At 46.4% G+C, this 57,645-nt stretch carries 48 protein-coding genes and 1 tRNA gene; 31 read left to right on the top strand and 18 right to left on the bottom strand.

Annotated elements, in window-relative coordinates:
- Positions 1 to 69 precede the first annotated feature (69 nt).
- The 3 genes from DDR33_RS18440 to DDR33_RS18430 all read left to right on the top strand — a co-directional run bounded on the left by DDR33_RS18440 (position 70) and on the right by DDR33_RS18430 (position 2,767).
- Positions 70 to 1,224, top strand: a complete 1,155-nt coding sequence (locus DDR33_RS18440) for a 1-deoxy-D-xylulose-5-phosphate reductoisomerase (protein ID WP_109417280.1) — start codon at positions 70 to 72, stop codon at positions 1,222 to 1,224.
- Between the two features lie 37 nt (positions 1,225 to 1,261).
- Positions 1,262 to 2,584, top strand: a complete 1,323-nt coding sequence (gene rseP, locus DDR33_RS18435; RefSeq protein WP_109417279.1) for an RIP metalloprotease RseP — start codon at positions 1,262 to 1,264, stop codon at positions 2,582 to 2,584.
- Positions 2,585 to 2,685: 101 nt separating this feature from the next.
- A tRNA-Leu gene (locus DDR33_RS18430) sits at positions 2,686 to 2,767 on the top strand.
- A gap of 90 nt (positions 2,768 to 2,857) precedes the next feature.
- Here the strand turns inward: DDR33_RS18430 and DDR33_RS18425 are convergent.
- Both DDR33_RS18425 and DDR33_RS18420 read right to left on the bottom strand, forming a co-directional pair.
- Positions 2,858 to 3,844: an ISAon1 family transposase gene (locus tag DDR33_RS18425; protein ID WP_238387856.1), complete on the bottom strand. Its 987-nt coding sequence runs from the start codon at positions 3,842 to 3,844 to the stop codon at positions 2,858 to 2,860.
- Positions 3,834 to 4,178 (bottom strand): ISAon1 family transposase N-terminal region protein, encoded by a 345-nt coding sequence (locus DDR33_RS18420; RefSeq protein WP_109417278.1) that lies wholly within the window; start codon positions 4,176 to 4,178, stop codon positions 3,834 to 3,836. Before DDR33_RS18420 ends, DDR33_RS18425 begins: the two co-directional genes overlap by 11 nt.
- Before the next feature lie 683 nt (positions 4,179 to 4,861).
- On the opposite strand from DDR33_RS18420, the gene DDR33_RS18415 reads away from it, so the two are divergent.
- The 4 genes from DDR33_RS18415 to DDR33_RS18400 all read left to right on the top strand — a co-directional run bounded on the left by DDR33_RS18415 (position 4,862) and on the right by DDR33_RS18400 (position 7,228).
- A complete protein-coding gene (locus tag DDR33_RS18415) occupies positions 4,862 to 5,656 on the top strand; it encodes an SDR family oxidoreductase (protein ID WP_109417277.1) in 795 nt (264 codons plus the stop codon).
- Positions 5,657 to 5,749: 93 nt separating this feature from the next.
- The gene (locus DDR33_RS18410) at positions 5,750 to 5,953 is read left to right on the top strand and encodes a hypothetical protein (protein ID WP_109417276.1); all 204 of its coding nucleotides are present in this window, start codon (positions 5,750 to 5,752) and stop codon (positions 5,951 to 5,953) included.
- Positions 5,954 to 6,307 (top strand): hypothetical protein, encoded by a 354-nt coding sequence (locus DDR33_RS18405; protein ID WP_109417275.1) that lies wholly within the window; start codon positions 5,954 to 5,956, stop codon positions 6,305 to 6,307.
- Between the two features lie 12 nt (positions 6,308 to 6,319).
- Positions 6,320 to 7,228, top strand: coding sequence for a helix-turn-helix domain-containing protein (locus DDR33_RS18400; RefSeq protein ID WP_109417274.1), 909 nt, complete (start codon positions 6,320 to 6,322; stop codon positions 7,226 to 7,228).
- Here DDR33_RS18400 and DDR33_RS26490 read toward each other — a convergent pair.
- Both DDR33_RS26490 and DDR33_RS26485 read right to left on the bottom strand, forming a co-directional pair.
- Entirely contained in the window at positions 7,192 to 7,500 is a 309-nt protein-coding gene (locus tag DDR33_RS26490) for a Rossmann-fold NAD(P)-binding domain-containing protein (RefSeq protein WP_202913783.1), read from the bottom strand. The two genes, DDR33_RS18400 and DDR33_RS26490, sit on opposite strands and share 37 nt — an antisense overlap.
- An 89-nt stretch (positions 7,501 to 7,589) precedes the next feature.
- Positions 7,590 to 8,027 carry an NAD-dependent epimerase/dehydratase family protein gene (locus DDR33_RS26485; protein WP_202913782.1) on the bottom strand — a complete coding sequence of 146 codons (438 nt, stop codon included), beginning with the start codon at positions 8,025 to 8,027 and terminating at the stop codon, positions 7,590 to 7,592.
- A gap of 608 nt (positions 8,028 to 8,635) precedes the next feature.
- Between DDR33_RS26485 and DDR33_RS18385 the strand changes: the two genes are divergently transcribed.
- Both DDR33_RS18385 and DDR33_RS18380 read left to right on the top strand, forming a co-directional pair.
- Complete coding sequence (locus tag DDR33_RS18385) at positions 8,636 to 9,019, top strand: hypothetical protein (RefSeq protein WP_238387855.1); 384 nt, start codon at positions 8,636 to 8,638, stop codon at positions 9,017 to 9,019.
- A 61-nt stretch (positions 9,020 to 9,080) separates the two neighbouring features.
- A complete protein-coding gene (locus DDR33_RS18380; protein WP_109417271.1) occupies positions 9,081 to 10,121 on the top strand; it encodes an alpha/beta hydrolase family protein in 1,041 nt (346 codons plus the stop codon).
- Positions 10,122 to 10,438: 317 nt separating this feature from the next.
- On the opposite strand, the gene DDR33_RS18375 is transcribed toward DDR33_RS18380, so the two are convergent.
- Positions 10,439 to 11,239: a DUF4382 domain-containing protein gene (locus tag DDR33_RS18375; protein WP_109417270.1), complete on the bottom strand. Its 801-nt coding sequence runs from the start codon at positions 11,237 to 11,239 to the stop codon at positions 10,439 to 10,441.
- Positions 11,240 to 11,782: 543 nt separating this feature from the next.
- Here DDR33_RS18375 and DDR33_RS18365 point away from each other — a divergent pair.
- The 9 genes from DDR33_RS18365 to DDR33_RS18325 all read left to right on the top strand — a co-directional run bounded on the left by DDR33_RS18365 (position 11,783) and on the right by DDR33_RS18325 (position 23,159).
- Positions 11,783 to 12,622, top strand: coding sequence for a hypothetical protein (locus tag DDR33_RS18365; RefSeq protein WP_109417268.1), 840 nt, complete (start codon positions 11,783 to 11,785; stop codon positions 12,620 to 12,622).
- A gap of 10 nt (positions 12,623 to 12,632) precedes the next feature.
- Entirely contained in the window at positions 12,633 to 13,307 is a 675-nt protein-coding gene (locus DDR33_RS18360) for a response regulator transcription factor (protein WP_109417267.1), read from the top strand.
- Between the two features lies 1 nt (position 13,308).
- Positions 13,309 to 14,634: a sensor histidine kinase gene (locus tag DDR33_RS18355; protein WP_109417266.1), complete on the top strand. Its 1,326-nt coding sequence runs from the start codon at positions 13,309 to 13,311 to the stop codon at positions 14,632 to 14,634.
- Between the two features lie 84 nt (positions 14,635 to 14,718).
- Complete coding sequence (locus DDR33_RS18350; protein WP_109417265.1) at positions 14,719 to 15,765, top strand: sensor histidine kinase; 1,047 nt, start codon at positions 14,719 to 14,721, stop codon at positions 15,763 to 15,765.
- Positions 15,740 to 16,507, top strand: a complete 768-nt coding sequence (locus tag DDR33_RS18345; RefSeq protein WP_109417264.1) for a LytR/AlgR family response regulator transcription factor — start codon at positions 15,740 to 15,742, stop codon at positions 16,505 to 16,507. The genes DDR33_RS18350 and DDR33_RS18345 overlap by 26 nt, the downstream gene beginning before the upstream one ends.
- Positions 16,508 to 16,701: 194 nt before the next feature.
- On the top strand, positions 16,702 to 17,967 hold the full coding sequence (locus DDR33_RS18340; RefSeq protein WP_238387854.1) for a TolC family protein: 1,266 nt from the start codon (positions 16,702 to 16,704) through the stop codon (positions 17,965 to 17,967).
- A 4-nt stretch (positions 17,968 to 17,971) separates the two neighbouring features.
- On the top strand, positions 17,972 to 19,030 hold the full coding sequence (locus DDR33_RS18335; protein ID WP_109417262.1) for an efflux RND transporter periplasmic adaptor subunit: 1,059 nt from the start codon (positions 17,972 to 17,974) through the stop codon (positions 19,028 to 19,030).
- Positions 19,031 to 19,042: 12 nt separating this feature from the next.
- Entirely contained in the window at positions 19,043 to 22,159 is a 3,117-nt protein-coding gene (locus DDR33_RS18330; protein ID WP_109417261.1) for an efflux RND transporter permease subunit, read from the top strand.
- Positions 22,149 to 23,159: a hypothetical protein gene (locus DDR33_RS18325; RefSeq protein ID WP_109417260.1), complete on the top strand. Its 1,011-nt coding sequence runs from the start codon at positions 22,149 to 22,151 to the stop codon at positions 23,157 to 23,159. The genes DDR33_RS18330 and DDR33_RS18325 overlap by 11 nt, the downstream gene beginning before the upstream one ends.
- A 167-nt stretch (positions 23,160 to 23,326) precedes the next feature.
- On the opposite strand, the gene DDR33_RS18320 is transcribed toward DDR33_RS18325, so the two are convergent.
- Positions 23,327 to 23,746: a winged helix-turn-helix transcriptional regulator gene (locus DDR33_RS18320; protein WP_109417259.1), complete on the bottom strand. Its 420-nt coding sequence runs from the start codon at positions 23,744 to 23,746 to the stop codon at positions 23,327 to 23,329.
- Positions 23,747 to 23,854: 108 nt separating this feature from the next.
- Here DDR33_RS18320 and DDR33_RS18315 point away from each other — a divergent pair, with 108 nt between their 5' ends.
- The 3 genes from DDR33_RS18315 (at position 23,855) to DDR33_RS18305 (ending at position 26,796) form a co-directional block, all read left to right on the top strand.
- Positions 23,855 to 24,598, top strand: a complete 744-nt coding sequence (locus DDR33_RS18315) for an SDR family oxidoreductase (protein ID WP_109417296.1) — start codon at positions 23,855 to 23,857, stop codon at positions 24,596 to 24,598.
- 69 nt (positions 24,599 to 24,667) lie between these two features.
- Positions 24,668 to 26,221, top strand: coding sequence for a DHA2 family efflux MFS transporter permease subunit (locus tag DDR33_RS18310; RefSeq protein WP_109417258.1), 1,554 nt, complete (start codon positions 24,668 to 24,670; stop codon positions 26,219 to 26,221).
- A gap of 194 nt (positions 26,222 to 26,415) precedes the next feature.
- Positions 26,416 to 26,796: a hypothetical protein gene (locus tag DDR33_RS18305; RefSeq protein WP_146198808.1), complete on the top strand. Its 381-nt coding sequence runs from the start codon at positions 26,416 to 26,418 to the stop codon at positions 26,794 to 26,796.
- A 280-nt stretch (positions 26,797 to 27,076) separates the two neighbouring features.
- Here the strand turns inward: DDR33_RS18305 and DDR33_RS18300 are convergent, their stop codons facing one another.
- From DDR33_RS18300 to DDR33_RS18280, 5 genes are all read right to left on the bottom strand, one after another.
- Entirely contained in the window at positions 27,077 to 27,598 is a 522-nt protein-coding gene (locus DDR33_RS18300) for a DUF1572 family protein (protein WP_109417256.1), read from the bottom strand.
- Between the two features lie 141 nt (positions 27,599 to 27,739).
- Positions 27,740 to 28,651 carry a ketopantoate reductase family protein gene (locus DDR33_RS18295; protein ID WP_109417255.1) on the bottom strand — a complete coding sequence of 304 codons (912 nt, stop codon included), beginning with the start codon at positions 28,649 to 28,651 and terminating at the stop codon, positions 27,740 to 27,742.
- Between the two features lie 9 nt (positions 28,652 to 28,660).
- Positions 28,661 to 29,203, bottom strand: a complete 543-nt coding sequence (locus tag DDR33_RS18290; RefSeq protein WP_109417254.1) for a YbhB/YbcL family Raf kinase inhibitor-like protein — start codon at positions 29,201 to 29,203, stop codon at positions 28,661 to 28,663.
- Between the two features lie 32 nt (positions 29,204 to 29,235).
- The gene (locus DDR33_RS18285) at positions 29,236 to 30,111 is read right to left on the bottom strand and encodes a helix-turn-helix domain-containing protein (RefSeq protein WP_109417253.1); all 876 of its coding nucleotides are present in this window, start codon (positions 30,109 to 30,111) and stop codon (positions 29,236 to 29,238) included.
- A 2-nt stretch (positions 30,112 to 30,113) separates the two neighbouring features.
- Entirely contained in the window at positions 30,114 to 31,526 is a 1,413-nt protein-coding gene (locus DDR33_RS18280) for an aminotransferase-like domain-containing protein (protein WP_109417252.1), read from the bottom strand.
- A 123-nt stretch (positions 31,527 to 31,649) separates the two neighbouring features.
- On the opposite strand from DDR33_RS18280, the gene DDR33_RS18275 reads away from it, so the two are divergent.
- From DDR33_RS18275 to DDR33_RS18255, 4 genes are all read left to right on the top strand, one after another.
- Positions 31,650 to 32,738 (top strand): branched-chain amino acid aminotransferase, encoded by a 1,089-nt coding sequence (locus DDR33_RS18275; protein WP_109417295.1) that lies wholly within the window; start codon positions 31,650 to 31,652, stop codon positions 32,736 to 32,738.
- A 422-nt stretch (positions 32,739 to 33,160) separates the two neighbouring features.
- The gene (locus tag DDR33_RS18265) at positions 33,161 to 34,180 is read left to right on the top strand and encodes a hypothetical protein (RefSeq protein ID WP_109417250.1); all 1,020 of its coding nucleotides are present in this window, start codon (positions 33,161 to 33,163) and stop codon (positions 34,178 to 34,180) included.
- 276 nt (positions 34,181 to 34,456) lie between these two features.
- Positions 34,457 to 35,272: an SDR family oxidoreductase gene (locus DDR33_RS18260; RefSeq protein ID WP_109417249.1), complete on the top strand. Its 816-nt coding sequence runs from the start codon at positions 34,457 to 34,459 to the stop codon at positions 35,270 to 35,272.
- Between the two features lie 98 nt (positions 35,273 to 35,370).
- Complete coding sequence (locus tag DDR33_RS18255) at positions 35,371 to 36,282, top strand: helix-turn-helix domain-containing protein (protein ID WP_109417248.1); 912 nt, start codon at positions 35,371 to 35,373, stop codon at positions 36,280 to 36,282.
- A 41-nt stretch (positions 36,283 to 36,323) separates the two neighbouring features.
- Here DDR33_RS18255 and DDR33_RS18250 read toward each other — a convergent pair whose 3' ends face one another.
- The 5 genes from DDR33_RS18250 to DDR33_RS18230 all read right to left on the bottom strand — a co-directional run bounded on the left by DDR33_RS18250 (position 36,324) and on the right by DDR33_RS18230 (position 43,963).
- Entirely contained in the window at positions 36,324 to 37,493 is a 1,170-nt protein-coding gene (locus DDR33_RS18250) for a PepSY-associated TM helix domain-containing protein (protein WP_109417247.1), read from the bottom strand.
- Between the two features lie 11 nt (positions 37,494 to 37,504).
- Entirely contained in the window at positions 37,505 to 39,874 is a 2,370-nt protein-coding gene (locus DDR33_RS18245; RefSeq protein WP_109417246.1) for a TonB-dependent receptor, read from the bottom strand.
- A 208-nt stretch (positions 39,875 to 40,082) separates the two neighbouring features.
- The gene (locus tag DDR33_RS18240) at positions 40,083 to 42,782 is read right to left on the bottom strand and encodes a peptidase associated domain and porin domain-containing protein (protein WP_109417245.1); all 2,700 of its coding nucleotides are present in this window, start codon (positions 42,780 to 42,782) and stop codon (positions 40,083 to 40,085) included.
- Positions 42,758 to 43,549 carry a GLPGLI family protein gene (locus tag DDR33_RS18235; RefSeq protein ID WP_109417244.1) on the bottom strand — a complete coding sequence of 264 codons (792 nt, stop codon included), beginning with the start codon at positions 43,547 to 43,549 and terminating at the stop codon, positions 42,758 to 42,760. Before DDR33_RS18235 ends, DDR33_RS18240 begins: the two co-directional genes overlap by 25 nt.
- Before the next feature lie 57 nt (positions 43,550 to 43,606).
- A complete protein-coding gene (locus DDR33_RS18230; RefSeq protein WP_109417243.1) occupies positions 43,607 to 43,963 on the bottom strand; it encodes a hypothetical protein in 357 nt (118 codons plus the stop codon).
- A gap of 321 nt (positions 43,964 to 44,284) precedes the next feature.
- Between DDR33_RS18230 and DDR33_RS18225 the strand changes: the two genes are divergently transcribed.
- From DDR33_RS18225 to katG, 6 genes are all read left to right on the top strand, one after another.
- The gene (locus DDR33_RS18225; protein ID WP_109417242.1) at positions 44,285 to 45,028 is read left to right on the top strand and encodes a LytR/AlgR family response regulator transcription factor; all 744 of its coding nucleotides are present in this window, start codon (positions 44,285 to 44,287) and stop codon (positions 45,026 to 45,028) included.
- Positions 45,025 to 46,950: a sensor histidine kinase gene (locus DDR33_RS18220; protein WP_109417241.1), complete on the top strand. Its 1,926-nt coding sequence runs from the start codon at positions 45,025 to 45,027 to the stop codon at positions 46,948 to 46,950. Before DDR33_RS18225 ends, DDR33_RS18220 begins: the two co-directional genes overlap by 4 nt.
- Before the next feature lie 61 nt (positions 46,951 to 47,011).
- A complete protein-coding gene (locus DDR33_RS18215) occupies positions 47,012 to 47,587 on the top strand; it encodes an RNA polymerase sigma-70 factor (RefSeq protein WP_109417240.1) in 576 nt (191 codons plus the stop codon).
- 60 nt (positions 47,588 to 47,647) lie between these two features.
- Entirely contained in the window at positions 47,648 to 48,574 is a 927-nt protein-coding gene (locus DDR33_RS18210) for a FecR family protein (RefSeq protein WP_109417239.1), read from the top strand.
- 215 nt (positions 48,575 to 48,789) lie between these two features.
- The gene (locus tag DDR33_RS18205; protein WP_158280804.1) at positions 48,790 to 51,414 is read left to right on the top strand and encodes a TonB-dependent receptor; all 2,625 of its coding nucleotides are present in this window, start codon (positions 48,790 to 48,792) and stop codon (positions 51,412 to 51,414) included.
- Between the two features lie 156 nt (positions 51,415 to 51,570).
- The gene (gene katG / locus DDR33_RS18200) at positions 51,571 to 53,847 is read left to right on the top strand and encodes a catalase/peroxidase HPI (protein ID WP_109417294.1); all 2,277 of its coding nucleotides are present in this window, start codon (positions 51,571 to 51,573) and stop codon (positions 53,845 to 53,847) included.
- A 161-nt stretch (positions 53,848 to 54,008) separates the two neighbouring features.
- On the opposite strand, the gene DDR33_RS18195 is transcribed toward katG, so the two are convergent.
- Positions 54,009 to 55,661, bottom strand: a complete 1,653-nt coding sequence (locus DDR33_RS18195) for a RagB/SusD family nutrient uptake outer membrane protein (RefSeq protein WP_109417237.1) — start codon at positions 55,659 to 55,661, stop codon at positions 54,009 to 54,011.
- A gap of 24 nt (positions 55,662 to 55,685) precedes the next feature.
- On the bottom strand, positions 55,686 to 57,645 hold a 1,960-nt coding region (locus tag DDR33_RS18190), incomplete at its 5' end, for a SusC/RagA family TonB-linked outer membrane protein (protein ID WP_158280803.1).

Below are 57,645 nucleotides of genomic sequence, written 5' to 3'. Positions count from 1 at the left end.
AGAGAGGAGTCTTTTGGGAGGAATTTGTTTCTGAAAGGCACTTAATATAATACTAACAAACAGAGCATATTGAAACACATAGCAATACTTGGATCATCTGGCAGTATAGGGACACAGGCTCTGGAGGTGGTAGAGGAGAATCCAGGTCTTTTCAAAGTCATCGTTTTAACTGTCCATCAGAATGCTGCTTTGCTTGTGAAGCAGGCACTGAAATTTAAACCTGAAAAAGTCGTTATTTCCGATGAGTTAAAATATGAGGAAGTAAAGAGCGCATTACAGGGAAGCGGGATAGAGGTATACGGCGGAGAGGATGCACTTTCTGAGGTAGTAACGGATCCTAAAATTGATATTGTACTCACCGCGGTAGTGGGCTTCTGCGGTTTAAAACCAACCATTGCTGCTATCAGGGCGGGGAAGGACATTGCCCTGGCCAATAAGGAAACAATGGTCGTGGCCGGCGGACTTGTCAATGCGCTGGCGAAGGAGCATGATGTCAGGATACTGCCTGTAGATTCGGAACATTCTGCTATATTCCAGTGCCTGACAGGAGAGGAGGGCAATCCGATAGAAAAGATTTACCTGACTGCTTCAGGCGGACCTTTCAGGGGCCGGGATGCTGCTTTCCTGGCAAGTGTAACCCGTCATCAGGCTTTAAAGCATCCAAACTGGGTAATGGGGGCCAAGATTACGATCGATTCGGCTACTCTGATGAACAAGGGGCTTGAGGTGATTGAAGCGAAATGGCTCTTTGACCTGGACCCCTCACAGATCGATGTCATCGTGCATCCTCAGTCGATCGTTCACTCTCTCGTGCAGTTTGAGGATGGTTCGATGAAGGCGCAGATGGGCTTGCCCGACATGAAGTTACCTATCCAGTACGCTTTTGGTTATCCTGGGAGAATAAAAAATACATTTCCGCGTTTTGATTTTCTGAAGTATCCGCAGCTGACATTTGAGCAGCCTGACAGGGGGACATTCAGAAACCTTGAATATGCATTTAACGCTCTGGAACAGGGCGGAAACATGCCATGTGTTATCAATGCTGCGAATGAAGTGGTGGTGGCAGAGTTTTTGAATGACCGGCTGGGCTTTCTCCAGATGAGTGAGGTAATAGAAAAATGTATGACTGAAGTTTCTTATATTCGTCATCCTGTCCTGGAAGATTACATCGAAACGGACAAGGAAACAAGAATTATTGCGCGGCACTTAGTAACAAAATTTTAAAAATAATATCCCAATATTATAATATCAACACAGAACTATGGATGGATTGGTTATGGCAGGCCAGCTTTTGCTGGGACTTTCAATATTAATAATATTACACGAACTAGGACACTTCCTTGCGGCCCGGGCCTTTGGAATAAAGGTGGAGAAGTTCTATCTTTTCTTTGACGCCTGGGGATTTAAACTTTTTAGTTTTAAATATAAAGACTGCGAGTATGGGATCGGATGGCTTCCCCTGGGGGGCTATGTGAAGATTTCAGGGATGATAGATGAGTCGATGGATACCGAGCAGATGGCAGGACCTCCGCAGCCCTGGGAATTTCGTTCGAAACCTGCATGGCAGCGTTTGATCGTTATGCTTGCAGGTATTATTGTGAACATTGTCCTTGGAGTGCTTATTTTCTGGATGATCACCTTTAAAGTGGGTGAGACTTATATCCCGAACGATAAGCTTGTGCATGGTATTGTTCCCGGTAAGATTGGGAAGTCGATCGGCCTCGAGGCAGGCGACCGTATTGTGGCGGTCAATGGTGCTGACATTAAGCGCTTTGACGAGATCACCAGTTCGAAAGTCCTTTTAGGAGGAGCAGAGCTCACGGTGGAGAGACAAGGTAAAACACAGTCAGTCCACGTGCCGGGCGACATATTGGAGCAGGTGGCTGATTATGGGGTAGGAGAGTTTATCCAGCCGCGCGAGACACTGAACAGTATAAATGAAGTGCTGCCGAAAAGCAATGCGAGTGCGGCGGGACTTGAAGGCGGCGACAGTATCCTTACGGTAAACAGCAAGCCCGTTCAGTTTTTCGATCAGTTTCAATCGACACTGCTTGCGAATAAAGGAAAGAAGATCAATGTAAATGTTTGGCGCAAAGGGCAGGTGCTGACATTAACGCCTGTTGTTAATGAAAGTGGCCTGATCGGTGTTTCTTTGAACCGGAATATCCCAACGGAGAGCGTCAAACATGGCCTGTTTGCATCCCTGCCTATTGGTGCATCCAAGGCGTGGGGACTCTTTACAGACAATGCAAAAGGAATTGGAAAAGTAGTTACCGGCCAGGTAAAGGCTAATAAAGCATTTACAGGCCCTGTAGGTATAGCCAATATGTTCGGGGGCACAGTTGACTGGTTGAAGTTCTGGACACTGGTAGGCTTGCTTTCTATGGCACTGGCGCTGATGAATCTGCTGCCAATTCCCGCTCTTGACGGGGGACATGCTTTGTTCCTGCTGATTGAGATGATAAAAGGAAAGCCTCTGAGCGATAAATTTATGGAAAGAGCTCAGATCGTCGGTTTCTGCATCATTGTAGCCCTGATGGTTTTTGTGTTAGGGAACGATATTTTTAAATACATAATTAAGTAATAAATTCAATAAGAGGCTGTTCCGGATTATTCGCCGGAAATCTCGAAAATTTGTTGTGAATACGGGAGAGATTAGATAGATTTGCATCCCGTTCCACAAAAGCCCAGGTGGCGGAATTGGTAGACGCGCTGGTCTCAAACACCTGTGATTTCGATCGTGCCGGTTCGATCCCGGCCCTGGGTACAAAGGCTGATTTTTAAATCAGCCTTCTTCATTTTAGCAAAAAAAAACAGTGTTTAAAGCTACTGAGGGATCAATCCGGAAACCTGTGGACTAAGCATAAATTTTCATGAGTCTGTACATAAAGAAGTCGGTATTTCTGACGCCCCGGAACTGGCATCTGAGCGCTTTGATTTTGGCATTGAAGGACTCTGCAGAGGCGTTGGTACTTCGGTTATCGAAGTAGTTCAGTATGGTTTCGTAATGATTTTGAATGGTTCTTCTTACCGAAGAGAAGGTTTTCATGCCGGCCTTCTCCACTTCATGGTACCATCGGGCCAAACGAGTATAACCGAGCTCTTTCTGTTTGGTGGCTGAAAAGATATGCGAAAGTTTGCGGCTCAGTCGGTAAGCTGTTTCCAGATCGGGGTAGAATCTGAAAAGGATCTCCGCCCGATGGTGCTGGGAGGGCGTCCAGTTGGTCTCATCCTTGAACAACAGGTACCGGCTGCGGGCCAGCAATTGCTTTTGGGTATCGCCATTCTCCAGCAGATTGGGCACATAGTCCTTATCCAGTTCCTTGGCCAACTCGATTTCCAGGTTCTCCTGGTCGATGGCTTTCCAGCGATATTCGATGCGTAATTGCTGCACGGCATCGGTAGCCAGTTGCTGGACATGAAAGCGGTCGGATACCAGTTTGGCCTTGGGAAAGCTCCGTTTAACGATGCGCTCCATGGTGGCAGCCAGGTCCAGCGTAACTTCCTTTACCTGATAGCGTTTGCGCCGGGGAATCCTATTGAGCACCCGGATGATCTGATCGCTCTGGACTCCCTTGATGATGGCTACCAGGGCGCCTTTCTTTCCTTTGGCCGCCTTATTGGTCACTACCGTGTACAATTCTCCTTGTGACAAACTCGTCTCATCGATGCTCAGGTGAGAGCCGATATTCTCCGGAAAGAGCAACCACTCACTGGCATGTTCACGGGCCTGCCAGGTCATAAAGTCGCTCAGGTGCCGCACGTAATGTTCTTCCAGCCGTTTGCCTTCCAGCCCGAATAGCGTAGCGATTGTTTGAAAGCTCAGCGGATATTTATCGATCAAATCCTTTTAAAAAAGCGGCAAGCTCGATGGTCATTCGAGTGCCGTCCGCTACCTGGTTCCAGTCATGGAAGATGACCGAACCGGTCCTCTTATGAATCCATTTACGCCGCTTTAAATGAAGGAAACATGCTTTGCCCCGAAGGGGAAAATCACGCACCGTGATCTCATCGAAAAAGCCCTTGGATAACAGATCGCTCCGGTCATAGCCCGCAGGAGGTTCATTCTTTTGAGATAAATACAAATGAATCTGACCGTCTTTCTTCTCTGTTCGATCTACTTCGAACAACTCTGTCAGGCCTTCAGGAAGCAATAGGGATAACAGTTCTTTCTCCAAGTCTTTTTTCTTGTAAAGGTAGGATTTTATTATGCCCTCCACAGGTTTCCGGATTGATCCCTACTGAGAGGCACTTTAGGTCATCTGCCTGTAAGGTCACGTTTCAACGCCATTTTATTACTGATCTTATGCACAGCTACTCAGCTAGGCTTGGATACGGTTCAAAGTAATCCGCTAAGGGACTTTCACCGGGGTCGAACAACTCGGATCCGGTTTTTATAGCTTTTTACACATTCTGCATATATTCGACGCCTTGTCATAAATACTGGAGTTGCACCATCTTTGAACACGCCGCGAATGAGCGTTTGCTTTTGAATACGTTACCCTTTTCATAAATCTGGTAAAGATTTGAAAGCTCTGGTAATTGCCTTTATTTGACCCTTTGTTAAAATTCCTGACATTTTTTATTCGTGTAAAGAGCCTGAGGATGCCGGTTTCGTTTCATAGGCAGGATAAGGCCGCCACAGGGGGAGTAAGATATTGCGCAAAAAATTCTACCCCCGGGGGGTGCGTGAAGATTTTTTGCCAAACCCTGTAAGGGATGACCTTGAAATCCAAAAAGGGGGCTGCCATAACTTCGTCCTTAAGAAACATTTTTCGGCCTTTCTACTACAACGCTGCGACTTTTGGATACATATACCTGCTTCAGGTGGCTGATCTTTGCTGTATAAAATATCATTATCATGGATTTAAAAAACAGCACCATCCTGATCACAGGCGGCACCAGCGGCATAGGCCTGGAATTGGTAAAGCAGCTTGGCGAAAAAGGTGCAACGATCATTGTCACAGGGCGCAAAATGGAGGCGCTGGAGCAGACAAAAAAGCGGTTTCCTAAGGTCCATACCTTTCAGAGCGATGTGAGTGATCCGGGCGAAATCAGGAAACTTTATCAAAATGTTGTCGGGCAGTTCCCTGAACTGAACATCCTGATCAATAACGCCGGTGAAATGCGGCTGATCGATATGCAGGATGCATCCTACAGCCTGGAAGACCTTACCCGTGAGATCAACATAAACCTTTCAGGCACTATCCAAATGGCGCATCTGTTTTTACAGCACCTGATGAAGAAGCCTTCTGCTGCCATCGTAAATGTATCTTCTGCGATCGCCTTTATGGCCTATTCTTCAGCTCCCGTTTACAGTGCTTCAAAAGCCGGAGCCCACGCTTTTACAATGGCCTTGCGTCTTCAATTAAAAGATACAGGGGTCAAAGTACTGGAGCTGATCCCTCCGGGCGTAAATACCAATCTGCAAAACGGCTGGGTCCTACAACCCAACCAAAGCCAGATGATGGATGTGGATAAGCTGGTTGCGGTGGCTGTAAAAGGCCTTGCAAGCGACACACCGGAGATCAAGCCGGGCATGGTGAAAGTGCTGAAATTCCTAAGCCGTGTCATACCCAACGCCTTAATGAATTTCGGCCACAAGGAGTTTGGAAAGTTTAAGCAATTAAATAAACAAATAAACAGGACGGTATGAAAAAAGCAATTTCGTTGCCGCAGGACATCCATAGTACGCACTTCGTGGGATTGTCAATGAATTAGTTTTTTAAAATAAAAGAATATAAGAGCAATGAAGATGAAAAATAATAACGACGTGTTGTCAGGATTTTGGCTGGCTGTATCCAATGCCGCTCCGCCAATAGGATTCTTCCTGTACTTCAGGCACAGGGCACAATACCCTAACAAGGCAAAAAGGGCACTCATAAGTGCGCTGATCGGCATACCCATTGCGATCGTGGCAGGTTATATCATGAACACTTATATTCTCGGCTAAATGGTAAAGAACATCATTTCATTGCTGTTGCTCATTGCTTCAGCATTGTTAAACTTCAAGCACGGCTGGGATACATTTAATTATAAAAATAATCCCGAATCAGTGAAAGCAATGGCAGGCCTGGGCATTACCGAAAAGACTATCCCTTTTCTGGGTTCACTGGCGATAATCACCGGTGTATTGCTGTTGTTGCCTAAAGCGTTCTTTTATGGCAATGTACTCAATGCGATGTTAATTACACTGGTGATGGCATTAGCAATACAGTCAGAAAATTATAAGATGGCCCTGATGGAAATACCTTTTCTACTCCTGCCACTTATTATGATCTGGCTGAAGTATCCGTTTAAAAATTAATTAAATTGCACTATGGGAAAAGCAACACCCTTCAGGATCCGGTCCATTTCAGAGATACATCGCTTGATGGGGCTCCCTAAGCCGCATCATCCGCTGGTTAGTATCATTGACCTGAAAGGGCTGAGAAATGATACGGGGATTGAAGCTGTAATATTCGACCTGTATGTTATTTCAATGAAAAGAGGCTGCGATGGTTTACATTACGGCCAGCAAAAATATGATTTTGACGAAGGCTTAATGGCCTTCTTATCACCCGGTCAAATTTTGCGGGGTGAAGAAAATGGCGTACCGGTCGGGCTGGAAGGCTGGATGCTTTTTATACATCCTGACTTTTTATGGAATACATCGCTCGTCAGGAAAATAAAGAAATATGAATATTTTGGTTACGCGACCCATGAAGCCCTGTTTCTCTCAGACAGGGAAGAGCAACTGATCAATGACATCGTAAAAAATATCAGGGAAGAGTATCATTCCAATATTGATAAATTCAGCCAGGACATTATCGTTTCCAACCTCGAAACAATGCTGAACTACGCTGAACGCTTCTACGAACGTCAGTTCATTACCAGGAAAATAACTAACCATTCGCTACTCGACCGCCTGGAGAAGGAACTGGCGGATTATTTTGATAACGATAGTTTGCTTGCTGAAGGGTTGCCAACAGTTCAATATATGGCCGGCAAACTGAATATTTCATCAAAATACTTAAGCAGTTTGCTCAAGCAGCTCACTGGGCAGACCGCACAGCAGATGATCCATGAAAAACTGATCGATAAGGCAAAAGAAAAATTATCGACAACTGAACTGTCTGTTAGCGAGATCGCGTATCAACTGGGTTTTGAACATTCACAATCGTTCAATAAGCTTTTTAAGCTCAAGACCAGTCAAAGCCCGCTACAGTTCAGGCAATCCTTCAACTGATCGCCTGACGGTAGCAATTCGGTAATCCCGACATCGCCGCTGACCTTTTCGACCCGCAATGAAATTTGTCCGTCTGAACTGGCAATGAAGCGTTGGCCACCGGCCTCTGGGATTAACATCGCCCGGATATGCAGATCTGCGACATCCCTGACATCTACTATGTTCAGCGGAATATCAGGCACTGCTTTCATCGAACCATTCAGCAAATGGAAGCTGCCGGAGATATGCGTATCCACCGGCGGACCCAAAATGGCAACAGCGTTAATGGTCACAAATTCCAGTCCGCCACCTTCTTCTCGTATGAAATCTCAGGCTGCCCTTTCGGCCAGTGTTTTTGACTTTTCGTAAACTGATAGCCCCTTTACTGCCGTATCCGTCCAATCTGCTTCGGTAGCGTAAAGCCGACGGCACCGAAATTGGAGGTCATTATCACCCGTTTCACGCCCTCTCGCTTTGCGAACTTCAGAATACGTAAAATGCCTTCCACCGCAGGCCGGATCGCTTCCTGCTCATTTTTGGGCTTTTCAAAGAACACCGGCGATGCTACGCTCAATACATATTTGCAGTCTTGCATCACCTCTTGCCAGTTATCGTCTTTGGTGAGCTCTGCTTCAACAAAGGAGAGATGATCAATGGCCGCCACACCCTGAACCATCAGCGTTTTTGTCAATTCGGTTGTACTTGCAAGGCTGCGGACCGTTGTCCTCACCCGGTAGCCTTTTTGTAACAATTGCAGAATTATCTGCCGGGCTACAAAACCCGTTCCGCCCGTTACCAAAACAGTTGTTTTGTCTTCCATCTTTTTAGATTAAAATATACCACAAAGGTCCGGGTAAAAATGAAAAACAGGTTTTCTGAAAAGTCCAATTGTTTTTATTGAGCGGTCCATGCATAATCAGGACGGTGTTCTTGCTTAATTCCATGTTCTTTAATTTGATAGAACAAAGTTGGCAAGAACGGATCGGTAGGTACTTGCGGGAATCAAAACAATGTTTGCAAAAAGAAACCTTTTTCTGGTTTCTGAAAGTCAGAGGAGAACAGTCGGTCTGTTTTTTGAAAAAGTTAGAGAAATGAGCGACTTCTTCAAATCCTTCAATGAGAAGCGTATAACTTTCGGCTTTTGTTTTCGTACAATCATCATGATTAAATAAGTAATAACTTAAATGCACCACGTGGTTGTTGCCCGCCCGTGTTGCCGTTGTGCGTCCTGTTGTGGTGCGTCCGGTAGTTCGCCGGTACGTTATTGTTGTGCACTAAATGCGTTGTTGACGTGCTGGTTAACCCTGACCATTTTTGATATTCAGCGTTCGGTTTTGATATTTCACCCGGCAGTTTGACAGCTTCACCCTAAATAGGGTTCAAAAAAAGTATGGATGTAGGTAATTTGGATTAACAAAAATAAAAACTATGCAAAAGATTATTTTCACTGTCATCGCAATGATAATCTGTGCCGGTGCAGTATCTGCACAATCCGTCAAACGGGTAAACAGTCAGAATCGCCGGGCGACCTACCACGCAAACGAGGCACGGCGTCAGGCTACTGCCGGAGGTAAAGAAGAGCAACGGCAGGCAACCTTTCAAGAGAACAGCGCCGAGCGACGGACGTTGAGGAACGACCCTGACGCAACCAAAACGGATGCAAGGACTTTGGCGGAAGCGAATAGCAGTGAGCGCCGGGACAACCGGCGAGCTGCCGCATCATCGGTGAGAGAGACCGCTCAAAGCAACATCGCCAACCGGCGCGCCACGGTAAGGACCAACAGTAAAAACAGGAGGACTTCCGGTAATTAACAATACATATACTTCCGGGTGTAAGCCTATGAGTCGGGTAAACCCTTAAAAATGTAGAACTATGGAAAGGATCTTTCTAAAAATTATAGCAGTGTGTCTGCTGATCAGCGCCTGTAGCAAGAACAACGATCAGGATACCGCGCAGCAGACTAAGTTGCAGGGACCTATTCAGCCCCCTGTTTCAGGGTACGGCGCCGACGGCCGGCACCAGGTCGGGGAGACCAGTTTTGCCAATCCCCGGTACGCCGGCACCAGGGTGACTATTTTTTACCCGCTTGATATGGATTCGCCGCGGCCAACTATCTTTTTCTCCCATCCCTTTGGTGGTGAAGACAAGGAATATAACCGGGGTCTGTTTGAATTCATTGCAAAAAAAGGCTATGTAGTGGTCTTTGTACCCTATCCAACGTTCGGTGTCAGTGTAGATGAACGGTATAATACGTTGTGGGCCGGCTTCACTAAAGCTGCGGCAGACTATACCAATATTGTCGACACCAAAAAAGTAGGCTTTATGGGCCATTCCTTCGGCGGCGGTGCTTCCATCGGCCTTGCCTGGAAAGGTTTTACAGAAAAAGGCTGGGGACAGGACGGTCGCTTTTTGTTTACCATGGCGCCATGGTACAGTTACCAGATCACCTCTCAGCAACTGGCGGGCTTTCCATCGAATGTAAAGATGATTACCCAGGTATATGACGAGGATGATACCAATGATCACCGGATTGCCATAGATATCTTCAAAAACATCAATATCGCCGGCAGTGAGAAAGATTTCATCTATTTTAAATCATCGGCAGTTGCCGGTTATACCTATCACACCGATCATGTATTGCCGAACAGCAGGAGTGCTTTTGATGCCCTGGATTATTACGGTGTTTACCGTCTCCTGGATGCGATGATCGATTACAGCTTTAATAATAACCAGGCAGCGAAGACCGTGGCCCTGGGGAACGGTTCATCTGAACAGGTGATCATGCCCGGATATAACGGACAGATGATGGCGCCGCTGATCGTAACAGACAATCCAACACCGCAGTATCCGCAAAGCAAGTACTTATTTCCATGCGGCAGTTCCGAGAACCCGAGAATAGGAAATTGTGAGTAGAAGCAAGAAAATCCGGAAATGAAACTATTTATTCAATTGATCATGCTATGGAGCAGCGGTATAATCTGTTAGAGGGAGAGTTCAAAAAAGTACAGAAGATCCGGATGACTATGGTATAAGAGGTCTGGATAAGATACTCGTAGACAGGGACTGCTTACCAACTGATTGAGGTAAGCGGTTGTATAGAGAGAACTTGACTTAATACTTTGGTTTTTCATATCATCGCGACTTGAATTCAGAAGCCTCGACAGATATAGAACTATAAGTATACCAGATGAAGCTGATTTAATTATAAGCTTCATCTGGTATTTCTATCTTTATTGCTTTAACGTTACCGTCCCTAAATCAGTATTACGGCCTGCGGAAACGGCGATATTGGTGACTGTGCTGTCTCTATATCCTGCCACCGGTGAAAATTTCACACTGTAAGTTCCTGCGGCGAGACCACCGACGGTGAATTTACCGGTTAACGGATCTGGCACTGTGCCAACTGTATCCGCTCCTGCAATGACTAATATCTCCGGGTGGCTCTCCAACGGCAATACAGCACCTGAAATTAGTCCGGAGGTAGCAGTTGCAACGCCTCTTACAACAGGTTTTAAAATATACCGTCCATTACCCGTACTCACTATCGACTTTGCTGCATCGAAATCGAGCAGCAGAGAATAGCTTGCTCCGGGTAAAAGAGAGGGATTTTCGGTAAGTTTAACTTTCCATCCCGACGATTGCCCGCTGGGGATCGTAAGAGCCTGCTCCCCGCCGTCTACAACGATGGTATTGCCAGAGTCGTTTAATACCAGCCGGATCTCCGTAATATCGCCTGCAGGCATCTCTCCTGATGCGACTAAAATATCGGGCTTGCTGGTACCGATTCTGAAATCAAGGATGTTAAAAATGTTGGCGTTTGCTGTAAAAGTGTAAGGCTTGCCATTAGAAATCAAAACGATTTCTTTCACGCTCAGGTTGATCTTACTAAAGTTTCCGGGAGCATCAGTCATTCTGATCTGCAGCTTAGCTGTGCCGTCAGTTCTGCTGTCTCCATCCTTCGTACAGGCGCTGAATGACACCATAATTCCTGATAAAACAGCGGTCATCAGGTATATCAGTTTCTTTTTCATAACAGTATATTTAGTTGTAAAGTTTTATGATCCAAAATTGAAGCGGGAACATGAAATGAAAATGAAAATCCAGAATTATTTGGGGCTTGGTTTTCATGTTAATTTCATCTTCGGTTAGGATATTTGTATGAATAATGACTGTCCTGCTGCGCAAACTTTTTATATTTATCGAATGTCAGGCTTATTTATACCACTATTAAGGAAGTATGCTGCTATTGTCCTTTTTATGATGTCTCCGGTGTTGGCTTTATCGTCTCAACATTCTGAATCCCGGATGCTGGGTGATCAGGAACGGCAGGAAAAAAAGCAGGATGACAAGAAGGGTGACAGGAAGAAATCTGACAAAAAAGATAAGCCTGATCACCCAAAAGAAGATATACCGGAGGTTCCAAAGGCCAGAAAACAATCCCGGCCAGAGGTTGTTCCCAAGCCAAATGTTAAAGTAAAGCCAATTAAAGTCATTCGGCCGAAAATAAAGAAACCGTAGAATACTGTACCTATGGTCAATAAGGTGTTTATTAATGAGATCGGAGTTGTTCATACATGAGGTTTAGATTACTGTTTGTGTTGTTTCTCATATCGTCAATCCAGGTGATTGCACAGGATGATACTACGAAAAAGGCAACTGTCACCTTAGCAGGGTTGTATAGCAGTGATGTAAGCTATTATGGTCAGTCAATTAATGTAAAGCTACCCTATGCATTGTTCAATGCTACCGTTAGGTTGCCTTCTGGCCTTCATTTTTCGGCAGGGGCTTATAAACTTCTGAACTTCGGATCAGGTATTTCAGAAACAGACCTGGGTGCAGGATACGATTTTGATTTTAATGACAAGATTGGCATAGGTGCTTCGTACTCCCGGTCTTTTTTTCCTTCAAATTCCCCTTTACTTCAGGCCGCAAATGAAAACAATATTAATCTTTCAGCAACAGGTTCATTTTCTCTGCTCAAGAGTGAATTGAGTGCTGACTATGCATTTGGCCAGCAAAGCGATTTGTTTTTAAGCCTGGAGAATTCGAAGGAAATCAGTCTGGGCAGTTTTTTAAGTGATAAGAATACCTTTTATATAGAGCCAGCAATTGAGCTGGTTGCCGGGACGAGGCATTTTTATAATACGTATTCAGCCAAAAAGGAAAAACGAAATCAGGGGAAAGGGAAGGGGGCAGGCGGCCAGGCTAATTCGACAGCTACTTCTACCCCCGTTACAATTCAATCAAGCAGTTTTAATTTATTATCTTATAATTTCAGGCTTCCTCTTGGCTTTAGCCGGTCTGATTATTTGGTGGAGGTCGGTTATCAGTTTTCCATATTGGGACCGAAGGCGGAGGCGGAGCTCAGGCAGCAGCAATCTTTGTTCGATATTTCATTTTATTACCAGTTTTAATTCGCCTGTTATGAAGGTATTGATTGTTGAAGACGAAAAAACTCTCGCTTACGAAATAGAAGCTTTCCTTAAAAAGAGCTTTTATGTTTGCGACTTAGCTCATTCGTTTAGGACAGGGGTAGAACAATTAGAGCTCAACCAATACGATTTTATTTTGATTGACTTAAGCTTGCCCGATGGTGATGGTCTGGAGATATTGAAAACAGCAAAAAAGAGCAACCCTGAAGCAGCATATATCATCATTACAGCGCGTACTCATTTAAAAGACAGGGTCAGCGGCCTCGACCTTGGTGCCGACGATTACCTGGCCAAACCATTTTACCTTTTGGAACTTCAATCCAGGATGCAGGCTATTGCCCGAAGGAAATTTAACATTAATGAAGACCGGATTCCAATGGGGGAATTCAGTATGGACATCCAAAAACGACTGATATTTTATGGTGAACAGCAGATTGAGCTGTCGCGTAAAGAATTTGATCTTTTAAGCTATTTGCTGCTCAACAAAAACCGGGTTCTTACCCGTGTACAACTGTGTGAACATATATGGGGGTCGTTTGCCGGGGACGACTATGATTCAAATTATATCGATGCGCATATTAAAAACATACGGAAGAAGTTAAACGCGTATGCCGGTACCGAATGGCTTGAAACCGTCCGCGGAGTTGGTTATCGGGTTAAAAAATAATATGAAACTGTCTGTAAAACTTACGCTCTTCATTACCGGGTCGAAACTTGTCATCGTTTTGATCTTCATTACGGCTTTGCCATTTCTTGTAAAGGAGATTGCCTCTCAATATACCAATTATACACTGAAACAGCAGAAGAGTAAGGTGATCAGCATCGTAAATAAGAAAGGACTCGACTATTATTTGCAGGGAGATGATAATTACGGAAGTTACACCTTGTTAAAAGAGGAGTTTATAGCTTTTGTTCCAGTAAAAGAGAAAGTTAATATTGATACTATTAAAGATGCCCGGCGAATTATTGAAGGAGACACTCTGAACTACAGGATACTTAGTCACACCTTCAGGAATAACAGCAAAAACTACTTGTTAGAGATTGGTAAAACAACCAATAGTATTGAAAGATATAACAAGCCACTTCAGCGTTTTGCATTGTGGGTGTTGGTGGGACTGGTCGCACTGTCCATCCTAATTGACCTGACCTTTATCAGAGTCTTGCTCCGGCCACTGACTATGATCATTAAAAGCAAGCTGATCAACAGGAAGTTCCCTTTCAAAAAAGGTCAAAAAAGAGTTCCTACGAGCACCAGCGATTTTAGATATCTGGACGAGTCGCTAATGATGCTAATGAGACAAATTGATGAAGCTTTTGACAAGGAACGCGAGTTTACGTCCAATGCATCTCACGAGTTGATGACCCCTATCAGTATCCTGCAAAATAAGCTTGAAAACTTGCTGAACGACGAGCAGACGTCGGAAGCTTCCGCCTTAGCTGTTGTTGAGACAATGAAGACAGTAGATCGGTTGAAAAACATAACCAGGTCATTACTTCTCATCTCAAGGATTGAAAATGAACAGTTCATCAGAAATGATAAAGTTGTGCTGAGAACTCTTTTTGACGATATTATAGAAGAGATCAGGCACCGGCTTGAAGAAAAAGATCTGAATATCCTTGTCGAAATAGATCCGGGAGTGGAGCTTCATGATGTCAATAAAGACCTTTTGTCCCAATTATTCTTTAACCTTATTCATAACGCTATAAAATTTAACAGGGATAAGGGGACTATCTTCATTAAAGGCTTTTATGGAGAACAGGGCCGGTACGAGCTTACTATCCGGGACACGGGTATTGGAATACCAGCAGAGGATCTGCCATTTATTTTTGATCGCTTCAGGAAGACAAATCTGCACTCGCATGTGGGGTACGGACTTGGTTTAGCAATTGTTAAAAGTATCGCTTTGTATCATCAAATACATATAAACGTGGAGTCGAGGGTGGGTGAAGGCACAGCGTTCAGGTTGATCTTCGACGATAGAAAATCCGGCTGAAAACCACATCCTTTTCAACCCTCATTTTGTCCGCCTCAGCTTCATTAGATTTTCCGGCCTCTCCTAAAAGCTTACCTTTGCGGGATGGAGTCTAATCTTCCTGTAAAGAGCTTGATCCGATTAAACTGGCTAGCAGCCTCTGTAGGATGTCTGTATGTCTTCTTTTATTCTATTCCAGATCAAACGGTTACCAAAGTAAGTGTCTCATTCACCGCTATGGCTGGGTGCGGCTTACTATTTAGCGGCTATGTGAATCTTTATCTTCTTAAGTTTTACAGGAGAAAGTATGCTACCCGCCGGGCTTGGTACAATTTAGCCCGTTTCTTCATTTCGTTTGCTGTTTCTGCCGTATTTCACCTGTCAATCATTCCTCTTTTTGCATTGCTGGCAGGTGTAAACTGGAGTTATGAGCATTATAGAATTATCCCCTCAGTTATTGCTCACACAGCGGTATCTAACTTGCTTATCATGCTCTTACAGAACACGATTGTACTACAATACGACAAAAGCTCGGCTGAACTGGAACTTTCGAAGCTGACCGTTTCTAACGCCGAGGCCGCAAATCTTTTGCTTCGCCAGCAGATTCATCCACATTTTTTGTTTAACGCACTTAATACCTTAAAAGCATTATACAAGAAAGGCCCGTCCGAAGGAGAGGAATACCTTGTTCGTCTTGCTAACTTTCTTCGTGCTTCTGTTTCAAATCATTCTTCCCGTATTGCTACTGTAAAGGATGAACTTGAGCTCTACGTCAGCTATCTTGAAATGCAGCGTATCCGTTTTGGTTCAGCACTCGTTTGTGAAATAGATATACATGATCCAAAGCGCCTCAGTTATTTTATGCCTAGTTTTTCATTGCAGCCCCTTTTGGAGAATGCAATTAAACATAATGAGGTAACCGAAGAGAACCCTCTAACCGTTATTCTGAAACAGGAGGGCGATTGGATTACGGTTTCTAATAATTTGCAACACAAGCGTGTCAAGGAGAATAGTGAGGGCTATGGCCTGGCTAATCTTGCCGAACGTTATAGACTCTGGTCAGGCGACGAGGTGCTGATAGCTAAAGCCGAACATTTTTTTTCCGTAAGCTTGAAAATATTACCGGATGAACATTGTAATAATAGAGGATGAAAGACTGCTCGCCGCTGAACTGGCGCAGTCGGTTTGCGAACTTGAACCTGGGGCCGTGATTAGTGCTCAGCTTCACTCGGTCAGGGAATCAATTGCCTATTTGAAAAGCAATGACCTGCCTGATCTGGTATTCAGTGATGTTCAGCTGGGAGACGGCCTCAGTTTTGAAATTTTCGTTGCTGCAAATATTCCGGTTCCCATCATCTTTTGTACCGCCTATGACGAGTATGCTCTGGATGCTTTTCGGGTAAGTGGAATAGACTACATACTTAAACCTTTTACTCAGAGCACGCTCAAGGCTGCTTTGCAAAAGTATAAGAATCTAAAACGCAGTTTTACCGGTGATGTGAGCGCTGAGTATGAGAAATTGATGAGTGCGCTTAGTAATCAGTCGGCGAAACCAGCTTCTTCTATCCTTGTTTACTACAAGGATAAGATTATTCCCATCCTGCTGGATGAGATTGCGTTTTTCTACGTAAAAAATGAAGAAACACATCTGCAGACTTTCAGCGGTAAGACGTACTATCCTAATAAAAAGCTGGAGGAACTGGAAGCCAGGGCAGGGAATTCGTTTTTCCGCGCTAATCGCCAGTTCCTGGTGAACCGGAAAGCGATCATCGATGTATCGAGTTTCTTCTCCCGGAAACTTTCCTTAAACCTGAATGTCCCCTTTCCCGAAAGGATCACCGTCAGCAAAGAGAAAGCACCGGCATTCCTCGACTGGCTCGCCAAAGCGTACTAGCCGGCTCACCCTCGAATTTGTCCGCCTCACCCTGTTTTAGCTTGTCCCGGGGCGCCTTTGCTGGTCATATTTGCTGAACGAACAGGCACGGATTGATATCAACCCGTCAAGCAAGACTAGTAATGAAGAGCATTTTTTTCTTAATGATATGTTTTCTTGTTCCTTATTGTCTGTCAGCTCAAACGCGATGGGACTTGAAGAGCTGTATAGAATACGGACTGAAGAACAACAGGAACACCACCGTTTACGAGAATGAAAAGAAAGCTGCCGATGCACGGGCTCGTGAAGCGCTGGCTGCATATCTCCCTTCAATAAATGCAACCGGTACTGTAGATAATAATCTGAAGGTCCAGGAGACGGTTATACCTGCCGGTATTTTTGGTCCCGAAGACACCCGGGTTGCATTCAGTAAAAAGTACAGCACAAACGGAACCGCACAGTTAGATCAGGTGATCTTTGATCAGTCGCTGCTGACCGGGCTGAAAGCCAGCAAGTACAACAGGCAGCAAGCTGACCTGAACGGGCAGATGAATGAAGAAGCAATTATCTATAATGTGAGTAATGCGTTCTATCAGATTTTCGTATACCGCGAACAGCTTAACTTTATCAGGTCCGTTCAGGAAACCTACCGCAGGCAAATTGATATTAACTCTCTTAAGGTGAAAAAGGGTGTGATCCTCCAGAAGGAGCTTGATAAGATCTTGGTGGATTATAATAATTCCCTTTCACAACTTCGCGTGGCGGAGAGCAATCTGGCTCTGTCAGAAAATCAGCTGAAATATGAGATGGGTTATCCCTTTGAGCAGCCTCTGCCGCTCGACAGTGCTGCGGCTTCTTATTCTGGTATAGTTACAGCCACAGCAGTCATCGACAGCTCATTTTCTCCGGGTAACCGGGTGGAATATCGCTTGTCCGAAGTAAATCTTAAACTGCTCGAAATCGACGAAAGCAGGATTAAAGCAGGTGCTCTGCCTAAACTTTCCGGCTATTTCAGATACGGTGCAAATGGCTTCGGCGATGATCTCGGCCCGACTTTTCGGGACATGAGTTCCTTCTCCGCTACAGGCATAAAGCTCACCATCCCGGTTTTCGACTTCTTTAAGCGCAATGCTCAGGCCTCGCAGGCAAAATATAAAAAACTTAATGCACAGGAGGCGCTGGAGCTGGACAAGGGAAAGTATCGGCTGCAGTTTGAGAATGCCCGGACGAAACTGACAGAGGCTCAACTGAACGTGGAAAACGACAGGCGGAATATAGATCTGGCCCATTCGGTTTTTGAAACCACAGATCTTCAGTATCAAAAGGGGGTGACAGATCTTACGGACTGGCTCAACGCACAGAATTCTCTGAAAGAGGCTCATAACAATTTTTTAAATTCTTTATACAAGCTTTTCGTAACTAAGGTCGACTTCGATAAAGCTGCCGGCACGCTAAAAACTTCATATACTTTATACCGTTGAGCAAATGAAAACAAAATATATAATTGGCATTATTACAGCCTTTATCATTGTTCTTATAGTTTATAAGCTTACTGTCAACAAGCGCGAGATTGACCGGAAAAAAACGCAAACGGATTCGACGGTGGTGCGGATCCCGGTCCGCACGGCAGTTGCAGAAGAACAACTTCAGGAAATCAGCATCGTCAAAACCGGAAATATTATTCCTTTTAAGGAAACAAAGGTACTCTCTGCAACAGGCGGGACTGTCGAAAAGTTATATATCGATCTTGGTGACCGTGTTAAACAAGGCCAGGTCATCGCCCGTATTGACACGCGGTCCCAGCAACTCGATCTTCAGAACGCCCGGAGTAAAGTAGCGAAGCTGAGAAACGACCTGGATACATATACTGAGCTTCTTGCCGGTAAAGCTGCTACCCAGGAGAAGGTAAACGGCATCAGGCAGGATTATCTTGATGCAGTTAACCAACTGAATCAGGTAAAGAAGCAACTAGCTGACGCAGCGGTTAAGGCGCCGACAAGCGGAGTGATCGCCACGAAGGTAATAGAAGAAGGGGTTTTTGTGAATGGGGGGGCAGAAATAGCCACGGTGGTTAACCTATCCCGGGCGAAGGTTCATGTTAACCTTACGGAAGCGGAGGTCTACCAGGTAAAACAAGGGCAAAAGGTGAAGATTACTGCCGATGTTTTTCCTGGAAAAGTGTTCGATGGAACGATACGTTTTATCAGCCCTCAGGCCGATCAGACCCATAATTATATGGTCGAGATCGAAGTGGACAATGTGAGCCAGTCCCTTCTCCGCTCCGGAACCTTCGTTTACGCAGACTTTTCAAAAAAGACCCGGCAGCAGGTTCTGCTTATCCCACGCGAGGCCCTTACGGAGAGCGTAAAAAACGCATCCGTTTATGTCGTTGAAAACAATGCAGCCCATTTAAAGGCGGTCCAGACCGGCAGCGAATCGGGTAGCAAAGTTCAGATCACCGGGGGCCTGCAGAAGGGCGAGGTGGTAGTAACATCGGGTCAGATAAATCTCAGGGACGGCGCACCCGTTAGTATTTCAAAGTAAAAAAGAACGGTAATGTCAATTGCAGAAGTTGCCGTTAAGCGGCCATTATTAATCATCGTGATATTCACTGTACTCATCCTTTTTGGGGTGCAGTGCTATTTTAATCTGAATTATAACCTGCTGCCAAAGATCGAGGTCAATACAGTAACGGTCAGTACCGTTTATCCGGGAGCTTCAGCTGCAGAGGTGGAGACATCCGTAACCCGAAAGCTGGAAGACGCATTTGCTTCCGTGGAAGGTCTGGACAAGATCACTTCTACGTCGCAGGAAGGCGTGTCAGTCATATCGGTCGCCTTAAAGAGCGGTACAGATGTTGACGAGGCGGAACGCAATATTCAGCGGAAGGCCGATCAGGCTCAGAACGAACTGCCGGAAGATATTGACCGTCCGGTGGTAAATAAGGTAAATCTTGAAGAAACACCGGTGTTGCGGGCGGGAGTCACGTCGAAGCTGGCACCCAGAGAACTCTACGATCTTGTAGATGAACAGCTCACACCCATACTTCAGAATGTAGAGGGAGTGGGACAGGTAAATATTATAGGCGGAGACGAGCGGCAAATCCAGGTGAATGTGGATCAGGCAAAGCTGAAAGCCTATGGCCTGAGCATCGCCCAGGTCACTGATGCTGTAAATAACGCGAACCGTTCGTTTCCTGCGGGAAGTATCGAAACGGTGAACCAGCAGCTATCTATACAGTACGATGCCAATGTCGTATCGGTCGGCCAGCTGCGCGATCTGATCATTCAGCAACGGCCTGGAGCCGGAAGCATTTATTTACGTGATATTGCGGAAGTAGTAGATGCCACAGCAAAAACGACTGCCATTAACCATATCAACGGAATTCCCTCCATCGGCATCCAGATTATAAAGCAGAGTGATGCAAATGCGGTTAACGTAAGTAAAAAAGTAAAAGAGAGTTTTAGGCAGATTGAGCAGCAATACTCAGGGGAGAAACTGAAATTTGCTGTTTCTTCCGATCAGTCTGTTTATACGCTCGAGTCGGCTGATGCGGTAATGTTCGATCTTTTTCTGGCCGTGGTGATTGTAGGGATCGTAATGCTCGCCTTCCTGCATAGCTTCAGGAGTTCTATGTTCGTTCTTGTGGCACTACCTTCATCCATCATTCCTACGTTTATTGCAATGTATGTATTTGGTTTTTCCTTAAACCTGATGACCCTCATGGCAATGTCGCTGGTAGTGGGAATCCTGGTAGACGACTCGATTGTTGTCCTTGAAAATATATACCGGCATCTGGAAATGGGCTCTAACCGGGTTAAGGCTGCCCTTGATGGTCGTAGTGAGATCGGGTTTACTGCCCTGGCCATCACCCTGGTCGATGTCGTGGTGTTCCTGCCCCTGGCAGTATCCGGTGGCATCATCGGTGCGATCCTTCGCGAATTCTCCCTTGTGGTAGTATTCTCTACGCTTATGAGTTTGTTTGTCTCATTTACGGTCACCCCCATGCTGGCGAGCCGCTTCGGGAAAATTGAGGAGATGAATCCAAAGACACTATGGGGAAGGCTGAACCTGGGTTTCGAACACTTCATTGACCGTCTGAAGTACACTTACGGGAACGCGCTGGCTGTGATCCTGCACAAAAAGCGCTGGCTTCTGTCAGGCGTGATCATCCTCATTGCGGCCTCCCTGATGCTCCTGGTAAAGGGCTTTATCGGTGCTGCATTCATCCCGAACAGTGATCAGGGAGAACTTGTAGTGAACCTTGAGTTGTCGCCGGAGGCCTCTGTTTACCAGACGAATATGACTACCCAACAGGCGGAGAAGATCATCATGGCTCAACCCGAAGTAAAACAAGTGTTCTCCAGCATAGGTTTCGTAACCGGGAGTGTTGCCGGGAGCAGCAATAATAGTAATCTGGCAGAGCTGACAGTCGCGCTTAAAGACCGGGAGCACCGGTCAATGAGTTCTGAGGAATTCGGTATCGCTATTCAAAAGAAACTGAGTGCTTCTATTCCGGGCATTAAGGTTACAGCCTCGCCAACTTCAGTATCGGGGAATTCTCAGGCCCCCATACAAGTTGCTGTTAAAGGCGTAGACCTGAAGAAAGTAAGAGATCTGGCTGAGCAGTACAAAGCCATGATTGCCACTGTGCCCGGGACCCGCTTTGTTGAACTTTCAGTAAAGGACCAGAAGCGCCAGGTGGAAGTGAAACTAAACCGTGAAAAAATGACCTTGTTAGGCATTAACGCAAGTCAGGTAGGTGGTGCTCTTCAGAACGCGTTCAGCGGCAATGACAAGAGTAAGTTTAAGGAGGCCGGAAACGAATATGATATTTTAATAAGCCTGGATAAATCTAACCGGTCTGATATAAACGATGTAAGAAACCTTCCGTTTGCAAATACCGATGGTGAGACTTTCGTATTAAGCCAGTTTGCTGAGGTGAAAGAAGGCCTCGGAGAGAGTGTTCTTCAGCGAAGTGACCGCCTGAGCTCCATCACTGTTAAGGCAAATGTTGTTGGCAGACCAACAGGAACTGTAGCAAACGACATCAAGGCTAAAGCGGCCAGGATTGCAACGCCCGCCGGAGTTACCGTAGAATATCTGGGGGATGTTAAAAATCAGGGCGATGCCTTCGGAAGCCTGGGCCTTGCTTTAATTACCGGCATCGTGCTGGTCTATCTGATCATGGTTGCCCTATATGAGAGTGTCATTTATCCGTTTGTAGTGTTATTTTCAATTCCTGTAGCGATAATCGGAGCCTTGCTTGCCCTGGCTCTGACAATGGAAACCCTGAATATTTTCTCAATTATCGGGATGATCATGCTGCTTGGCCTTGTGTCGAAGAATGCAATCCTGATCGTCGACTTTACAAACCAGCTGCGGGATGAGGGCCATAGTGTGAAAGATGCTTTGCTGGAAGCAGGTAAAGAACGTTTGCGGCCAATTCTGATGACCACACTGGCGATGATCCTGGGAATGCTTCCGATTGCACTGGCTTCAGGAGCCGGTGCGGAGATAAAAAACGGTATGGCATGGGTGATCATTGGCGGCCTTACCAGCTCCATGATTTTTACATTATTTGTTGTTCCAGCTATGTATATGATTATTAACGGACTTAAAGAGCGGTTTCAAAAGAGACCAAAAGAGGGAGGATTGAGCTATGAAGCGTAAATATCCCCTTTTACTGCTGTGCTTCTTTTCCTTAGCGAGCCCGAGGGCACAAACAGCTGTCGAGGCTGCAAAAAAAAGGATCGCCGACTCCCTTAAAACACTCTATCTGGAGGAAGCGGCAGTCAGATCACCCTTGTTAAGGCAGGTGATCATATCAACCGACTTTGTTGCCGGTGGATCCGTAGACGGGATCCTCGATGGCAATAAAGTCTATAACGGAAAAGCGAACAGGCGGCAAACCAGCGCCCTCTTCAAAGTTCCAGTGATGAATTGGGGGAAGAATTCTTTGTCGGCAACCATCTCCTACTTTCAGCAGCATATGGAATTTACAGAAGTGAATTCGCCGGTTGCGGCTCTGAACACCGACAGGCTCAGCTTTGACAAGTCTTCAGGCGGCCTGAGTCTTGTATTTTCCCGACTAGATTCGCTGTTTGGTAAGCGGGTGGTTTATATTGCCTCAGTGTCTGGCGCAAGTAACGACTTATCTTCTATGCGTCGGATGAGTTACCTGGCAGGGGCCTCCTTTGCGTTAAAGCAAACCAAAAATACAAACCTCCGGCTCGGCCTCATTGTCAACATTGATCCTTTTACGCCTGTTCCGGTTTTTCCAATGGTTGTATACTGGCACCGGTTTGCTTCGTCCAACCTCGAGCTTTCCTTTGACCCTGCCAGGATGGCTCTCCGTCACCCTGTTGGCAAAAACGTCTGGGCATCTGCAGGAACCAGTTTTTCCCTTGCTGCCTCGTTTTTAGACCGGGATGAGCCGTCGGTCCCGCATGACGTGAACTATGCGGTATCCGACCTGAAAGCCGGTGCAGGACTGGAAGTGCGTTTACTCAGGAAGCTCATGCTGGGGGTTGAGGGGGGAATGATGAATCCTCTTTCCGCCAGAGCATTCGAGCAGGGAGAGAGTTCCCGTAATTATTTCTTCAGGAATGATTTCGGTTCCCGCCCTTACTTGAATTTTACCCTATCGTTACTTCCGTTTAAGTTCCGGTAAGGAATGATGTATCAATTGCTGTTCAGGATACGATCAGGTCCCGGATAAAGGAGACCTGATCGTTAGATTAATTAAGAAGTCAAACAGAAAGACAGAGCTTTGATAGACGGCTGGTTACAGTTCGCCTGACCAGTCCCATTATCCAATTCTTCTATCGTCGGGTTTGCTTACCCTGGCTGGAGCTTGCTTCTTAATTTTTCCTGTATCGCCTGGATAGTATCCTGGCGATCATTTTGCAAGGCAGCTTTCAATTCCGGGTTAAGCCCCGGCGGGTGGAATTGCGCGCCCCAAAGTCCAATCTCCAGGATGACGGGTACCAGACTGATCCCTTTTTCTGTCAGTGTATAACTAAACTTTGACTTTTTATCTGTACCTACCTGCTTGTTCACAAAGCCGTAATGCTCCAGCATACTAAGGCGGTCAGCCAGGATATTGGTGGCGATCTTTTCTGCAGAGCTTTGGAACTCACCATAGGTGGTCTTGCCAAACAACATCATGTCCCGGAGGATCAACAGTGACCATTTATCCCCAAAGAAGTCTAATGTATAGCTTACCGGACAGCCTGACCGGTGTTTTATTTCTTTCATAAATATGACAAAAATTCACTTGCATTTTAAAAGTAAATTATTTTACCTTTGTTTACTTGCAAAATGAAAGTAAAGTTAAGCAGAATATTAATCAAAACAAATAAACTCATGAATATTACGAATAAAACGATACTGATCACCGGCGGTGGTTCAGGTATTGGGTTCGAGACAGCAAAGTTGCTAAGTGAAAAAGGAAACAAGGTCATCATCTTAGGCAGAACAGCTGAGAAACTGCAAAAGGCGGCAAATACCTTAACAAATACCACAGCGATCACCTGTGATATAACCAGTGAAGCCGACGTAGACAACTTAATAAAGGAAATCAATGTAAATTATCCTGAACTGAGCATATTGATCAACAATGCCGGTAAAGCTTTTGTATACCAGCACTCAGAGACCGCCGGCGCGGTAGACAAGGCAAGACAGGAAATGGAAACTAATTACTTTTCTCTCGTTAGCTTAACCGAGAAGCTGCTGCCTGTTCTGAAGAAGCAACCTGAAGCAGCGGTCATCAACGTAACGTCGATTGTAGCTTATTCGCCTGTGACTGTGATACCAAGTTATTCAGACAGCAAAGCTGCCGTACATTCCTATACCTTGTCATTACGCTATACTTTAGCGCAGGATACTAACATCAAAGTATTTGAACTGATGCCGCCGACCGTAAATACCGAATTCTCGAAAGAGATCGGGGGGGAGGAGCGTGGTATGCCGGCAAGTGAGGTAGCAGAAGGTTTGTTAAAGGGGATTGAGCAGGATCAGTACGAAATAGGCGTTGGCCTGACCGTTGGATTTCGCGATCAGTTCTTTACTACAGAAGAAAAGGCGTTCCAGGCGATCAACCAGCGTTAAACTTGAACTTGCTACCACAATAGGATCGTTCCAGAGGGGCGATACTATTGTGGTAATGTATCTGACTGTATGAATGACTTTAAACGATCCCTGTTGATCATCACTATGCTGCTTGCTGCGGTAATGGAACTTATCGATACCACCATCGTAAACGTGGCGTTATCGCACATGAGCGGGAACCTGGGTGCAACCCTGGAAGATACCACCTGGGTGATTACGGCCTATGCTATCGCCAATGTGATCATTATCCCGATCACCAGCTTCCTGACCGCCATTTTGGGAAGGCGGAAATACTACATCGGATCGATAGTTCTGTTTGTGGTCTGTTCATTCATGTGCGGCAGCGCCGGTAATATCTGGACGCTGGTCTTCTTCCGCTTTTTACAGGGACTCGGTGGTGGTGCTTTACTTTCAGTATCACAAGCGGTTATTTTTGAACTCTTTCCGAAGGAAAAACAAGGAGTAGCCAGTGCAATTTTTGGTATTGGCGTATTTATCGGTCCTACGATAGGCCCTACAATGGGCGGTATCATTACCGATAATTACTCATGGCCGCTCATCTTTTATATTAATGTGCCCATAGGCATACTCGCCGCAATTTCTTGTTATTTTTTACTCACCGAACCGACTGTCAAGCCTAAGGTAAGTAAGGTAGACTGGTTAGGTATTGCGTTATTAGCTATCGGTATCGGTGCATTACAAACCGTGCTTGAACGCGGACAAACAGAAGACTGGTTTGACACACGATATATCACCGTACTTACCATTACAGCCATCGTTGCGCTCACTGCATTTGTGATGTGGGAACTGCATGTCCCGCATCCTGTGGTCAATCTCCGGGTGTTCAAAAGCAAATCGCTGACTATAGCAGCTATAATGACCTTTATAACGGGTATCGGCATGTTCACGTCGGTGTTTCTTACACCGGTAATTTCCCAGCGTTTACTCGGCTTTTCTCCAACCGAAACCGGGTTTCTGTTGCTGCCCGGAGCTGTTATTGCAATCGTCGGACTTATTGTATCCGGAAAGTTTATCCAAAGCGGTGTTTCTCCATTACTGGTCGTAGCGGCCGGTTTCCTATGTTTTATTTACTTTAACTGGAACATGTCGGGTATAAATTTTGATACCTCTGCGCACGCAATTACGATCAATTTAATATTCCGTGCGCTGGGTATGGCCTTTCTTACCGTGCCGCTTACCATGCTGGCGGTTTCTTCTTTACCGGCTGCGGAGATACCACAGGGTGCTGCCCTGAATAATATGATGCGGCAATTGGGAGGTGCATTCGGAATATCTATCGTAAATACTTACACCGCGCACCGGGTTGCCGTTCATCGCAGTGATTTGTTGACCAACATTACGAGCACCAATGTTGAAGCTGCGCAGCGGCTCCATGCGCTAACATCCTATTTTCAGCAAAAAGGTATCAGTGCTATTGATGCCAAAACAAAGGGCATGGCTATCATGGAGCAAACTGTTGTCAGGCAGGCAGCCATGCTCAGTTATGTGGACGATTTTATTCTGATCGGGCTTTTATTTGCATTAACCCTGCCGCTATTGCTGTTGGTGATCAGATCCTCTAAAAATCCGGCTGCGACCGGTGTGGTCATTGCTGATCATTAACACACAGGCATTCAATTTCAACCGAAATACACAAATTTTCGCAATGTATGAAAATACCTTTACTATGTTTCGTTCAAAGTGTGTAAATTAAGAATCGGCTGGCCATATCCAACCCTGGTTTACTTGCGGGCATCACTACGGTAGGGGCTAACCTTCCCACACCTGAAAACCTGACTGACAGCCTTCGTACATCAATGCCACCAGTATTAATGATCAATGGCACCGCAGATCCTATCATTCCTTATGAAGGTGGCAGAGTGAAATTTTTTGGCAGGTCACTTGGCAACGTTATCAGTGCATTAGGCACAGCTGAAATATTTGTCGAAAGCCATGACGGAGCAAAGACAACACAAACTATAAGATTCCAACATATACATCCGGATGATTTGACAAGTGTAGAAAGAAGGATATGGTTGCAGGATCAGCATGAACTTGTTTCCTTACTTACCGTGCACGGAGGTGGCCATGTAGTGCCGCAATCCATAGCTAAATTTCCCAAACTTATGGGTAAAGTAAACCTGGATTTTAGTGCGCCCCGTGAGGCAGTCAATTTTTGGCGGCTTACGGGTGGCTGAAATTATTCAGGACCGAAAGACAATTTAATCGATTCTTTAAATTTAACCGGATAATTTGCGGCCATGAGACGTCGCTGACCTGCGTTCTCTTATCCTGAACAGGATAGGGGATGGAGAATAGGGGAGACTTGACCATGCAGGTCCATGCTCTTTAGACAAAAGATCTAGAGCAAATTATGTGACTTACAAAACTGGAAATGAAAATGGTTTACGTCCATAGTGATGACCAGAAAAAAAAGGAGTTCGATAGAGGTGATGAAGAGTGCCGGTAACTTATGGCCTATCTTTTCCCAAATTTCTCCTCGTTAAAACTTTGAGATCCGCCACGTGGAATGGATAAAGACTGCCAGCTATAAGCGAGTTGCTTGCCAATGTAAACGATCTGGCCAATATGGTACGGATAATGTGCTAACTGGCGGTTGATCGCTTCCACAACCGTATGTTCTTCATTGCGGATATATATGATGCGGTCCAGGTCATTTTCCTTCAGTTCAACCAGCGTGTCCAGTAATATCTGCCAGCCTTTGTCCCATAACGCCAGCATTTCTGCTCTCGTTGCAACGTCGTTCTCAAACTCACTGTCACGGTTACGCCAATCCTTTTCCCCGTCAGTTACCAAAAAGTCTGTCCACCTGCTCAGCATGTTGCCGGCGAGGTGTTTAACAATAGTCGCAATGCTATTGCTTTCAGCATTATACTGCCAGAACAAATGTTCATCCGGCAGCTGGGCAAAGGTCTTTTCGCCTAATTGCTTATAGTATCTGAACTGCTTAATGGCGCTGGTTAAAAAGGCTGTTTCCATTTATTTAGTGTTCTGAAGTTTACTGTTTTCATGCTGTAACAAAAATAGATAACAAAGTTGAAAAGCAGCCGGGCAAACGGTCGAAGCTTCCCATGGTGTCCGGACCTGCTTTCCATACCGGGTTCCCGGATCGATGCATATTTATAAAATTAATTTTGATTTGAGCTGGATCATCTTTCCCAGAAAGCGCGTTGCAATTACCAGGTGTGCCGCCTGGAGCATTTCTGCCTGCGCTGCGACGGCCAGGTTTAAGGTTTCAATCTCCGTTTGCCGGCGGTTCCGGATATCTTGCAGAGTTGAAATGAACTGCCCGTCCGAAGACCGGCTGATATTCAATACAAGTTGCTCAAGTTCTTCGCTATCCAGCGATATGCCGGCCTTCCCGGCCACCTGAACACATTCGTCGATGATGGTACGCGCCAGTCTCAGTGCGTCTGCGTTTCTGTAAAATATGCCATTATCGATATCCAGCAACGGACAGATGGAATTGAAAACGCAGTTGGCGATCACCTTTTTCCAAACGACGTAAAGTATTGGATTTTCCTCCCTGAACGGGAACCATGGATTGTCAATCTGTGCTATGACCTCTCCCAACTCCTCGTTGTTACCACTGACCACACCGACCAGACTGGCCGCTACCGGTTTAAACTGAATGGTTCCGTCAGCAATAAACTGGCTGGTAGCCATCAATACACAACGGTAAATGCTATTGAAACCACTGTCAATAAATGGCTGCTCAATGTCCAGCCCGTTCTGCAGCAATACGATTGGCCCCTCGGGCTTGATAGCAGCGAGCTCGCCGGCAATGCTTGTATTTCCATAAGACTTGCTTGTTACCAGCAAAATGCCCTTCATATTCCGAAGTGTATTGAAGGTTTTAATGGTCACGTCCGATGTTAACGTACTACCGTCCGGTAACCGCACAGTGATATTTTCGATATTATCCGCATCCTGGTCGACACTGCTTCTTACCAGCAGTACTTGCCTGCCGCTTTGCGTCAGCATCACCGCTAGAGCTTTGCCAATGGCACCCGCGCCAATAAGATATATCATGGCCTTTGATCAGCGTTTGCAATAAACTATTAATGATGCCCTGGCGATCGTTGCGCTGTGTAGCATAAAGCCGGTCAGCGCGGCGGTGGACTGACTGCTTGTCCCTAACTTAGGCGTGTTAAGCGCGTAAACCGTAATGATATACCGGTGCGCTGTTTCACCTTCCGGCGGGCAGGGCCCCTGGTAACCCGGTGCTCCCGTATCATTTAAGCTTTGCAGACTGCCGTCGGGCGCAAGCTTTTGTGGTATGCTGCCTGCACCACTTTTCAATTGCATAACGTTTGACGGGATATCTACAAGTACCCAATGCCAAAACCCGCTGCCGGTCGGCGCGTCTGCATCATACATAGTTACTGCAAAGCTCTTGGTTCCGGCCGGTGCATTCGTCCAGTGTAATTCCGGGGATTTGTTGCTGCCAGTGCAGCCAAAGTTCGCGGCTATAAACTCATTGGTGAACTGCCCGCCCAGGTCAGCGCTGGAAAGTGTAAATGTTTGGCCAGAGGTAAAACTGGCGCATAAAAATAAACAAGCCGTAAAAAGGATATTCTTCATGTTCAAATATCCCTGCCTGCACTGATGCCTGGTTATTGCGAAACGTCCAAAAACTTTTGCGAAAAGCCCATTCCCGCTGCCTTACGGTAGTCCGCGGGCGTAACGCCGAATTTCCGCTTAAAAGCCGTATTAAAGTTGGCGACATGCTCATAACCATAATCAAGGTACAGTTCACTTGCAAGTTTTCCTTTTGCAAGTTCAGCACAAGCCATTTCCAGCCTGCGTTCGCGGATGTATTTTTGAGGAGATAATCCGTAAGCCTGCATAAAATCCCGTTTGAAGGACGAGAGGCTGCGGTTGCACAGGAACGCCAGTTCATCAAGACTCAGGGGGGTAAGCAAGTTCTGCTCCACCAGATTTTGCAGTGAAGCTGCCGTGCCTTTGCCAAACACGGCAGATAAAAGTTCCGGTGCCAGTTCGTACGTGGCGGTCAACAGTTCATTCAATTTAAGTTTCGCTATTTCCACGGAAAGGCTTTGCCGCATTTGTATCAGCGACCGGATATGCCGCACATATTCCCTGATATAAGCATCCGTTTTAAAATGAATGTAGGGTGCTTCAGGCTTTTCCGGTTTCTGCGGCAAAGTTCGCGAGGCCAAAAAGTCACGACCCATTTGCCCGGGAAAAAAGACGATGAAACTGCTGTACAACGCATCGGTATCGCTGTGCTCTGCGATGATGGAATTGCCTTCCGGAATCAGCATTCCATAGCCTTCGGTAAGGGTGGTGCTGCCAGCCGCGCGGTAGATCCGTTTTTGCCCATGCTGCACAAAGCTGAATGCATAGCTGTCGAAAAATACCCGGTTGCGGAATGGACTACCACGGTCGCTGTAATCGACAAAGCTGATGTTGCCAGCCGAAATTTGAGGTTGTCCGGCTGTTGCCAGAGGTACATGTACAATATCCATGACTATATGATCAGGTTTCCTAATTTTTTCAATGCCCCTTCAATATTTTCATTCCAGGGCATGCCATAGCTTAAACGCATGCAGTTGTGGTATTGGCCTTGCAGGGAAAACATGCTGCCCGGCGCTATACTTATGTTTTGTTTGATGGCCCTCTCATACAGCTTAACCGAATCGACGTGGTCTGCAAGTCCTACCCAAAGCATAAACCCACCCTGGGGCCGGCTGATACATGTGCCCTTAGGAAAGTATTGGGCTATAGCGTGGCTATAGCGCAATGCATTCGTCTGTAATGTTTGCCGCAAGCCGCGCAGGTGATGCGCATACCGCCCGGTCTCTAATAAATCAGCGATCACCTCTTGCGTAATGGTGGTGCCGGCAATGCTCTGGTAGAGCTTCAGTCGCATGACCTCGTCTTTAAACTTTCCGGGCGCAACCCATCCGATGCGGTAACCGGGAGCGAGCGTCTTGGACACAGAACTGCACCACAGTACCAATCCGCTCTCGTCGTAGGACCGGCAGGACCGCGGCCGTTCCGTACCGAAATATACCTCGCCATAAATGTCATCTTCGATCAGCGGGACACCAAAGTGCTGGATCAGCCGGACCACTTCTTTTTTATGCGCTTCAGGCATCAGGCTGCCCAGGGGATTATTAAAATTACTAATGAGCAGGCAGGCAGCAACCTTACCTGCCGCGAGTACCTTTTTTAACGCATCAACTTCTACGCCTGTCTGCGGATGTGCAGGCAGCTCAATCACCTTAAGCCCTAAACTTTTAGCGAGCTGTAATATGCCGAAATACACCGGGCTTTCCACCGCTATCGTGTCGCCCCGCCGGGTGGTTACCATCAGCGACAACGACAAAGCTTCCATGCAGCCCGAAGTTACCACGAGTTCATCGCCGGAAAGCGAAACCCCTTCGCCAGAATAAAAGCGTGCAACCTGACTACGCAAATGGTCGCTGCCCTGCACCTGCTCATATTCCAGCCCGCTGCCGGAGAGCGTTCGGGTGGCACGAAGCAAACCCTTGTTCAGTTTAGCAACGGGCAGTAATTCCAGCGCAGGCACGCCAAGTGAAAGCGGTACAGCGCCGCTGTGGCCCATATCCCGGTAAACACGGGAGATCACCTCATGCAACTCACCCCCTGAAGCCCCGTCCGGCGAACTAACCGCAGGCAAGGGCAAGACCCGCTTTGCCGGCCGGTGCACAAAATAACCGGAACGCGGCCGCGATTCGATCAGGGATTTTGCTTCTAACTGGTAATAAGCTTGCAATGCCGTGGTTTGGCTCACATTGTATTGCTCACATATAGTGCGCAACGAAGGCAGTTTATCGCCAACCCTCAGCACTTGCCCGGCGATCTGCCGCTCAATATCAGCGGCTATCTTATCATACAATAATGTCTTTGCTTTCATCTGCTATGGTCAAATATATCAATTCTGCATCTGTACACCTGATGTTTTTTCAATGACCTTTGTGTTATGACAAAAAAAGACATCCAAACGGGCCAATATAAAAATGTAAATCAATCTGTAGTTATGAAATATCCTATTCAGTTGCAGCGCAGCAACAGCAGCGCGCTGCCCTCGTACGATTTTACCAGCATCAACTTCGGGCCTGATCATACCGATCATTTGTTCTGTGCCGATTTTAAAGACGGGCAGTGGCAAAACGCCGCCGTTAAACCCTTTTCCGAATTTTCTATCAGCCCGCTTGCGCTTTGCCTGCATTACGGCCAAACGGTTTTTGAAGGGATGAAAGCGTTCAGATTGCAGGACGGCAGCGTGAGTATTTTCCGTATACAGAAGCACCTGGAACGCCTGAACCGCTCGCTGCAGCGCATGTGCATGCCCGATGTACCGGAGGAACTTTTTATCAATGCGCTGGACAAACTTGTGAGCACCGACCAGGGATGGGTATCCGGCCTGCCGGGAAATTCCCTTTATCTGCGCCCGATGGTATTTGCGACTGAAGCACGGCTGGGTGTAACGGAAGCAAAGGAGTATAAGATGATGATCGTTGCATTACCCATCTCCAATTATTACAACGGTACTGTAAAGGTTAAAGTAGAAACAGAATATACCCGGGCTGCTAAGGGCGGTGCCGGATTTGCGAAATGCGGTGGTAATTATGGCGGAGCTTTCCTGCCAACCCGACTGGCTAAAGAAGCTGGGTTTGACCAGGTGTTATGGACCGATAGCGAGACCCATACTTTCATTGAAGAGTCGGGAACCATGAACGTCATGTTTGTAATTGACGGCACACTCATCACACCACCGCTGTCTGGCACCATTCTCGACGGCGTTAACCGGGATTCCATCCTGACGCTTGCAAAAGACAGTGGTATTCAAACCGAAGAACGCCCGGTTAGCTATCACGAACTGGAAGCTGCTTTTAACAGGAATGCACCTGTTGAAGCATTTGGCGTGGGAACCGCCGCCGTGCTCACTCAGATCGGGGAAATCAATATTCTCGGCAGAAGTTATTTCCCGGATTGCTCATCAAGCGGCGTAGCCATCAAATTACGAAACGAGCTCCAGGGCATACGGACAGGACTGCTGCCTGACCGCCATCATTGGAACTATGTGGTAAGCCAGCCGGATACTGCGCAGATGTTCAATCCATGATTGGCGTACTGCAAGCAAAAACGGGAAATAGCCAAACATCATGCTTCTCTACAAGCAATCTGTCTATTTAACTTATTTCAGGTCTCATTCAGGGGGAAGAAGTAGGTACAGGCTGATACCTCGTGAGCAGCAAGGTCCCCTCATTCCTGATTGGAATCTGAATGTTGCAGCTTATTTCCCGCTTAAGTTCCGCATAGAGGCCGCCTTTTTCACAGGAAGGCGGCCTCTATGCAGCTTTTAGGCTGTTTGTATTTGGGATTATTTAGAATTATTCTAAATAAAAACCAGTGCTTGACCTTGCCGAAACATTGTCCCAACTTTACCACAAAGCCGGCAGCACCGGCGCCCCTGACCCTCCGGACTTCGAGCAGATCACCTCCCCCGGGCCTCCGACGCTTTTGCAGCCACAAAAATGAAACACTATGGCAATTTTAGAAAGAAATGGTGCCCTGCGCGGGACAGCAGGTACCGTGGTATTCCGGAACTTCCGGGGCATGACGGTGGTGCAGGGCCTTCCCAGGAAGAATAAAAAGCAGACACTGGCCAGCAAGGCAAGCGCCGGAGAGTTCGGACTGGCCAGTTCGGCCGCCGCCTGTATCCGCTCGGCCCTCAAACCGGTTTTTCGCCACCTGCATGACGGCGGGATGGTGAACCGCTTCAACAGTGCCGTTTACCGGAGTATTTTAGGGAGCAGAACAGCGCCCAGGGGTGCCCGTGATCTGCACGATGGAGATCCTGGCTGCCTGGAAGGATTCGAGTTCAATGCTGACAGCCCCCTTAGTCAGGCCCTGAAGATTAAACCTTCGGTCACCCTGACGGAAGGAGGCAGGATACGGGTGAGGATGGAAGTGTGGGACAGCGTGACTGGTCTGAAGGTGCCCGAAAAGATAAAGGAGATGACGGACCGGTACCGGCTGCGTTTTCTGGTCACGGCTTTTAACTTCCGCCAGGAATACTATGAATATGTGTCGGTAAAAGATCTCAGTGTTATTAAATGGAAGGCGCTTGAGTCACAGGATTTTGAGATGGAAGGGGTTATACCGGAAGGGTGTATGGTGATGGTGACGGCTTCACTGGAGTGCCTGACAATCAACGAAACAGACAGAAGCACGGAGCTGGCAAACACCCCATCGTTCAGTCCGGCCGCTATCCTGGCGGTATTTCAGTCAGCGGAGGCTCTTCCGTTGGGGCAGCCGCGGGAAGCTATACAGGAGGCATGCCGGCACCATCCTAACCTGGCTGGTTACACGGGCAATTGGTGGCTGAAAAAAGTAGCTGAACAGAGAGAGAAGCTGGAGACGGCAAGCCAGGCACACCGGCAAAAGGCTTCGGCCAGCGGGCCGCCGGGGAATAATGCCAGAGGGAAAAGGGCAAAGACCGCTGACGAAACGGAAGAAAACGCAGAGGCTTCTTTTGTTATTGGAAGAAGGTTCAGTTTTTAAGGCAGTGGACTGATTAAAGGCACAACATACCGACTCAGGGTCGGAGGCGCAGCGTGCGCTATCTTTAAAAGACAGATACGCTGTGGATAAACGCCGGTATTACACGTTGGCAAACGAAAGTAAATACTGTTAATCTGCTCGCTGGCTACTGACCGGAGATCAACGATCAACCGCAACTTCATAATCCGTAAAAAGTATACAACTTGCCTGACTTTCTATTACCGGGTGCTCTGTTTTTACTATGACCTTTACATCATAAAATAAAACAATAGCAATATGAGAAACACCATTTTAATTACCGGCGCAAGCAGCGGTATAGGCAGGGCCACTGCGAAATTCTTTATCGAAAAAGACTGGAACGTTGTGGTCACCATGCGGAATCCGGATAGCGAAACAGAATTTAAAGATCTGGGTAATATTTTGCTCAGCAGACTGGATGTACTTGACCCTGATAGTATCGAAAAGGCAATCGCTGAGGGTATTCAAAGATTTGGCAGGATCGATGTGCTGGTGAATAATGCAGGTTACGGCGCCTTTGGTCCGCTGGAAGCCTTTTCAAGAGAAAATATTATTCGCCAGTTTAATACCAACGTCATTGGACTAATGGATGTTACCCGTGCAGTGCTGCCGCATTTTCGTAGTAACAAAAGCGGAGTGATCGTGAATATATCGTCTATCGGCGGCAAGATGTCCTTTCCCCTGGGCTCTTTGTATCACGGAACCAAGTTTGCTGTGGAAGGAATATCAGAAGCCTTAAGCTACGAACTGGAGCAATTTGGTGCAAAGGTTAAAATAGTAGAGCCGGGTGCCATTGCTACCGATTTTGCAGGCCGTTCGATCGACTTCAGCAATGATGAGTCGCTGGTTGAATACCAGGGCCTTGTGGGTAAAGTGAATGAAGGTATGCCTGCGTTTTTTGAAAATGCTTCACCGGCCAGTGTGGTTGCCGAAGTAATTTATGAAGCGGCTACTGATGGTACCAGCAAGCTGAGGTACACGGCAGGGGAAGATGCCGGGGAGATCATTTCCAGGCGTAAGGCAACTGATGACGAAACCTTTTTCAGCGGTGTCAAAATCATGTTTAAGCTCTGACGCGATAATCAGTAAATATAAGGCCATTGTGAAGCAATGGCCTTATATTTATTACTAATAAATGCATTAAATTTATAAGGTCTTTAATTCACACCAGGATGAGTATATCGCTCCATTTCACCGGAATAGCCGATGTCTATAAATTTTTCAATCTGGATCAGCCTCTTAAGCATCCGCTTGTTGCTGTGATAGACTTTAGTGATGTAGACGAGCAGGTAGCGGAGGACACGAGAATATCCGGAGATTATTACTGTTTATTGTTCAAGCGGTATGACGGCAATAATGTGAAATACGGGCGTAAGGTGGTTGATTTTAACAACGGCAGCCTAATGTGTATTGCACCTAACCAGGTATTGGAGATGGAAACCGACATCGGTGCATACACAGAAAAGGAAGGGTGGGGAGTATTTTTTCATCCTGATCTGATCAGGAATACCTCACTTCAGCAAAAGATGAAAGATTACAGTTTTTTCTCATACGAAGTGTCGGAAGCACTTCATATGTCGGAAAAGGAGAAACAGATCTTTTACGACTGCGTGCAGAAGCTGGACGGCGAACTCCGGGAAAACATTGACGGGCATAGTCAGGCTATTATTGTATCCAATATTGAGCTGCTGCTGAATTATTGTTCGCGGTTTTACGGCAGGCAATTTATCACCCGGAAGAGCGTGAACAGTTCGGTCGTGGTGCAGGTAGAGAAAATACTAAGCGATTATTTCGGGAAGGGTAAGCTTCAGGAGCAGGGCTTACCTACGGTGAAGAGCCTGGCATACCAGGTAAACCTATCGCCGGGCTATCTGAGCGATCTTTTAAAAAGGGAAACAGGTAAGAACGCACAGGATCATATCCACTATTTTTTAATTGAAGAAGCCAAGACTATATTGATCAGCACCGATAAGCCGGTCGGTGAAATCGCCTACTTACTGGGCTTTGAATATCCCCAGTACTTTAATAAACTTTTCAAACAAAAGACAGGGAAAACACCCCTGGAGTTTCGTAATATGAATTAAGCAGGTGTTTGGGACTTTAAATGAGTTTATATAACTGTTGTTTATGAGGTATTTATCCGCCTGTGCAGGTGTACAGGCCGCTTGGCTTTCTTTTTGTTTTTGCGGCCAATCCATATATAAAAACCTGTAACAGGGAGACCTGCACAGATGAAGCTGACTATAAATGCAAGTATTTTACCTGGCATATTCAAAATAGCACCTGTATGAATATAGTAGTTCATCGAACGTAGTTTGTCACCTGCAACTCTTTCACTGTAATACTGCGTATAAAGGTTAGCACCTGTATTGCGGTCGTAATACAAGCTCGTCCATTTGTAGCCCACACTTTCTGTTTGACTGTAAGCATAAATAGCTTCTTTTGCTGTTTGGGGTATGCTGACGGCATAAAGTTCATTTGGCGAACGCTTTCGCATATCGGCTACTACCATATCCAAAACACCGGGTTTCTTTACTGCCAGTGAGTCTGAATGATAGGTTTTCTCTTCGGGGGTGGCTGATCCGCCGTTAGCAAGCCATTGTAAGCTATGATCAAACCATTTGAATGCCCATACCAATCCTGTAAGTCCGATAATGAGTGCTGCTATCAGAGCGTAAAATCCCAGAATGTTGTGCAGGTCATAGTTTTTGCGTTTCCATTTGGTGGTATCTTTCCAGCGGAAAGCAAATCGTTGTTTGGCTGCTGCCTTGTTTTTTGGCCACCATAATATCAGTCCGCTTATTAAAAGCACAATAAATATCACAGTACTCCAGCCGATGACCTGCTTACCGATGCTTTCCATCAGCAGGTCATAATGTAACATCACCATCAGCCTGAAAAACTCAAATTTGGTATTTTCCACATGCTGAACCCTGCCGTTGTAGGGGTTAACGAAAACAGTGTATTCGGCATCAATGGCATCGAAATAGTTCCAGCCACGAGGATTCTCCTTATAAACATATATGGCGGCGGTGCGGTTGCCGGCTTCGTAAATCCTTACCGCAGTGGCTTTCAGGCCATGCCCCATAGCTTGTTCACCAATGCTGATCATTTGCTGCACAGGCAGGCGGGGCTTATTTTCCTGTTCAATGAAATACCTGTCTTTGTAGATCAGGTCGCGCAAATCATATTCAAATACCAGTATGCAGCCTGTGATGCCTAGTATAAACACCACCAGCCCGGACGCGAGCCCGAGCCAGAGGTGTAGTTTGCCGATAGCACGTTTAAGCGTCATCGGGTAAATAATTAAAATTTCATGGTTAGAGTCGCTAAAAAGTTGCGGGTTGGGTTGGGTGCTCCCCAGAAACCCCAGCTTTTCTGATCTCCTATGTTGTTCATTTTAAATGCAATTCTGAATTTGGTGTCTTCATAGAAAGCGGAAGCATTGAGAATGTGATAAGAGGGCAGCAGGAAAATATTGGAGTCGTCAAAATATGATTTGCCTACGTAATTGCCGCCGGCACCTAAACCAAAGTTTTTAAGTGCCCCTTGTTTAAAGTGATAATTCAGCCAGTAGTTGGCGATATGCTGGGGAGAGTTGTTAGAAATATTATTATCCAGATTCTGTGAGCCCTTAATCCGGTTATCATTGTATCCGTAGCCCAGCAACAGGGTTAAGCCTTCAACCGGATTGGCGGTGAAATCCCACTCGATACCCTTGCTTACCTGTTTCCCATCCTGAAATGCGAAGCCGAGATCATTATACCGGACGGCATTATCGATATCAATATAATAGTAGCTGATAGTACTGTTTACTTTCTTACCGAGCAGTTCGAACTTAGCACCACCCTCGTACTGAACCGCATAAACCGGTTTTATGGTAAAGCGCGAACCGTCTGGCTGTGTAGCCGGAGGGTTGTTCTGATACCCGTTCATGTAATTGGCAAACAATGATATATGATCTTTTACAGGTTGATAGACCAATCCCAGTTTTGGCGACCATGAGCTTTGGGTATAAGGAGAAGCCCATATGCCGGTCGACTTATCATCGATGTATTCATAACGTAAACTCAGCATCAGGAATAAGCGGTCGCGCAGGTTCAATACATCAGAGGCGTATGCACCATAAGTAGTGTTATTGGTATTTCCCCAGTTCATGATCGTGCCCGGTACCAATGCGCTGTCAACCAGTGCCCGGTCAATTTTAGGGTTTTTATCATGGATACTGTATTTCCGGATCACACCGGTGCTGCCGCTCATACCGCGACCATTGTATTGCGTAATATTAGCACCCAACAAAAAGTTATGTTTAATAACCCCCGTATTAAATTTACCGTTAAAGTTTTGCTGTATGTTTATGTAAGTATTGCTTACCGGACCATATTTGGATACATCCAGCGTGACACTATCGGGGGTGACCCAAACCGGATAGTCCTGGTAACTATGATCGACAAACTCGTTCACATATGACACATTAGAAGTGGATGTCCAGTTGTCATTCAGCTGGTATTTGCCTTCTGCAAAAAACTTTGTAGCATTAGTCTTGGCATCCAGATCGTTGTCGAACAGTGATTTTTTATAATCGAGCGGAATATCTGCGTACGAGCGGATCCCTGTTGACGGCAATATGCGTACGTAGGTGGGGCGAACCGAATTGACTGAATAAAGCTCAGCGTCAAGTAATAGCGTAAAGCGGTCATTTACCCTGTAAAGTATGCTTGGCGTAAACAAGGCGCTGTTGTAGAAACCACGCTCGTTGTAGCTATCTTGCCTCTGCAATGCAGTATTTACCCGCAAGAGAAGGCTTCTGTCATTATTAAGGGGGGTATTGATGTCGGCGGTGACGCGGCCCAAACCAAAGCTGCCCATGCTCAGGTCGACGCTTCCCTGAAAATAGTCGAATGGCTGTTTGGTGACAAGGTTAACCACACCTCCGAATGATGATATCCCCGCACCAAATAAAGTACCTGAAGGCCCCTTTAAAAACTCGATGCGTTCCACATTGGCTACATCAGCGCTGGCCCGGCCAGCAGTTGATTGCAGGCCATTGCGTGCATTCACGTCGGTAGCAAAACCCCTTGAAAATGCTGCAATGCCGCCGCTTGGGTAAAGGATCGGTGTTACTCCCGGTGCGTTACTGAATGCGTTGGTAATGGAAACAATGTTTTGCTGCTTGATTATTTCACTATTTACCACATTGTAAGCCTGTGGGTTTTGCAGGTTGTTAAGCGGCATCCGCGCTACCTGGTCGGTGTTCTTATTGGTTACCTTATGATTGTCAACGGTAACCACTACCTCCTGCAATTGCTGGTCACTCTCCACAAGTATAAAGTCGGAGGTTGTTGTTATACCTGCTGTTACGGTAACCTGCCGTTTTTGGGTAGCGAGACCGGTGTAACTGGCGACCAGCTCATACTGACCGGGAACGATATTTTTAATGATGTACTCTCCGTTTGGTTTAACAATTGTGCCTTTGGTGGTACCGCTAAGGGTGATGGTTACGAACTGGGCTGGTTTCCCGTCGGACGTTTTTACGGTTCCGGTGATGATACCGGAGGTCTGGCCGGAAACGAAAATACTGTCGAACAAAAGAAATAAACAGGTTACGGATCTAAAAAGAAATTTCAGGTTAAATGTTTTGCAGATAAATGTGAACCTGCATGAAATAGATTTCATAATATTGTCTTAATGTTTAATGGGTTGAAGGATCTGTTAACATTGGCCCGGTGTGATGTTTGGCGACGAAGCACCGGGTTTCTTGTTTTTATCAGTAATAATGGCGGCAAAATAAATATTTATTTAGATTAAATCCAAACAATATGCGTGATTTACGTGTAGGTATATCTGATGGATAATCAGGATAAGGTTTATTCCGCGTTTCTGCCTAAAAGCTATGGTCAAGTCCAATTGAAATATACCTTGGTAACAGCCGGTACTCTGTGACAGCACGATAGGTATCTGTGATCACTGCATTCCTGAAATAGCGGTTGTTGAATAGGTTTTTGGCCGAGATGTCGAATCTTGTTTTGATCTTTTTCACATCATATGAAAATGAAAAATCAGAAAAATAATACGTTTTGGGTGCTTGGGAAAGGAAGTCGCCAAACCGGTAGGCTTCATTTTTCAGGCTCGCCTGTATATCTGAACTGGCCTTGAAGAAAATATTAAAGTAACTATAGGTGTTCTTTAATCGCGAAGTGCTTTCACTGCGAAAAGATGTAAACTGCAGGTTGGACCCTGTATAGATATTTAGTTTGGATCTCCATACACTTTTGAACGAAAGTCCATAATTATGCGACACCGAGTGTATTTCCCGGTTTCCCACACCTGCGATGGCCGTTTCATAATCAGAGAACTCGGCCCCTGCATCCAGCTTGAAATTTCCGCTCAACGGCGTTACATAATAGTTGAACTGTGCATTATAGAACTGAGTTTTTTTATCTTTCAGCAGCACCAGTTCTGTCAGATTGTAGTTTGGGCTTACAATACTCTGGTTACTGATATAATCAAACATAGTTCGGTAGCCAAGTGATAAACTGGCAAAAAACTTATCCAGCATATTACCATGAGAGTAGGTCAGGGTGCCTTCCGAGGAGCTCAATGTGGCCATATTGTCCAAACCCTTTACAAAGTTGCGGAGACCGGTATTAAAATAGTTGGGAACCACTTCCATCAGTTGTGTATTCATTTGGTTGAAGGAAAGCTGCGCCTCTAACTTCCCCTTGGGGTATACTATCCATTTTGTAGACAGGCCCGGAGAAATCAGCCAGTTATCCCTTCGTTGCGTAGGGCCGGAAGTGCGTAAGCCACTGTGAACAAATCCCGCATTCAGGAGCGGTGTCCATTCCCATTTACTGCGCTTCACTGTGTATTTGGCCATCATCCTGGTGTAATTGGTGATGAGGCTGAGCTGGTTTGAAAATCCTTCGGGCCGGATCCCGGTGCCATCATCTGCCAGCAGCACAAAATCAGTCATCAGTTCCTGGTCCTTGTATTCATTTGTGAATGCCAGCTCCATAAAATCGCCGCCTTTCTGCTTCCTCACATAGTGTGATGTAACGCCTATGTACTGCAGATTATTTTCAGCATGCTGGTTTACATTGGAAATTCCCCCGGTCTGGAACAGGTCTTCGTAATAATAGTCATCTATACTATAATCAAGCGGCGATTTCTGCATGATCCAGCGTGCAGAGCTCACTATGGCTTCTCTTGGAGAGAGTTTAAGGGTGTGCGTCAGACTGTGATTGGTGAGATAGCCCTGTGTTTTGGTTAGTTCGGCAGTACCTGATCCGTTGAAGAACAGGTCTCCTGTATCATGCCTGCCAAGCGAACCCAGGTTCCCGGTGTAGGTGAAGGTGGATCTGGCATTGATATCATACTGCAACTCAAGCCTGGAAAAGTAATTATCTATTTTCTTATGGAATTCATAAAGTTCGGTATTGGTAAACTGTATATCCTGGATGTTATATTCCTGGACCGTGTTCCGGTAGAACGATTTTTTTGTCGGGTTGACGAATCCCAGCCATTTTATTTTTAAGTTTTTAGACGGATTATGGATGGTATTGATGGATAACAGCCGGTCGCGGTTGAAATTAGTTCTTTTATAATCAAACCCAGGCAACTGGGGAGTATAGTCGATCAGTGTCGGCGTCATTACCCCTATGCCGATCTGCCCGGGTTCATCGGCTTGCCCGGAATAGAGCAAGTTGTTGATACTGCTCACCGCGTCCACGCCATTATTATTGGCAGTGCCCAGCAGGTAATATTTACTCCTTTTTCCGAAATTCATCAGGTTGATGCTGCCGTGGTAAAACAGCGGTTCGGTTACTGATCCGGAGGCGGAGAGCGACCCCAGCCACTGGCTTTTACTGTCTTCTTTAAGTTGCAGGTTTAAAGCCACCTTATCCGAATTTTCGATTCCCTTCAGATGCTTATTGTTTGAATACCGCTGCAGGACCTGGACTTTATCCAAAGGCCGTACAGACATGTTCTGTGTGAGCAGCCGGTAACCTTTTTCGAAAAAGTCATCTCCTTCAACCATTACTTTCTCTACCTCTTTCTCTCCGATTTTGATGCTGCCATCGGTGCCCACGTTTAATCCGGGGATCTTTTTGAGAAGATCTTCCACGGTGCGCTCGTCGCCCCGCAGAAATGATTTAACATCCAGTTCAATAGTATCTTTCCGAAGCCTGTAAGGGCGCCTCGCGTTGATCACCACCTCCTGAAGCTGCTCCACGCCGCCTGGTATAAGTTGTGCGTTTACCACGGTGTCTTTCTGTGCTATTACGATTTCTTTAACAAGCGGATCATAACCCAGTGCGCGAAAATGCAGGGTCAGGTTCCCGCTTTGGTCTGTACGCAGCTGGTATTTCCCTTCCTGGCTTGTAAATGTGTACCCGAGGAAACCGGAGGCACCGGGTTTGCGCAGATCTACCCGCACCCCTCCGGCAGGCTTGCCGCCGGAAGTAACTTCGCCACTGATTAATACCTGAGCATGTGCGGGAAAAATAATCAGCCACAGGCTGAAAAGTAACAGCCAGAACGGCGCCGGAGCATTGTTCATTTTCCCTTTCCTGCTTCCCATTCATATACCTGTTCTACCGCACCCCGCACTTTATGCCTTTCGACGGTTACTCCATCGATTACCGGCATTTTACTTTGCATGATGCGCATCTGCTGCTCTGTCTGAGCTTCATCTTTCCTGACATATTCTTCTAATGATAATTTTGGCAGGGAGTATATGTATTTTTCGTTTACGGGAATGTTACCATTATAGGGATAAGTTAACTCCTGCAGCAGCCAATAGTTCGGGTTCGCACTTTCGTTATACAACATCACGATCAGGCCGGGCAGGCCTCCGAATTTGTAAGGTCCGGCAGGTACCGGAATTTCATCGGTATAATAAGCAATTAAGGTGGTTCCGCGATATTCAGCTGTCGCCTTACGGCAGACGAACTTGCCGATGCTGTCCTTTTCACTGTAATTCGTGTTCCACACCAGGCCGGGAAATTGGTCAGTCACCAGATAATTATTCCCCTTCAGAGAGCGCGTTTCAACCAGGCTTTTTTTATCATTTTTTTGTATGACAATATTCCGGTAGTTTTTGCCATTATCCATTACCATTGTAAAGTTTGAAGATATTTCGTCATTTGCCTGGCTCTCTTTTCCCGCATCGGCTTTTACAGGAACAGAATCACGGACGGCAATCCTGGTTCCATTTTCGAAATAGACATGTTCCCTGAATGTTGCAGCAGACGAAGGAATGTAGTCATACACTGCATGTAATTTCTGTGCCCGGGCATTCCAGGCAGAGCAGAGTAATAAACAAAATAGTAGTTGCTTGTTCATCATATTCACAGGTGTCAAAGTGAACCGGATGGTTCACTTTGATAATCTTCATTTTTTGAATTAATGAGGGTTTCCGTAATAGTCCTGGTATCTTTTGATAGTCGCTCTAAAGAAATCACTGCAGGTTTCGTAGAACATATCGTTTTCTCCGTAACAGTTCCAGTACAAAACGTGCGTATCAACAACCTGGCCTGAGGAGTTTACGAGGTTCATCGTCAACTTGCAGCGTGTCACCTTTTTACTTTGTGCGTCTTTTTCAACCTCTTCGGTCACTCTAAGATTGTACTGGCCGGCTGCAACATTTTTTACTGTTGTCGTTTCAGAAGCTTTGTTTTCGATTACTTTTGCTCCGGGGTTTGCAAGGGCGGCAGATGACATAATTGCAACTGCTACCACACTCATGAATAACTTTTTCATTTACTTTTAAATTTTTGTTAAACCATTACATACGCTTGCCGCATGCGTTAATTGAAATACAAACTAAATACCCGTGGCAGGTAAGCAGGTAAAGCATTTATGATTCGCCGATCCGTCATTTACAATTCGTGGGGCACTGGTCAGAAAGAAGTGTGTTTAAACAAGCAACAGGGTAAATTATGACTGAAAAAGCAGACAGGAGCGACTATTGGAGGCTACACCGCTCCCTGTCGCTTTGTAAAAAGGCTAAGCGAATCGTAATGAACAGGGGGAAGAAACCAGGAATTATATTTTTTTTGCGCAGTTAAAAGCATCTGATAAATGATCACCATTGCCATTATAGAAGACGAACCAGCGGTACGGAAAGAAATCAGCTATCTCATAGAACAGGAGGCGGACACTATTCTTTCCGGGTGGGCGGACAGTGTACGTGCAGCTCAAAAGTTGATAGAAGAGAAACGCCCTGAAGTGATCCTGCTGGATATACAACTTCGGGACGGAACAGCGTTCGACCTGTTAAAAAAGCTCGACCCCATCCCGCAGAATATCATCTTTATAACGGCGTACAATCATTTTGCAATACAGGCAATTAAATATGGGGCACTGGACTATCTGCTGAAGCCTATTGACCAGACCGAACTGACGGAAGCGCTTGAGCGTTTCCGTCGCAGGCGTGAGAACAATCCGCAATGGATGCAGCAATTATCGCTGACGCAGGAATCAATCGAAGCCGGCGAGCTGCCCGAAAATATTGTACTGAACTCCCTTAATAATATGCGGATTGTCCCCGTAAAGGATATTATATATTGTAAAGGAGATGGCCCTTACACTTTTTTCTTCCTCAATAACGGTACAAAGGAACTCATCTCCAAACCCCTGAAATATTATGAAGACTTATTGCCTGCACCTTATTTCCTGCGTACTCACCAGTCTTACCTGGTGAACAGGCAGTATGTAACAGGCGTGAACCGTTCTGAATACATCGTACTTACAAATAGTGAAGAGATCCCTATTTCCATCCGCCGGAAAAGCAGCATATTAGCCCAACTTTTATCAGAGAAATGAAACAAGCATTCCGAATTATTCTCTTCCTGTGTGCCTTTTCGGCGTTTTTTGCATGTAAACAGGAACGCCATGTCTCTGGCGGAGGACCGGATACTCTTGCCAGACAGATAGAAGCTCTGGTGAGCATGAAGGCAGGGCCTTCGAATTTTGATTCGCTGCTGAGGGCCGGAAAGCGGTTTGATAAAAACCCCTACGTGAAAAGGGACACCGTACTTGCTACGAAGGTCAAATATCATCTGGCGCGCATATACGGGATGCAGGGACTGGATTCTGCCGGTATTTTTGTGGGGCAGGCACTTGAACTGATAGAGCCGACAGCCGGTAACCTTAAGATGAAGGCTCTTGTGTACAATGGAATAGGTAACATCCGTAATCTGGAAGCGAAGGAGAAAGAAGCTGCTTATTATTATAACAAAGCGGCGGCTATTGTAATGTCTGATTCTACTGTCGGATTGTCTGCCGAGGCAAGATCAGCCATTCTACTGTCGGCAGCACAGAGCAACCTGGACGCCTTTCAATATGATCTTGCTGAAAAAATGAACCGTGCCACGTTGCCGCTGTCTGATTCTGTTCCGGAAGGACATATTGTGAAGCAGCGTGTGTTGGTGCAGCTGATTCAAACGCTGAATAAAAGGCATAAACCTGCTAACAGTTATCTGCCTTATCTACGGAAGCTGGAAGCGCTCCATGCCAGGAACCCCGAAGCTTACAACGCAAGCTACCTGTATGAAACCAAGATATTGTATTTTGAATCAGCAGGAAAGAAGGATTCTTTGCTGCATTACCAGTTGTTAAAGCTGCAGGCGGATGAACAGCTTTATAATAGCAAAGAAACTTCCATTTTCATTAACAACCTGTTTGTTGACTATTGTAACGTTGCGCTGATTTACACCGGCCTTCGGCTGGCTGCACCAGCAGCGAAGCATGTCGCCGAAGCAAACAGGCTTCAGAAGAAGCACCCGGGAGCGATATTTGCTGATAACGAGGTGATTTTTTACAAAACCCTTGCTGCACTCTATCAGTTACAGGGAAAGAATGGCGAAGCGATCAATGCACTGAAACGCGTTGCTGATCTTCAGGAAGATATTTACCAAACCCAAAATGCGCAGGCAATTGCCGAGATGAACGCCCTGTATCAGCTGCAGGCAAAAGACAGGTCTATCCGTGCATTGAACGAAAATATTCAGATCAATAAGCTGCAGTTGCAGCAGAACCGTTTATGGCTTGTTGTGTCAATACTAGGTGTTGTATTGCTGGGCATGACATTGCTGTTCCTGTTTCATAGTTTTCGTCAGCGGCGCCTAGGGCAGGAAAAGGAAAAATTGCTGTTACAGCAGAAGTTATTGCGGACCCAGATGGAGCCCCATTTCATCTTCAATACGCTCGCCGCGGTACAGAGTTTTGTCCGGCTCGACAAGAAGGACGCTGCGATCAAATATCTGAACCGTTTCAGCCGCCTGTTGCGGAGCAGCCTGGAGCTTAGTCGTGAAGACCTCGTTCCGCTCACTGAAGAGATTGAGACGCTCGACAATTACCTGAGCCTGCAGCAGATGCGCTGTGAGGATGCTTTTACGTACCAGATTGTGCAACCAGAAGAACAGGACCTGAGTGCCGTCATGTTACCGCCGATGCTGATACAGCCCTACGTAGAGAATGCTATTCTCCACGGGATTGATCTCCATACGGGTGAAGGCAATATTGAGATCCGGTTACAAATAGAAGGGGATATTCTGAATGTCTCTATAGCAGACAGCGGTAAAACGGAAACGGAGGATAGCAGGTCTTCTCACCGCTCATTGTCGGGAATCATCAGCCGTGAGCGGATGCAGTTACTGGGACGAAAAGCGGGCATACAGGTAGCAGGGGATGCAAAGGGCGGAGGTACTGTTGTGAATCTGAAAATTCCTGTGGTATTCGGGTGAAGATGTTTATAAATGAATCCGTTATCTGCTTTTTAAAGGTTTATTTGGAATAAATCTAAATATGAATATCTTTGCCCTCATGTCAGAAAAGGGAAATTTCGTTCGGGATGTGAAGACCACGGTACTTCAGATCAACGAAGTTTCTTTTGAGGAGGCTTATACAGCATTGTCGGGAAAGATATACAGGATGTGTTACTTTTATCTTAAAGATTCAGAGGATGCTAAAGAAGTTGTGCATGACATCTTCCGGTCGATCTGGGAAAGAAGGGAAACGCTGGAAATAAGGACCTCACTTGAGGCGTACCTGATAAAAGCTGCTAAACTCAAGATACTTCAGAATATAAGAAACAGGATCAGTCAGGAACAGCATCTGGAATATGTGATGAAGGATTTCTGTGACTCCCGGAATGTTACTGAGCAGGATGTAATGCATAGCCTTCTTAACCGCAATGTAAAGCAGCTGATCGATCAGCTATCCTGCCAATGTAAACGGGTCTTCAAGCTGAGCAGGGAGAAGGGAATGAGTAATAAAGAGATCGCCTCAACTTTAATGATCTCGGAAAAAGCGGTGGAGTATCATATGAGCAATGCCTTGTCCTTCCTCCGGAAAAACTTATCGGAATACAACATAAAATAAAAAAAGTTCCTGGGGTTACAGCCAGCTTCGGGAACTATACACAAAAAGGCTTACTATTTAATGGCTGTGACTCCCGAAAAATTAGAGCGATATATTGCCGGAAACTGTTCTTCTGAAGAAAAGCGGGAGGTAGAACAATGGATTCTGGATGGAACAGCTGACTTGAATCTGCCTGTATCCGAAGAAGAGGAAGCGCTTTCTGAGGTCTGGCAGCGCTTAAGCGATGAATCCGGACAGCATAAAAGGACGAGACCGGGGATATCTCCGGCAATATGGAAGATCGCCGCCGTCCTTTGTATCGCCCTCACTGTAACGATCTGGACCATGAGTAAGCAGGGGACATCCGTGGCTGCACCCCGTTCTCTTGTCACAAAAAAAGGCGAGCGTAAACAGTTAACCTTACCGGACGGAACAGAAGTTTTTCTGAACTCTGAGAGTACGCTGAAATACCCGGAAGGATTTGGAACATCTTCACGTGAAACAGAATTAACCGGCGAGGCTTTTTTTAAAATTGCACCCGATGCCACTAAGCCATTTGTTATTCATACCGCAAAAAGCGTGACCCGTGTACTTGGAACGCAGTTCAATCTTAAGTGTTATCCTGGCGATGCAACGAGCATATCAGTGGCTGAAGGAAGGGTTTCATTCTCGGCAAAAGGCAGTTTTTCAGGTGCTGTAGTCCTCAGCGGGGGAGAATCAGCGGATTTAAGAGAAGGGCAAAGTCCTGTCAGACACAACATGCTGCCTTCTCAGGAGATGGCCTGGATGGAAAACAAGCTGATCATCGACAATGAGGAACTTTCGCACATTGCCTCCCGTCTGGAGAGATGGTATGGCATAGAGGTGCACATCCATTCACCTTTAATTGCAGGCATCCGCTGTTCAGGCACCTTTATAAATCAACCTGCAGAGAAGGTGATTAAAACTCTCTGCTACAGTACAGGTCTTCAGTATAAATTAAGTAATCATGTTTTTCTAATCTATTGATTTATGTTACACTATCAGGAGGACCCTTAAAACGATAAGTATTACAGTAATAAAAAACCCGATGCCTGGTCGCCAAACTTCACATCGGGTAAATGTTAAAAAATCATCAGTTCTTTAATCATTTTAACAAAAATATGAATTCTCCGTTATTGCACGGTTTTAAACTTCTGCATTTCTGCAATCACACACGTTGCTCCCGTTTTATCAGCTCATGCTTGTTATATCCCCTTTGTCTTGTTTGGTTTCTTCTTTCCTCTTATTCTATTGCACATGCGCAAAACGACAACGGCATTCTCAACAGAAAGATCTCTGTAGAATTGAATGATGTCACTATCGGGAACGCCTTAACACTGATTGGCCAGAAGGCAGGATGTACTTTCGTTTACAGTAATTCACTGTTAAAGTCCGAGCGCCGGATCAGTGCAAGCTATTCGTCCGAGTCTCTTGCCCGGATCCTGAAGGAACTTCTTGGTGATGCCGCAAACGGTATCATGGCAGAAGGAAGTCAGATAACAATCAGAACTCCCGGGACCGGAACAGTAGCTGGAACCGTAAGTACCAGTGACGGTAAACCAGCCGGATATGTTACCGTCAGTATAAGGGGAATCAAGAGCGTTCAGGTCAATCCGGCAGGGGAGTTTGTCATCAAGAATGTACCATCCGGAACGCATAACCTTACTGCAAGCTTTATTGGTCTTGAAACTCAGCGGAAGGAAGTTGTAGTAAGAACCGATGCCACCACTTCGGTAAGTTTTGTACTCAGGGAGAGCCGCCAGCAATTGCAGGAAGTGATCATTACAAGTAAGACCGGAAAAGGGTACGTGGAAGATCAGCCCTCTTCAAGCCTTCGCCTGGCCACACCGGTTATGCTGACCCCCCAGAATATTACGGTCATTACCAGCAGCATTATACAGGATCAGCAGTTGTTAACTACTTCAGATATAGCGAAGAACATCAGTGGCGTAACCAATACTATACCTTACGCCAGCGCATCAACAGGTTTCAGTATCCGGGGCACCCAGTCGTCTAACAACCGCCTTCGGAACGGCATGCCTGTTTCTACCCTGATGGGATATGGAATCGCTCAGGAGGATATGAGTTATGTCGAAAGCGTGGAGTTCATAAAAGGGCCTGCTGGTTTTATGCTGGCACAAGGTGAGCCGGGCGGGATGTACAATGTCGTCACTAAAAAGCCACTGAATAATTACCACGCCAGCGCAGGCTTCACCCTGGGCAGCTATAATCTCTACCGGAGCACGGTTGATATAGGAGGCCCATTGAGCAAAAAATTGTATTACCGCCTGAATGTGATGGGGCAAAATGCCGGAACACATATCGACTACGGGAAGAATAACCGGCTTAGCATAGCGCCGGTGATCCGTTACGATCTGGATGACCGGACCTCTCTGACTGCAGAGTTTAATCTTGATATGGTGGGATTGCTTGGGACCAACAACATTGTGCCGACCCGTAATCAGCAACCCCTAAAGAGAAGTTTCTCCGTAGCCGATCCTGCACTCGGTGTAACCAAACTGCGTAATAATTACGGTTATCTCAACCTGCGGCACAGGCTGAACGATAACTGGCAGGTCACAGCCCAGACAGGCATGATCGTCAGCAAGTGGAAGGGGCAGGATCTGTATGCGCTAAACAGCCTGGTTGATGCCGCCGGGATGCTGCCGAGGCGTTTAAGATATATTGATTTCAATGATAACCTTATTACGGGACAGGTATTTTTGAATGGAAAGGGCCTTACAGGAGCAATAGAACATACCATTCTTGCCGGTATAGACGGCGGCTCCCTGAATACCAAGGGAAAGCATGCGGATGTCAACAACATCCTTCCCATTAATGTGGACCAACCGGCCTATGGTTTGTCCAGGGGCATCGACACTCTGATCAATGAATCTTCCTTACATTACGGTTATGCCAATCTTCCCGCTACTGCAGGAGTTCCTTCCCGGACTAGCTGGCAGGCAGTAATGCTTCAGGACGATATAAAGCTGCTGCCCTGGCTTCAGCTGACAATTGGAGGGCGCTATACTTATTATAGTAATGGTTCCGACGCCTCTCCGAAAAAAGACAAGGTGTTTACCCCGAGAGCCGGGCTTGTCATCAGTCCGCTGGAAAATACATCAGTATATGCTCTTTATGACCAGTCTTTTTTACAGCAGGGAGGAAGAGCTTTTTCCGGAGAAGAGTTTAAACCCCTGACAGGCGATAATATTGAATTCGGTGTGAAACGTGAATGGTTGGGCAGGGCGCTCTTTACTCAGATCTCCGTGTTCAGAATTACCAAAAACAACCTGCTCACTAACGACCCGGACAATATAGGGTACAGTGTTCAAACCGGTCAGGTGCGCAGCACGGGCTTTGAAACAGATATATTAGGCAGGCTTTCTGCGAATTTTAGTGTGGTCGCGAATTATTCTTATATCAATGCAAAGGTTACAAAGGATAATAATGCCGATCTGATCGGTACCCGTCAGGTAAACCCCGTGCACACTTTCAATGTCTGGCTTCGGTACAAAGTTGAATCGGGGCTGCTCCAGGGTGTTGGAGCAGCTCTGGGCACTTCTTATTATGCCGACCGCTACATCACTACCGTCAAGAAACAGACTTCTGATCCCCAAAGGAAGCTGCCAGACTTTAAAAGTACCGATGCAGCAATTTACTACAGCAAGGGAAGTTTTTCGACTGCCCTGAATGTGGACAATATCGGGAATACGTATAATTATAGTGCAAATAATTTCAATGGAAACCGCGGCGCTGAAGGCGAATTTTATATAAAATCGCTTCCGGGCCGGAATTACCGGCTTTCGGTAGCGGTTAAATTCTGAAAACCGGGTTAGATACCGGTATTCAGCCGTTCTTCTTATAGGCAATAGTTTTTGACTATTGCCTATAAGAAGAATTGATTAGGTTGTACCATTTCCTTCTCCTAATTTTATGTTCATAATCCGGTGGATGCCGGTGCTGAATTAAAACTCACAGAAATGGATCACAACTCAAACGACATCAGCAAGTGCCCGTTTCATAACGGAAGTATGAAACAAAATGTAGCGGGTGGAGGTACCCGCAACCGTGACTGGTGGCCTGACCAGCTAAAGCTGAACATCCTGCGTCAGCATTCATCTTTGTCTAATCCGATGGATAAAGATTTTAACTATGCGGAAGAATTTAATTCGCTCGACCTGGAGGCAGTAAAACAAGATCTGCATGCTTTAATGACTGACTCCCAGGAATGGTGGCCGGCAGATTTTGGCCATTACGGAGGTTTGTTTATCCGGATGGCGTGGCACAGTGCGGGCACTTACCGCGTGACTGATGGAAGGGGAGGAGGAGGTGCCGGTTTGCAGCGCTTTGCTCCGCTTAACAGCTGGCCTGATAATGTGAGCCTTGATAAAGCCCGTCGTTTGCTCTGGCCAATTAAACAGAAATATGGCCGTAAAATTTCCTGGGCCGATTTAATTATTCTTACCGGTAATGTTGCTCTGGAATCAATGGGTTTTAAGACCCTCGGTTTTGCAGGTGGCCGTGAAGATGCCTGGGAAGCAGACGAATCTGTGTACTGGGGGTCCGAGAGAACCTGGCTGGGAGGTGATGTCCGCTATGCGGGTGGTTCGGAAGGGGTGGTGGAAGACCGGGGTGTACTGGTATCGGACGACGATGCAGACGGTAAAATTCATGCGCGCAACCTTGAAAAGCCGCTTGCTGCGGTGCAAATGGGGTTGATCTATGTCAACCCGGAAGGTCCTGACGGCAATCCTGATCCGGTGATGGCAGCTAAAGATATCCGTGATACCTTTGGCCGTATGGCCATGAATGACGAAGAAACCGTAGCCCTGATAGCCGGCGGACATAGTTTTGGCAAAACACACGGCGCTGCCTCTGCTGATCATGTTAGTGAAGAACCGGAAGCTGCTGGTATAGAGCAGCAGGGCTTTGGATGGAGCAACAGTTTCCGCTCAGGGAAGGGCCCTGATACGATCACCAGCGGACTCGAGGTGACATGGACGACCACTCCAACGCAATGGAGCAATAACTTCTTTGAAAACCTGTTCGGTTTTGAGTGGGAATTAACCAAAAGTCCGGGCGGCGCCCACCAGTGGGTGGCAAAAAATGCGGACGAGATTATTCCAGATGCTTATGATAGCGAGAAAAAGCACCGCCCGACTATGCTGACTACCGACCTTGCATTAAGGTTCGATCCTGAATATGAAAAAATATCCAGGCGCTTTCTGGAAGATCACCAGGCTTTTTCAGATGCATTTGCCCGTGCGTGGTTTAAGTTAACGCACCGGGATATGGGACCGCGCGCCCGTTATCTTGGCCCGGAAGTGCCGCAGGAAGAGTTTCTGTGGCAGGATAATATTCCGCCGGTTGATCATGCACTGGTGGATGAAAACGATGTCATTGACCTTAAAGGGAAGATACTTGCATCAGGCCTGAGCATTTCAGAACTGGTAGCTACAGCATGGGCGTCAGCCTCTACTTTTCGCGGATCGGATAAGCGCGGCGGCGCCAATGGTGCACGTATTCGCCTGGCACCGCAACGATACTGGAATGTCAACAACCCGCCACAGTTACAGCAGGTGCTGAACGTACTAGGAGGCATCCAGGCTGAATTTAACGGTGCTCAAACCGATGGTAAGAAGATTTCGCTGGCCGATCTGATCGTGCTGGCGGGTAATGCCGGTATTGAAAAGGCTGCGGCAGATGCCGGTCAGGCGATTGTGGTTCCCTTTAAATCCGGACGGATGGACGCCTCGCAGGAGCAAACCGACGTGGAATCGTCAGGGTACCTGGAACCGTTAGCCGATGGGTTCAGGAGCTATCGTAAGCCGGGAATTAAGGTGTCGACGGAGGAGCTGCTCGTTGATAAAGCACATCTGCTTACCCTTACAGCGCCGGAACTAACCGTACTGATGGGCGGACTGAAAGTTCTGAACATCAATTTTGACGGGTCAAAACATGGTGTGTTTACTGTTCGTCGAGGGCAGCTTACCAACGATTTCTTTGTAAATCTCCTGGATATGGGTACTGCCTGGCAGGCGGCATCTCAGGATCGTGAAGTTTACCTTGGCACAGACCGTAAAACCGGCGATGTAAAATGGAGTGCTACACGTGCCGACCTGGTATTCGGCTCCCATGCCGAACTGCGTGCCATTGCAGAGGTTTATGCCAGTACAGACGGGAAGAGCAAATTTTTGAGTGACTTTGTAAAGGCCTGGACTAAAGTCATGAATTTGGACAGATTTGACTCATATTGAATTATAACCCCTTAATAAAACCTCTTAAACTAATAGCGGGAGTTCGTCCCGCTATTAGTTTAAGAGGTTTTAAGCTTCTGAATAAGCCTCTCCGGATTTTTTAAAACTTGCTTTAAGCCCGGTAAGATCTTTGTCAATTATCTTTGTCAGGTCGGAAAAGGTCAGTATCCTGAGTTTTGCTGCAGTTTATCCGATTTATCAATTTCACTCTGCTGCAGCGGATATAAATAGTTTCTGTCTGTGAAAACTCTGTCTTCTATTGTAAAAGGCGTATAGGTAAGCGTGCTGCCTGCTTTTACGATCTTCATGCCGTGTACCGGAGAATTAAAATAGATTTCGCCTTGTTTCCATCTGCGGACATCGAAAAAGCGTTGTTCTTCGAAGCACAGCTCTACCCGGCGTTCATTTTTAATTCGTTCGCGCATGTCTGCCTGGCCTAAGCCGTTTGGCAAACCCGGCATCCCCGCGCGGGTACGCACAGCATTTACTGCGTTATAGACCTCAACAGACGGACCTGAGGCTTCGTTCAGGGCCTCCGCATAGATGAGAAGAATTTCGGCATATCTGAAAAGTACCCATGGGCGGCGTACTGACGTGTTGCTTGTGACATTGTAAGTAGCATTACTGCTGATAAACTTGCGCAGGTAATAACCGGATTTAGTGCTGTTGACGTTTGCCGGATCATTGTCGAGACCGCCTTCAAAGGTTTCGACATTCCGGGATAAACTTCCTGTTTTAAAGTTTGAACCATTATACACAATGAATAAACTCAGACGCGGATCACGGTTCTTATATGGGTCCTGAGGATTATAGCCCGATGCGGCATCGGTTATAGCCTTTCCGTTGCTCATTTCAAAGGCATCCACCAGCTCCTGCGTGGGATTGGTACGGCCAAGGCCACCGGTAAAACTGATAGGAGCGTTGTTGGACTCAATGCTGTTGGTGCTGCCTGCTGGGGTAGCAAAGATCACTTCCTTGTTGTAAGCTGTAGCCGTATTCGTATAGTTCCACAGGTTCGGGTAATCAGCAGCATTAAGTAATCCATGCACATTCAGGTCTATCAAAGCTTTCGCTGCTGCTGCTGCGTTTTGCCATCTCGTTAAATCGTTATTAGGATTATACTGGGGGCTGGCGTAGATCAGCAGTGTTTTCGCCTTAAGCGCCAGGCCGGCAGCCTTTGTAGCCCTTCCGTAATTAGCGGCATCCCATTCTTTAGTGGTTTTTGCCGCAATCTGGTTAATGGCTGAATCGCAGTCTGCGGTGATGCTTTTTACCACCTCATCCACGGAGTTACGCGGCAGATTGAGATCCTCTCCAACTGAAAAGGAGCGTGTAGCCAGCACAATTTGCCCGTAGCGTTTAAACAATTCATAATGAAACAGCGCTCTCAGGAAGAAAGCCTCGCCGCGCAGGCCGGGACGGTCTGTTGCCGGGAAAATAACCGCAGTGGGCGATTTCTCGAGGAAAATATTGACCACCCTTAAGCCTGTATACATATTAGTGTACTGCTCGTCAAACGTTTTGAGCGGTCCCCATGTGCCGTTATTGAAGTAATTGATATTGCTGTTAAGATTCGAGTTGACGGCTTCATCCGAACCGCTGGCCATTAATGCCCCGTTGCCGTCGACATTGTATCTGCCTAAAAGGGAATTATACCCATTGTTCAGAAATTCCCTCACCCTGCGGTCGGTTACCCAGATCGCATCTTCTGAGATGGGGCCTTCGGAGTACTTCGGCTCGAAGAAATCTTTACAGCCGGCAAGCAAGGTGGAGAACAGCACCATGCTATATATTAGAGGTAGTACCTTTTTCATTGCTTTTGGTTTTAAACTGATGGATTAAAATCTGACGTTCAGCCCTAACGTGTAAGTTTTCATATATGGATAGTTGGATGCCATCCCCGCGGTGGGGATTTCCGGGTCTATATTGAAGCCTTTCAGCGGAGATATCGTCAACAGGTTAAAGCCGCCTGCAAATAGCCTGGCTTTCTTCACGTGAAACCTGTTAAGAAGAGTCTGAGGAAGCGAAAAGCCAAGTTCAAGAGTCCGCAGCTTCAGAAAGTCACCCGAACGCAGCCAGAAGTCTGAATTGGAATTGTTATTTCCGTTGTTACTCACTGCAATACGGGGAAAACGTGCTGTAGAAGCAGTTTCAGGTGTCCAACTCTCGAAGGATAGCTGGTTAAGCCCGCCGGGACCCGCATATACCACTTGTCTTATATCAATTGTCCGTCCGTGAATACCCTGAAACTGTGCACTAATGTCAAAGAAACTGTATGTGAGATTAAAGCCGAAGCCGTAGTAAATTTTCGGAATATCGGTATAGTTTGTGGCCACTGCATCCCTGTTGTCAATAACATTATCCCCATTAACATCTTTGTACTTAATATCACCGGGCACTACTAAACCTGCCAGCAATTGCTTCGGACTTGCGTCGATTTCTGCCTGATCCCGGAAGATACCGTCGGAGAGGTAGAAACGTTTGGTGCCCGATAAACTTACATTGCCGATATTGTTCCCTACGGGCGACTGGTAAGACAGGGCTCCGCTGGGCAGCGGCTGCTTTAAGAGTTTATTGGAAGCATACGTGAAGTTCCCGTTAACAGAAATGCTTAGCTTGTTATTAATGGCCTTCCTGTAACCCGTGCTAAGATCAAAGCCATGGCTTTTTACTTCACCTGCATTAACGGAGCTGACGCTCACCCCCAGGATGCCTGGTAAATTGGCGCTGCTCAGAATATCGTTACGGTCTTCGCTGAAGTAATCTGCGGATAAAGTAAGTGCATTTTTTAAAAATCCGAAATCGGCACCGATGTTCAGGCGGTCTATCTTTTCCCAGGTTGTCTCCGGGTTGCCCGCCGGGTTTACAGCATAGGCTGTAGTGGTACCAGAGAAGGATGAGCCCAGGATAGGTCCGGCTCCCCGGGTAAACAGGGTTCTGTAAGGAAGTCTTACAAGGTTGCCGTTTGAGTCATAGGTTGGCCCGATATTGCCAGTCCGTCCATAAGATGCCCTTACTTTTAAGTAGTCTATGAAATTGACGTCTTTGAAAAAGTCCTCATCAGAAGTTACCCAACCAGCTGAAACTGCCGGGAAAAAGCCGAACCTGCTGCCAGGCGCATAATCTTCCGAGCCGGAATAACTGCCGGTAAAACCGAGAAAGTACCCGTTCTTAAAATCATAGTTCATCCGGCCTGACAGCATTTGTCCCCTGTAATCAATGCGATCGACGGCGGCGCTTACAGACTGTTGTGCTCGGACAGAGCTTGTAACATGATGATCGCCGAAAGTGCGTTCGTAGTCCAAGCCCAGCCACACTTCGCTGTTTTTAGTACTAGTATTGAAAGAAGAGGCCTGATAGCTCAAAACAGCCGGGGTACGGTATGTTTGCGACGGACTTACCATATTATTTACGACAGCATAGTTCTGGGAAAACCCATGCGAGTAGTCGCCGTAGGCATCATAGGAAAAGAAAATATTGGCCGATAGTCCACGGGTAACTAAATCGAGTTTCTGTTTTGCCGAAATTGCCGCGGTCAGGTAATTCGTGGTCACTTTATCCACCCCTGCCTGTTGTAACTGGCCCAGCGGATTAGTCTGGTAATTAGAGGTACCGCCCAGAGAGCCGTCTGCATTTACTATCGGGAATGCATTCGGAGGTAAAGTAAAAAGAGTATTTAATACTGATTCCGTTCCATCACCCGCGTCGTTCCTGATGATACTCCTCAAGCTCGACAACAGCGTCACACTGAGTGTTTTTGTGACATCGTAGTCGAGGTTAATCCTGAAGTTGAAACGC

This window comes from Pararcticibacter amylolyticus (assembly GCF_003130405.1).
Taxonomy (GTDB): domain Bacteria; phylum Bacteroidota; class Bacteroidia; order Sphingobacteriales; family Sphingobacteriaceae; genus Arcticibacter; species Arcticibacter amylolyticus.
Note: the sequence above shows the minus strand (reverse complement) of the source record. Positions and strands in the feature narration are given on the sequence as shown.

Bases quoted from the DNA above. Each gene is read 5' to 3' on its own strand.
- rseP (WP_109417279.1), top strand. From the start codon at position 1,262: ATGGATGGATTGGTTATGGCAGGCCAGCTTTTGCTGGGACTTTCAATA.
- DDR33_RS18415 (WP_109417277.1), top strand. From the start codon at position 4,862: ATGGATTTAAAAAACAGCACCATCCTGATCACAGGCGGCACCAGCGGC.
- DDR33_RS18410 (WP_109417276.1), top strand. From the start codon at position 5,750: ATGAAGATGAAAAATAATAACGACGTGTTGTCAGGATTTTGGCTGGCT.
- DDR33_RS18405 (WP_109417275.1), top strand. From the start codon at position 5,954: ATGGTAAAGAACATCATTTCATTGCTGTTGCTCATTGCTTCAGCATTG.
- DDR33_RS18400 (WP_109417274.1), top strand. From the start codon at position 6,320: ATGGGAAAAGCAACACCCTTCAGGATCCGGTCCATTTCAGAGATACAT.
- DDR33_RS26485 (WP_202913782.1), bottom strand. From the start codon at position 8,027: ATGGAAGACAAAACAACTGTTTTGGTAACGGGCGGAACGGGTTTTGTA.
- DDR33_RS18385 (WP_238387855.1), top strand. From the start codon at position 8,636: ATGCAAAAGATTATTTTCACTGTCATCGCAATGATAATCTGTGCCGGT.
- DDR33_RS18380 (WP_109417271.1), top strand. From the start codon at position 9,081: ATGGAAAGGATCTTTCTAAAAATTATAGCAGTGTGTCTGCTGATCAGC.
- DDR33_RS18375 (WP_109417270.1), bottom strand. From the start codon at position 11,239: ATGAAAAAGAAACTGATATACCTGATGACCGCTGTTTTATCAGGAATT.
- DDR33_RS18365 (WP_109417268.1), top strand. From the start codon at position 11,783: ATGAGGTTTAGATTACTGTTTGTGTTGTTTCTCATATCGTCAATCCAG.
- DDR33_RS18360 (WP_109417267.1), top strand. From the start codon at position 12,633: ATGAAGGTATTGATTGTTGAAGACGAAAAAACTCTCGCTTACGAAATA.
- DDR33_RS18355 (WP_109417266.1), top strand. From the start codon at position 13,309: ATGAAACTGTCTGTAAAACTTACGCTCTTCATTACCGGGTCGAAACTT.
- DDR33_RS18350 (WP_109417265.1), top strand. From the start codon at position 14,719: ATGGAGTCTAATCTTCCTGTAAAGAGCTTGATCCGATTAAACTGGCTA.
- DDR33_RS18345 (WP_109417264.1), top strand. From the start codon at position 15,740: ATGAACATTGTAATAATAGAGGATGAAAGACTGCTCGCCGCTGAACTG.
- DDR33_RS18335 (WP_109417262.1), top strand. From the start codon at position 17,972: ATGAAAACAAAATATATAATTGGCATTATTACAGCCTTTATCATTGTT.
- DDR33_RS18330 (WP_109417261.1), top strand. From the start codon at position 19,043: ATGTCAATTGCAGAAGTTGCCGTTAAGCGGCCATTATTAATCATCGTG.
- DDR33_RS18325 (WP_109417260.1), top strand. From the start codon at position 22,149: ATGAAGCGTAAATATCCCCTTTTACTGCTGTGCTTCTTTTCCTTAGCG.
- DDR33_RS18320 (WP_109417259.1), bottom strand. From the start codon at position 23,746: ATGAAAGAAATAAAACACCGGTCAGGCTGTCCGGTAAGCTATACATTA.
- DDR33_RS18315 (WP_109417296.1), top strand. From the start codon at position 23,855: ATGAATATTACGAATAAAACGATACTGATCACCGGCGGTGGTTCAGGT.
- DDR33_RS18310 (WP_109417258.1), top strand. From the start codon at position 24,668: ATGAATGACTTTAAACGATCCCTGTTGATCATCACTATGCTGCTTGCT.
- DDR33_RS18305 (WP_146198808.1), top strand. From the start codon at position 26,416: ATGCCACCAGTATTAATGATCAATGGCACCGCAGATCCTATCATTCCT.
- DDR33_RS18300 (WP_109417256.1), bottom strand. From the start codon at position 27,598: ATGGAAACAGCCTTTTTAACCAGCGCCATTAAGCAGTTCAGATACTAT.
- DDR33_RS18295 (WP_109417255.1), bottom strand. From the start codon at position 28,651: ATGATATATCTTATTGGCGCGGGTGCCATTGGCAAAGCTCTAGCGGTG.
- DDR33_RS18290 (WP_109417254.1), bottom strand. From the start codon at position 29,203: ATGAAGAATATCCTTTTTACGGCTTGTTTATTTTTATGCGCCAGTTTT.
- DDR33_RS18285 (WP_109417253.1), bottom strand. From the start codon at position 30,111: ATGGATATTGTACATGTACCTCTGGCAACAGCCGGACAACCTCAAATT.
- DDR33_RS18280 (WP_109417252.1), bottom strand. From the start codon at position 31,526: ATGAAAGCAAAGACATTATTGTATGATAAGATAGCCGCTGATATTGAG.
- DDR33_RS18275 (WP_109417295.1), top strand. From the start codon at position 31,650: ATGAAATATCCTATTCAGTTGCAGCGCAGCAACAGCAGCGCGCTGCCC.
- DDR33_RS18265 (WP_109417250.1), top strand. From the start codon at position 33,161: ATGGCAATTTTAGAAAGAAATGGTGCCCTGCGCGGGACAGCAGGTACC.
- DDR33_RS18260 (WP_109417249.1), top strand. From the start codon at position 34,457: ATGAGAAACACCATTTTAATTACCGGCGCAAGCAGCGGTATAGGCAGG.
- DDR33_RS18255 (WP_109417248.1), top strand. From the start codon at position 35,371: ATGAGTATATCGCTCCATTTCACCGGAATAGCCGATGTCTATAAATTT.
- DDR33_RS18250 (WP_109417247.1), bottom strand. From the start codon at position 37,493: ATGACGCTTAAACGTGCTATCGGCAAACTACACCTCTGGCTCGGGCTC.
- DDR33_RS18245 (WP_109417246.1), bottom strand. From the start codon at position 39,874: ATGAAATCTATTTCATGCAGGTTCACATTTATCTGCAAAACATTTAAC.
- DDR33_RS18240 (WP_109417245.1), bottom strand. From the start codon at position 42,782: ATGGGAAGCAGGAAAGGGAAAATGAACAATGCTCCGGCGCCGTTCTGG.
- DDR33_RS18235 (WP_109417244.1), bottom strand. From the start codon at position 43,549: ATGATGAACAAGCAACTACTATTTTGTTTATTACTCTGCTCTGCCTGG.
- DDR33_RS18230 (WP_109417243.1), bottom strand. From the start codon at position 43,963: ATGAAAAAGTTATTCATGAGTGTGGTAGCAGTTGCAATTATGTCATCT.
- DDR33_RS18225 (WP_109417242.1), top strand. From the start codon at position 44,285: ATGATCACCATTGCCATTATAGAAGACGAACCAGCGGTACGGAAAGAA.
- DDR33_RS18220 (WP_109417241.1), top strand. From the start codon at position 45,025: ATGAAACAAGCATTCCGAATTATTCTCTTCCTGTGTGCCTTTTCGGCG.
- DDR33_RS18215 (WP_109417240.1), top strand. From the start codon at position 47,012: ATGAATATCTTTGCCCTCATGTCAGAAAAGGGAAATTTCGTTCGGGAT.
- DDR33_RS18210 (WP_109417239.1), top strand. From the start codon at position 47,648: ATGGCTGTGACTCCCGAAAAATTAGAGCGATATATTGCCGGAAACTGT.
- katG (WP_109417294.1), top strand. From the start codon at position 51,571: ATGGATCACAACTCAAACGACATCAGCAAGTGCCCGTTTCATAACGGA.
- DDR33_RS18195 (WP_109417237.1), bottom strand. From the start codon at position 55,661: ATGAAAAAGGTACTACCTCTAATATATAGCATGGTGCTGTTCTCCACC.